The organism is Pantoea cypripedii, from assembly GCF_011395035.1.
Taxonomy (GTDB): domain Bacteria; phylum Pseudomonadota; class Gammaproteobacteria; order Enterobacterales; family Enterobacteriaceae; genus Pantoea; species Pantoea cypripedii_A.
Genome location: NZ_CP024768.1, coordinates 393600 through 451270, shown reverse-complemented (window position 1 = coordinate 451270; position 57671 = coordinate 393600). Strand labels below are relative to the sequence as shown.

Here is a 57671-nt window from a genome sequence, read left to right as displayed (position 1 = left end):
CGCACTCATCAGGCTGAGCTTATGCCATTGCCTGAGGCTCATTTTCTCTGCGCCCTTACCGACCAGAATCATAAATAGCGGTACCAGCGGAGCCGTGATCAACATGATCAGCCCGGATACCCAATCAAACGGGAACAACGCGGCCAGAATCGCCAGCGGTACGATACCGATAATGATTTTTTGTGGCAGGAAAGCGGAAAAATAGGTTTCGATCGCTTCAACACCCTCGCCCAACGAGCTGGCGATGCTGCCAGTACGTTGCTGCTGGCTCCATGCCGGGCCGAGTGCTGAGATGCGTTCCAGTAAGGTTGCGCGCAACGTCTGACGGATGCGTGCAGCGGTTTCAAACGCGAAACCCTGGCGCAGCAAATCCAGGCCTGCGCGCAGAATCATCACGGCGGGTAACAACCAAAGCGCCGGGAACAGGTCGGCCAATCCTTTACCGCCGATAACGACCTTGTCGATCAACCATGCCAGCAACCAGCACTGGGCAATCATCATGATGGCATTCAGCGTTGCCATGGTGACAGACAGGGAAAAGAGCGCACCTGCCTGGCGACGCTGGCTGGAGAGCCAGCGTTCCGCCAGACGAGCGGCCGCTCCACTAAGGGGAGGACGAGCCGACATGATTTATTTAGTGTCCGTAGCCAACCAGTTTGGAGATACGTCCCCGGAACACCCAAATCTGATACCAGTTATACATCAGCATCACGGGTACAAACCCACCCATTGTCAGAGTAAAGGTGATCAGGGAAACCTGCGGGCTGGCACCGGCCCAGATGGTCCAGGTACCCGGTACTAACCATGGGAACATGCTAATCAGCATGCCAAAGCCCAGAATCAGCGCAGCACCGTTGAACCACATAATCGCGGCAACATCTTTGTCCTTGAGCGTGTCACGACGTACCTGCTCGATGCAGTACAACGCAATCAGGCCAAACAGTCCCCAGACCCAGAAATGCGGTCCAAACCATTTCGCACGCGCCCAGTCAAAAATCGCAGCGCTCCACACCCAGGTGATGACCACCGCAGCAATCGCTAACCAGAAGATGGTCGCGGTCCAGCGAGCGGCATCCTGGCGGATAGGCTCAGACTTTTCAAAACGCGCACGCACAAAGAGGACGCCGGAAAAGGTCATGGCGACACAGGAGGCGATACCGGTCCAGATGGAGAAAGCCGAAATAAAGTTAAACGCCCCGCCTGCATAATGCGGCACGCCATGCGCCGGGGTATCCAGTGCAAAGCCCTGCAACACCGCACCCACACACATCCCACCGAAGAAAGTGACCGCCAGGCTGGCGATACCAAACACGTGGTCAGAAAAACGCTGCCAGAACGGTGAAGCCAGATGGCGGAACTCCAGCGCAACGGCACGGGACATAATGCCCCACAGCACCAGGGCCATCGGCACCATCAGATAGCTGAAAGCCGAGCCGTAAACAAACGGGAAGGTACCGAACATAATGCCACCGGCGACGATCAGCCAGGTTTCGTTGGCGTCCCAGGTACCGGCCATCGCGGCCATGATGGCACCACGTTCATCATGATCTTTAACGAAGAGCGAGAAGATCCCCGCCCCAAGGTCTGCGCCATCAAGCGCAATGTACAGCAGCACGCTGATGCCAAACGCCAACCACCAGGCGATGGTCAGGAACTGCTGAGTATGAGTAAGCATATCCATGGGTGTCTTCTCCGTATCAGACCGGGCGAACGTATTCAGGATGGTCAGCGTGACCACCGTCTGGCGGCAGGTCGAGATGGCCGAGGTGATCGTGTCCTTCACCCGGCAGCTTGCTGGTTAAGTCAGGTCCGATACGAACCACCTTCGCCATAAACCAGATCGTACCGGCGATAACCGCCGACTCGAAGATGGCAAAGCCGACAAACCAGAAGATAGCCAGACCCAGCGTCATGGCACTCATACCGTCCTCGGTCCGCATCAGACCGTTGACAATCCACGGCTGACGACCGATTTCACGCGTCCACCAACCGGCGATCACCGCGATATAAGGCAGCACCACCATCGCCACGGCGATAAACAGGAACACGGTGTTACGTGGAGCCAGTTCGACCGTCATACGGCGACGGCACATCAGCCAGATTCCCCACAGACTCACCAGCAGGATGGCACCACCCGCGGCGCTCATGGCGCGGAAGGCATAGAACGGCAGCACCACAGGCGGCTGTTCATCTTTCGGGAAGCTGTTCAGGCCGCGCACCGGACCGTTCCAGGTTTTGGTTTCAATCAGGCTCAGCGCATGAGGGATATCAATCGACCATGCCAGTCCGGTCCCTTCAGCATTTGGCCAACCAAGGACATGCCAGGCGCTGTTGACGTTACCCTGTGCATCGTAGGTGTCGTAATGCCCTTCCATCGCGGCAAGCGCAGCAGGTTTATGCTCCAGCGTTTCCTCGCCCAGCATATCGCCCATCCAGATCTGGGTGGCAGCGACGATGGCCAGCAAAACCAGTGAATACTTCAACGGCCGCAGGAACAGGTCAACATTACGACGCTTCAGCACGAACCAGGCACAGGTCGCGACCACGAAGGTGAGCGACAGCTCAAAGCTGGCGAGCAACATATGAGGGAAAGCGGTACGGGCATTCGGATTGAACAGCGCAGCCATCCAGTCCGTCACATGGAAGATGCCATCCGTGTATTCAACCCCGGTGGGCGTCTGCATCCAGGAGTTAGCCACCAGAATCCACATCGCTGACAGCGTTGAAGAAACGGCGACGTTGAAGGTGGCGAACAGATGCATGCCACGGCTAATCTTGCCCCAGCCAAAAATCATCAATCCAATGAAGCCCGCTTCATACATAAAGGCGGTGATGGTCTCATACCCCAGAACCTGGCCGAAAAAGGGTCCGGCAGCCTGGGAAAAACGACCATAAAGGATACCAAAAGCCATTTCCATCGTGACACCGGTGGCCACACCGGCACCAAAGTTAACGATGAACAGCTTTTCGAAAAAACGACACAACCGATACCACTTCTCGTCATTTTTTCTGACCCACATCAGTTCAGAAATGAACAGAAGTGCAGCCAGACCAATGGTCAGCGGTGGATAAATGATATGTATTGAAGAGATTAGCGCAAAGTCGATGCGCGTAATCAGCGATGTGAGATCATTACTTAACATGACTATCTTCTTTTCTATTAAGTGACCGTATTAGCCAGCGACAACCGGGCGCCCTTCCTCTTACCTGGCAGGTGAAATGATAAGAGTCGGGACAGGGAGAGTAGAAACAGGTGCCGCACCATCGTATGCCTCACGTCGGTGACTTACCGCTAGCACATTCCCCTGACAGAAACGACTGAAACAGGATAATGCTCGAAAGCATAGTCGTGACTTTGTAGCCTGGTGATAAACCATGCTGACGAAGACGCATTTGCTGACGAAGCTTATTAACTAAGCGCTAACAGTACCCGACAATAAGAAAATTACTGTAACTGCTGAAATTGACTTATTAGAGATGTACCCAGGTTTCGAGACGCATATATTGTCATAAAAGCTCAATATAGGTTCTGTGTAGTCCGAATGAGGGCCAGTATATTCCTCCCCACCCGGATATTGTCAAGAAAAATGTGGGTAATCCATATTTTTGTTGCCTGCCACATTATATTCATTCACAAGAAAGAAAAATGGCCGCAATCAATCAACGAACTGTAACCAAAAGAAAATCAATCGTGAAAACTGATGCTTACATATCGCCTGATTATAACAAACCATTAAACAAAAAATTGATTTAAATCAATTTACTAGCACGATACCACCACATCAGGAATCCCGCAAGACAGACCAATGGAGAGAGAAATAACAATCAATTTGGCTTTAAAAAAATAATAATTCCCACCATCAACAATAACGTCGCAGCCAATATAAAAACATGAAATTCACAAAATAAGCGACATTTGGATTATCACATAATCTACATCAACAACCTTTCAATCCATTATTAACAACAAATATAACTTCCTGGTAACATTGCCATGTTATTGTCAGCCTCAACGCCATCCGACGCGATAGCACTGAAATGCAAAATTCAGCAAATTGTGCCGCTACAAATCGTGCGTGATGGGAAGGCTGCCGCATGGCGGCCATTTTACTTTCACGCTACCCGCCATCACATTTCCTGCCAGGTCTGCACAGCTTCATTTAAATATCAGGGAAAAATCCTTTTTCGTTGATTATCAAATCATTGGTTATCAGGCATCTATAAACCTCACTCGCCATTCAGCAAAAGCGATCTCCATGTCGGATAACAACATTTTTGTGCCTTACTCCAGTAGCGAAGCGATCCGGTTTTCCCATGCAGCTCCTGCTCCCCCCACCCTGCCCCTGAACTCGGTCTCTGCCTGCTGGCAGCTCCCGGTTTCTCTGCAACCGCAGGTCACCTTCAATCACCCGCTGCGCCAGGCGGTGAAACCCCGTATCCATCGGCCTGAGGTTGCAAGCAGAATGCTTATCCCCGATCAGCGGCCACATGCCGCCAGGCACCCGAAAATCGTGGCGATGAGGCACAGGTTAACGAAGACGCTGGAAAATGCGGGAAATGCCAAAAAAGTGCTGGCGACCATTCATGGCAGGATCACCCACCAGCCTGAGTCCCTCACCCCGGCTGAAACCCTGCTTTATCGCGCGGCCCATGAAACGGGGGTGATGCCAGCACTGATGACGCTCCCTGGCGCGGATGGCAGGCCACAAACCACACCACAAAAAAAGAGCTATAACAGCCTGTCATCTGCCGGTGAGATTGCCAGAATCACCAGTCGCCGACAGCATAATGAATCTGACAGTCATTATGTATTACGGTTGATGGAAAACCCGGATCTACTGCAACGTGATATCAGCATTCTTTCGGGGGTGACAGACCAGGATCTGCGCTATCGGCCGGAATACAAAACCCTGTCAAAAGAGGGAAAGGAGGCACAGGAAGCGACGCCAAAGGGAGAAGACGAATCAGGACCCGCTTACGTCCGGCGCATCTATCCGCTGTACCCTGACCTGTGTGAAGATGATTTTTGCGTGCTGGCCTGGATGGATATCCGGCGGTTGCGTAAGTTGTGGATGTTCAAAAGTTTCACCAAAGCAGCAACCCAGGCTATGCGCCTTACCCCTCAACTTGAGGATGAATCTGCGCTGGACTACGCCCGACGTCTGCACCTCCTTGATCCCGGACTCACTCCCCATGAACTGAGCGCCATCGCCAGGATGGATGAGAGTGATTTAAGGCAAAGAGCAGAATTCAAAACGCTGTCGGAAGTAGGTCAGAGAATCTTCGAGACCCAATCCCGTCGCGATGATGAATCCCCCCTGCAATGTGCCATACGGCTGTTTCGGGATCACGAAGACCTGACCCTTGGTGATATAAGCTACATCTCCGGGATGAGTGAACCGAATCTGCGGCAAAGGCCGGAATTTAAGCCACTGACGACGGAGGTTGAAATGGCGACGCAAGCCACGCGTCGCCAGGATGGAGAAGGCAACCATGCCTATGCGGTGCGCCTGTTTACCGATCATCCCCACCTGACACCCGCAGAAATTTGCGTAGGGGTGGGCGTGAGCGAACAAAATCTGCGGCAGTGGCCTGAATTTATCCCGCTGACCGATGCCGCTAAAGCAGCACGTCAGGCAACACCGCAACGGGATCATGAGACGCCAATGGATTGGGCTGTGCGGCTGCATGAAGATCATCCGGCGTTGGTCATCCCTGAGCTAAGCAGCATCACTAAGGCGTCGGTATCGTCCCTGCGTAAAAGACCGGAGTTCAGGGATATCATTGAGTTAAATAAGAAAAACATGCGCCGGAAACAGACAATAACCTTCCCGCGGGTGCCTCAACCTCGTCCCGCGAAACCCCACGCTGCCAGCCGCCGTTTGCTGGAGTCCAATATCAAGCTACAGGACTTAAAACGCTTCTCCTGGCCCGTTTTGACGACGATTTTTCAGCACACCTGGCAACCGGAAGAGGCCGCTGAAGACTATGCCGTACGTTTACAGGAACTGATTCCCAATATTCCGCAACGGGCAGTTGGCCGACTGACTAAACTCAGTTTGCAGGCATTGAGGAAAATACCTGCGTTTCAGACGCTGTCAGACCTTGGAAAAAAAATTCATGCCAGCACCCCACGAGAAGCGGATGAATCAGCAGAAGATTACGCCCGCCGACTGCTGGGACTGCGGCCTAAACCCTCCTACCGGGATATCAGCTTGCTGACGGGAGAAGACGAACGCAGGCTGCGCTATCGGCCGGAATATCAGACGCTGTCAAAGGCAGGTGCCAGGATAAAGAAAATGACGCCACGTAAGCTAATGGAAACCATTCATGAATACGCCAGGCGTCTGCATCATCTGTACCCCAAACTGCCGATAAGCGATATCAGCGTACTGGCCTGGTTAGATATACGCACCTTGCATGAGATGGGCATCAAAGTTGCGGGGCACGTCCGGGACGAGGATAATTTCCTTATCCCTGCGCCCGTGGCTGCCTCACCGGTGCCTTCGCTGCTGGATTTCACCAATCTGACCCCGGTTCCCACGCCATTTCCCTTCGGAACACTGGCGCCTGCTGATATCAACCGGCTGATCACCCCCCTTCCCTCCCATATCTCTTCACCGATTGATTTGAACAGCGTGAAAACCCCACAGCCTGCCACCTTTCATTTCAACATGGTTGCTGTCCCCCCGGCCTCCGGCTGGGTGCCTTCGGTTCAGCAGATCCAGGAGATGGGCCATTTCCTGTTAAGGCAGTCGGGAAGTTTCAATAATCAGCTCGCGGATGATGCCCTCAATATGTTGCTGGCTTCCGGGATAATGCCTGCTGGCATCGTGCTGGTCGTTAATGAGTTCCGCGCCGATGGCAGCTTCAATCCCCAGGAAATACGCGCCAGCGCCGAACCTCAGTTAAACGAAATCTATTTAAACCTGGTTCTGCAACGGGATACCCACCTGCCGGGCGCCTCCACCGGCAGTGATGCCTCGGCACATTACTGGCCCGTTGGCCTGGATGGCAGGACCATAGATACCCGCTATGATGGCAACTGCCTGTACGAAAGCATCAGCATCGGCCTCGAACTACTGGGCTTCGTTGGGTTTACTGCCGGAGTGTTACGCAATGCCGTCGCTGATGAATTTATACAGCACTCCGCAAAATGGTTGCAGTGGGTGGATATGGCGACGCTTTATCAGGAATGGCAGCAGGCGAGAGCCAGCGTTAAAGCGACGCCGTATTAAGTTCCGGCCACCGATCGCGACAACGCTGGTTAATTCAGCATGCCGAAACTAATTCTGGTTAAAGAGAATAAATATAAGTGCCTCAGCCGCATAGATCATACAGGCCAGTACAATTTTCGCCCACAAATTACGGTGGGAGAAATGCTTCAAAATCACACAGATAATAACAAAAAGTATTTGCAGTAATTCGCGCAAATGTAAGAAGTGAGTGATAACCATAGCGTCCCCGACAACTAACCAAAGGTTGTAAAACTATACCTTTGGTTAGATTGTTCAGCATGGATATCTGCTTTAGATTTAAGAACCGTCTAGGTTCAGCTTAAAACTCCTTTTGCCCACCCAGCTCAATCACCCTGTTGGGCGGAATCATAAATTGCTCATGCGCGCGTAAGGCATTGCGTTGGAAGAAGTGGAAAATCGCCCCTTTCGCCCGCGCCAGGCCGTTTCGTTTCTTCATCACCAGCGTATCGTGTGAGGTAAAAAACGATGCTTCCTGCAAGGTACAGCCGAATCCCTCCAGGCCACACAGATGCAGGATTTCCTGCATCGACGGCACTTCATGCCATCCATAGGCGGCCGTCACCTGCCAGAACGAGGGCGAAAGCTGCTGGATGCTGATGCGTTTCTGATTATGTACCCTTGGCGTATCGATGGTCCGGATGTGCAAAAGAACCGTCCGCGCATGCAGCACGCGGTTATGTTTAAGGTTGTGCAGCAACGCCTGGGGAATTTCATATTCCTTACGTGACAGGAAAACAGCGGTACCTTCCACCCGTTTCGGCGGGTTGGCTTCCAGCGAACTGATCATCGCTTTCAATCCTACCGGGTCATCAGTCAGACGGCGGATCAACAGTGAGCGTTCACTACTCCAGATCAGCATCAGGACCAGCATCGTCATCGCCAGTAACACCGGCACCCAGCCGCCCGACAGCAATTTCATCAGATTGGCACTGAACAGCGGAACATCAATGATCAGCATACAAACGAGGAACACCAGCGCCACCGCCCGCGGCCAGCGCCAGTTTTTAAAGGCAACCACACTGGCAAGACAAGCTGTCAGCACCATGGTACCGGTGACGACGATACCGTATGCCGATGACAGCGCTGAAGATTGACGGAAAGAGATAATAATTACCGTCACTGCCGCGAACAGCAGCCAGTTAGCAACCGGGATATAAATCTGCCCGGATTCTGTTGATGAGGTATAGACGATGCGCACCGGTGGCAGGAATCCCTGCCGGATGGCCTGATGCGTCAGGGTATAGACACCGGAAATCACCGATTGCGCGGCAATCACCGTCGATAAGGTCGCCAGCACAATCAGTGGGATCTGCGCCCAGTCGGGAGCCAGCAGGTAAAAGGGATTTCGCACAGCGTCGGCGTCGGCCAGTACCAGTGCCCCCTGACCAAAGTAGTTCAGCACCAGCGCTGGCATCGCAATAACCAGCCATGCCAGGCGAATCGGTGTTTTTCCCAGATGGCCCATATCCGCATACAAGGCTTCGGCCCCGGTCACCGCCAGCACCACCATGCCCAGCGCGGCGAAGGAAAGTGCCTTATGGCTATTGAGGAATTCGAGAGCAAAAAGTGGATTCAGTGCCTGCAACACGCCAGGGTTCATCATGATGCCGCGTACCCCCAGCACCGCAAGGGTCAGAAACCACACCAGCATCACCGGGCCAAATACCAGGCTCACCCGCTCGGTGCCGTGTTTCTGAATGATAAACAGCAAGGTCAGGATGATCACTGAAAGCGGAACAATCAGGTGGTCCAGCGCAGGGGCCACTACCTCAATCCCTTCAATCGCCGACATGACCGAAATGGCAGGCGTAATCACGCCATCACCATAAAAGAATGCACTGCCGATCAATCCCGCCAGCACAATAAAGTACCCGGCACGTCCGGTGACATGCTGCCGTGCCAGTGACATCAGCGTCAGGATCCCACCTTCGCCGTCATGATCGGCGCGCATCACAAAGCAAACGTATTTCACGGTGACGATCAACGTCAGCGCCCAAAAGATCAGGGAAAGAAAACCCATTACTGCCGTTTGCGTCGTCCCCCCATCGGGCAAAATGGACAGGCATTCCCGCAAGGTATAAAGCGGGCTGGTGCCGATATCACCAAACACAATGCCTGCTGCCGCCAGCATGCCTGCCGGAAGAGACTGCTTTGTTGAAGCCATAAGGAATGCATCCTTTCAGAGAGTTGTCACAGATACCTGATAGCCAGCCTGCCACCGACTGGATGAAGCAATTATAGCTGCTGCCCCTGACTAACGAAGTGGAGAGTAAGGCCCGTTTTTGCCTGATTTTTATACCTGTCCGTGGTTTTTTTACGCCTTTTTTATATGCAGAAAGCTTAAATCAATGGCAACGATTTCCATGGTGATCAAAGGGAAAATGCTATGTCAGGCTTCATTCTGGTTTCGCACAATCTGTCACGGGCTTCGACCTTATCCGCGCTGTATGAAAGTATCCTGTCACGCCTCGGTGGGTTGTGGATTAGCTGGGACGGAAAAACCCAGGCGGTTTCATCAGAGACGCCTCGCCCGCTAAACTTCCGCCACGGTCATAAATTTGACACCCTCACCTTTCCGCTGACCCGGGGAGAGGTGGAACAGGGCTACCAGCATTATGTCCATCAGGGCCTGTGGCCGATGTTTCATCAGCGACCTGACCTGGCACGCTTTAATCAGGATGATTTGAGCCAGTATCGGAAACTCAATGAAGCCTATGCCAGAGCAGTCACCGAATACGCGATGCCCGATGATGTTATCTGGATCCAGGATTACCACCTGATACCGAGCGTAAAACTGCTGCGCACTGCCGGGCTGACAAATCGCATTGGCTTATTTTTCCATCAACCGTTTCCGGCAGGCGTGGGGTTCTCCGCCATTCCCGACTGGCCGTGGCTGGCCGAGTCATTATTGTGTTGCGATCTGATCGGCTTTCAGACGAGCCAGGATATGAACAACTTTCTGTTGTGGGTCGAAAGTACATTTCGCTGCGAACGCCTGAGCGCCACGCGCATACGTATTCACGGGCAAATTATCAGCACCGGCGTGTATCCGGTGGGTATCGATTTGGAAGATGCGCACTGTCTGCTGGCAAGCAACAGTTGCAGTTATATGGAAGAACAATGCCGGGCAACCCTGCCGGAAAACGCTATCCTGAGCGGCGGACATCTTGATGACAGCGCCGGTCTGCCCTATCGCATCAGTGCCATTGAGGTATTGCTGCGCCACCACCCGGATTACACCGGGAATATGGTGTTGCTACAGCTGGCCTCCCCGGCGGCGGGCTACGCACCGCGGAGCTGAGCCATGAGCTGGAAAATCTGTGCGGTGAAATGAATGGCGTACAGGGTACACTGGAATGGTGCCCGATCAGTTATCTGACCAAAGCCTACAGCCGGGAGGAGCAGGCGGGTATCTACCGTGCATCCCGCGTCGCGCTGGTCACGCCGCTGATGGCGGGTATGAGCCTGATGGCGAAGATGTATGTTGCGCTGCAGGATCCCGCCAACCCTGGCGTACTGATCCTGTCGCAGTTTGCCGGTGCGGCCGAGCATATGGATGGTGCACTGATCGTCAACCCTTACGATCCCGACGCCATTGCTGACGCCATTCATACCGCGCTGCGTATCCCGCTCAGTGAACGGCAGAATCGCCATGCCCGCCTGATGAAAGGCATCCATCAGCAGGATTGCCACTGGTGGGCAGCGCGTTTTCTGGAGGATCTCAGTGCCCCGGAAAGTGAAGACATCGGGTTAATGGCGGGCAGCCTGATATTGTCTTCAGGGTTTAGCGGGCGAGTAAGGTATTAATTAAAAGACGACGTCGTAGCGGTGAGATTTATCGCGCTTATCTAACAAACCGCGCGATAAATCGCGCCGCTACAGATTTGTACAAACGCATAATTGTTAATGTATCTTTTAACTGGAAAACGTAACTGATAATTGTATCAACTTCGAGACTTATATTTTCTCAACTGGTAACGACTCGGCCAGATTTCTTCAGCCTTAACACCAATCACACCGGCAATAATACGTTCCCCACGCGGCCAGGGGCGGTTCAGCGCATTGACCAATGTCCCCGAAGACAGGCCAGATTCGCGTGATAGCGCAGCGAGTGATTTTTTCTTTTTTCTGATCGCAGCAAGAATATCTTCCCGGTGCCAGTCGGATAAGGGCTGATTTGAGTCCATTCGTTTATCTCCATAAAAATAAAGACGTAAGGTTCAAAAAACTGAGTAAAATCTTAACTCCTGAGAAAAACTGATGTCTTTAAATACGCCAAAAACATTAGAAATAATTCTAATAAAATGAAATCCCCATGACGTCGGTAAGCTATCCATAGCCCGCATTCAAGTCAACACAAAAGTACACAAAATGATCAATAAAGTGAAAACAAATCAAAATACAATAAATAACACTATGTTTTTATTGATATATTTTTAAAATAAAAAAATTACACAAAACGATACCTTTCGATAATTTTTATGATATCTTCGAAACCAATTCATAATGGAACCTATTAAAATAAATTATGTTATCTGGGTGGTTATACCTCACAAGGAAGGCCTTCTATGAAAGTCTCTGGATTGCAACGCAAAGAAAACATCATTAATAACATCGAATATTTGATTAAAAGTCGTGGAGAAAGCAAAACATCATTTGCCAACCGTACCGGTGTCACTCGTGCTACTTTATATAAGATTCTGGATGGTAAAGTTGGCAATGTTCAGCATTCTACAATCACCCGTATCGCCGATTTCTTCGGTGTTTCCTGTCATATAATTGAAAATTGCGATCTGCAACAGGTTGAGTTAATCGAGAGAACTTTATCACCTGAAGGCGATAGAAACCCTGCCGCCATTCCTGTTATACCACAATCTGACTTCATCTCCAGCATGGAAAGCAGAATAGGAGATCTCGTCACCCGATATCCATTGACATGGTATTTTTCGGATGTGTCAAATATGGTTGCATTAAGGATAGAAAAAAGCATCGGCAATACATTTTTCCCCGGTGATATGCTGATCATAAAACGTAAAGCCATCCCTGAGAACAAACAACTTTCTTTATTCTACTCAAAAGAAAAAAGAATTTACTCTCTGAGAAAGAGTAACAATATTATTGATACTTCAATTGCAGACAATCTTTTACTTGGGGCAATAATTGAAGACAGAATAATGTAAGAAAATCATTAATATTTAAGGATAAGTATGAAATGAACCAAAATAAAAAATTCAAATTGATAGGATTTAATCGATCAGACACAATCACAGCAAACATTATGGTCATATCAACCGGAAAACATCTTAATATTGGACTCCCGGAATTAGAAAGCAGTAACATCACGGATGATCTCAATAGAAATGAACTCAAAGCGCTTTACCGACGATTGTACAGTGAGACAGATACAATCACATCCTATGACCTGGCCGACAGACATGAACGTTCATGGTATGCCTATTTGATCATTAGTATTTTACTCGCGGTAATCTATATTTTATGTACGGTTTGTGGTATTAAACCAGCACATTTTCCAACATTAAACCTGGTTACACCTCCCGGTATATTTTTTTATCCGATATCATTTATCCTCGTCGATATTCTCAATGAATTTTATGGCCTAAAAATGGCGAGAAGAACGATATTTTTTTCATTCATTTCAAACATAGTATTTGTTACTGGATTATGGTTTACCAGCGTACTCCCATCCGTACCGGGATGGGAGCTGGATCAACCTTTTAAAACCTTCGTTAACAGCATCATCTCCGTTCTTTTGGCTTCCTCTGTTTCATATCTTGTCTCTGAAAACATCAATTCCTTCTTACTCTGCAAGATAAAAGAACTGACTAATTCCAGATATCTCTTTATTCGTGTCATTACCAGTACAGCTATTGCATCCGTACTGGACAGCATCATATTTTGCATGCTGGCTTTTTATAACGTGTTGAGCATGGAAATCATTAAAACCATGATTATTTCTCAGACCATCATAAAGCTATTTTATGCCGTCATCGGCGTCGCACCAATCTACGCCACACGCGAACTTTTCAGACGATACATCAATATCGATAACAAAAAGGAGTGCTTATGAATATCAGAGATGAAATTACCTTGCTGGGTCGGGCAACCGGATATATTCAGCATTATGCTCCTGACTTGCTTGAAGGATTACCAAGATCACGTAGCCGTAGTGAAATTGATATTGAATCCGAAAACTTACCCTTTTCTGGCTTCGATTTATGGACAGGATTCGAACTCTCATGGTTAAACAACAAAGGCAAACCGGTTGTCGCCATTGCTGAATTTATTATTCCCGCAACCAGCACCAACCTTATCGAATCAAAATCGTTTAAACTTTACCTCAACAGTTTTAATCAAACCAAATTCACTTCAACTGAAGAAGTGATCACCACACTGGTAGATGATTTATCACTGGCCGCCAAAGGCACGGTGAAAGTTAACCTTTACTCCGAACCCGACCTCTATAATAAAAATATCAGCGCCTTACCCGACCAGTGCATTGATCATCTGGATATCAGCATTGATAATTACGATTTCAACCCTGACCACCTCATTAATGCCACTGGCAGTGAATATATTTCCGAAACCCTCTCATCGAATTTATTAAAATCCAACTGTCTGGTTACCCACCAGCCAGATTGGGGAAGTGTGGTCATTAAGTATGAAGGGAATAAAATAGATAAGGAGAAACTGCTGCGCTATCTTATTTCATTCAGAATGCATAACGAGTTTCATGAACAATGCGTTGAACGTATTTTCAATGACATCAACCGCCACTGCTCCCCTGAAAAACTCAGTGTCTTTGCTCGTTATACACGCAGGGGAGGATTGGATATTAATCCATTCCGCAGTAACTTTGAGGAGTTCCCCAGCGTGACACGCTTAGTCAGGCAATAATATCGGCACCAACCCGTAGCGGCGCGATTTATCGCGCTCTTTTAAAACTCGCGCGATAAATCGCGCCGCTACGATGAGTGCAAACACGCGGGAATTAACTCATCACTTAACTGGAAAACATAATCAACCATGAGATTTATGTTTTCTTAATGGGTAACGACTCGGCCAGATTTCTCCAGCATAGTGAAAAGCTTTTAAATTAAAATGGACAGAGTATGGAATACTTATTTTATAAAGGAGTATTAATGTGATCTTATTCTCAGATTTTCATACCGATGGTGCAATCAAGGACAACTCTGTTGGAATTTCAATTCAAAACCTGATTAGGGGCACGGAGCAAAATCTCTATGCCACGGTGATTGAGGCAGGAAATAAGGTTGGGTGTCATTGCCACCACCAGGGTGAGGAATGGTATATCATCCTTTCTGGTGAGGGTGCTGTCTTTATTGCTGAAGTAAATGATGGAATTTTAGGTGATGTTACCGAAACGGTATTCAAGCGCGGCAGTTCTTTTTGTATCTCCCCTGATACAGCGCATCAACTGGTCGCTCATACCCGGGTAGAATTGATATTTTTATGCCCACCAGCACATCTCTCCTCTGACCGAACGGGTTTTGACAGCATTTCCTGATGCCACCTCATTAATTCCAGCCTCGTTGCCAGAAAAACCGCGCGATAAATCGCGCCGTTACAATTAACCAGGGGGCATTAGCCCCCTGGTTATCAATCAGAAATCATATTCCAGGCTTAAACGGTTCTGCCAGAAGTGAGAATCATACAAGGGTGATGTCTGCACCCCGGCGAAATCGGTCAGGCTCAGGCCCTTCAGCACGCCACTGAAGCTCCAGGTGAAATAAACCAGATATTCCGACTGGTTGATGCTGGCTGAAGCAGGCGAGGGTTTCAGATCCATAAAGGAATACTGCGTACCCAGCGACAGGCTTTCATTCATCACGTAGTTCAGGTTGGTCATATACGCGTTGCCGCTGCCAAGATCCTGAGTACTGGTGAAGAACGGTTGTGCAAAGTAAGGTCCGGAGGAAGTATTGTGCGCGTAAGGCGTCACCAGCGAGCCGTTATTCCAGCTATTTCCGCTGGCAGCGATATGGTCATAGCCCAGCTTCCAGCTCAGTGCCGGAGTAAACGTCAGCGCCAGCTGTGCACCGTATGAGGTGCTGTTCACTTCACCCGCCAGAGCCTTGCCTGCGCTGGTGCCGCGAATAAACTGTAATCCCACATCTGGCTGGAACAATGCATCCTGCCATTGCACATGGCCTTCGCCATACACCAGGCGCGTATAATCAGCGTATTCCTGATACCACAGCTGCCCGGTCAGCTTCTTATTGTCCCACTGCGTACCGCGACCGCCACCCAACGCCCACATGCCGTTGGTGCGCTCTTCCACATCGGTATACGCGGTGGTATTCAGGAACTGATCATCACCCCACGGCTTATAACGCCAGATTTTGGTCGCATGCAGGAAGTTGGTGCTGTCGCCGTAATTGGTATCTACACCACGGAACAGAATGGGCGTAATACGCCAGTCGTAATCACCAACGAAAGGAATATTGATTCGTTGATCACCGGCCGTTATTTTAAAATCATCCTGTTGATAGCTTAAATAAGCTTCACCGAAGTTGGTTTGATTATCACCAATATCGCTGATGGTGTGCGCTTCATCAGGATGATCGATACCGCGCAGAAAAATACCACTCACGCCAGCACGGAAACCATAAAACGGCGCGGTTTCATATTTCAGGCTGCCACCGTAGCTCACGGTGTCCTGATTAAAGCCTTTGGAGAAATAAGCGTTGTGTGTTGAATAATAAAGCGTACGCAGACTGCCGCTCACGGTACCGCAGGTAAATATATCGGTGAAGCTATTTACGCCACTCGCACCATACTGACAATCGCTGATATTGCTCTGTGTCGCCGCCAGTGCAGCGGGAGCCAGAGGGAAAAACAGCGCAGCAAGACACGCACCACTCAGTGTTTTTAATTGCATAGTCCCAAGCCTCGTCACTTTTTAAAAAGAGCAAAGCAACGCCTGCCGGACAATAAATGTACCGTCGGTGGTGAGCTTTGCCGCAAAAAAGTCTTATTATCGATTAATTATTTACACCGGTTATTTTCACATCCGGCAATGTTTCGCGTACTTCCCAGCCACGTAATTTGCCAGGATTGAGTAAATTATACGGATCGCAGGCACGTTTCATAGCCACAACATCGGCACGCACCATCCCTTGTTTGCCATCTTCAATATGAATGACGTGCGGGTTATTAATTTTCACCCCGTTATCACGATAAATATCCATGATGGCATTCAGGCGATCTTCATCGCTATATCGCACCAGCGGCAGCCCGCTACAGGTCAGGGTGCCATTCATATCGCGCAGAAACTCAATATGCGACATCACTTCATCCGACAGCTGTGCTTCCATTGCCAGCGCCTGCTGATAATAATTGTCCGCTGCGTAAGCGGTTTGCAGATAGGTCAGGGTTTTGTCCACCTTCAGCGCCTGCAACGTGGTGTGGTTCCAGCAATACTCAATCAGCGAATGGCCGGAGTTCTCGCCCTCGGCAAAATGCAGCGCACTGCGTCCGCCGTGCTGTGCCAGCAGCGACGGCATCAGGCGATCGCTCTCCACACCCACCACGGAGATGACGCCATGCTGCCCTGCCACGTCGGCCTCGGCGAGATCGGTAAAATAATCCAGCACCGGTGCAGCCATCACCGCAATCTGGCGCTTCACCAGTCCCGGTGATTTCGCCAGCGCATCGGCAAACGCCATCGCCGCCGGGAAACTGGCGAAGGTATCAAGGCGTTCGATCCAGTCATGACGCGGTGCCAGCGCCAGCTCAATCTCCAGCACAATGCCGTTGCTGCCATAGGCATGATGCAGCAGCAGCGCATCGGGCGCCTCCAGCGTCAGTATGCGCGGCGTCTCTTCCATGGTCATCATCTTCACCGCCAGCACGTTGCCAGGAGCCGCCAGCGGACCATAATTGATGGAACCTACGCCACCGAAGCCACCGCCAAACAGGCCGCCGAGGGTCGCCAGCTTCCAGGTGGACGGCATGCAACGCAGTTCCCAGCCGAGCGGGCGGGTATGCGCTTCCAGGTCGCCAAGGCGAATCCCGGCCTGCGCACGCACCGTGCCCTGCCCCATGCTTACCACCGCATTCAGTCTGGTCATATCGACCATCAACCCGCCATCCAGCGGGATCAACTGGCCGTAGTTACCGGTGCCGCCACCGCGCAGGTTCAGTGGGATACGATGTGCGGCACAGGCTGCCACCACCGCCGCCAGTTCCTGCTCATCACGCGGGCGTACGGCCAGCTCAGCAAACTTCTCTTCCAGCTGCGGTTTCAGCACCGGGCTGAACCAGTGAAAATCACGCGACAGGCGTTTCACCTTCGGCGCTTCTTTAATCCAGTCGAGTTCAGGCAACGCCGCAACCAGCGCCGCCAGTGCAGACTGACGATCGGAATCAGACATCTTTATTTCCTGTAGTTGAGGTATCAGGTCGGGCTCAGTTCACTCTCATGCCAGGCAGCCAGCACGCGGCGCGTCAGCCAGGACATCACGGCAAACAGCAGGAACCCGGCCAGAGAAATCAGCAGCAGCGCGGCAAACATCAGCGGAATATTGAGCTGATAACCCGCCTGCAGAATCTGGTAGGCCAGCCCGGTATCAGTGCCGCCGGTGCCAGCAACAAACTCCGCCACCACCGCGCCAATCAGCGACAGACCGCTGGAGATCCGCAGTGCACCGAAGAAGTACGGCAGAGCCGAGGGAATGCGCAGGCGCAGCAAAATCTGCAAACGCGAGGCATGGTTAAGTTTGAAGTAACTCAGCAAACCCGGCGACACGCTGCGCAGACCCTGAGTGGTGTTAGAAATAATCGGGAACACCGCCATCAACGTGGCGCAGACCACCAGCGACATGGTGGTGTCTTTGACCCAAATGATGATCAGCGGCGCGATGGCGACAATCGGTGTCACCTGCAAAAACACGATATAAGGGAACAGCGCGGTTTCGATAAAGCGGTTCTGCACCAGCAGGAACGCCACGATCGATCCGATCACAATCGCCACCACAAAGGAGATCACGGTGATCTTCAGGGTGTACAGCAGCGACATAAACAACGTTGGGAAGTTCTGCACCAGACTTTGCGCCACCACCAGCGGTGACGGCACCAGAAAGGCCGGGACCTTCAGCGCCGTGACCAGAAACTGCCACAACAGCAACAGGGCGATGGCGACCAGCGCCGGAAACAGCCACTGCTGAAACTGGCGTTGCGCGGCTAAGGGCTTTTTCATGATTTGCTCTCCTGACTGGCGGCGTACAGGCCGCGCTGCAACTGCTGCGCATATTGGGTGAACTGCTGGCTGACACGGAACTCATCATCACGCGGGAACGGCGCATCAATGCTGATGTCATCCACCACGCGCCCCGGACGGGCCGCCATCATGATCACGCGCTGCGATAAAAACACCGCTTCCTGAATCGAGTGGGTAACAAACACCACCGTCAGCTTCTGTTCCTGCCACAATTGCAGCAGATCGCTATCCAGCTTGTTGCGGGTGATCTCATCCAGTGCGCCGAAAGGTTCATCCATCAGCAGCACTTTTGGACGCGTCACCAGCCCGCGGGCAATGGAGACGCGCATCTGCATCCCGCCGGACAACTCACGCGGCAGCACATGCCCAAACTGGCCGAGGCCGACCAGTTCAAGGATTTCCCGCACGCGGGTGTCCGCTTCAGCACGCGGTACACCGGCCAGATCGAGCGGCAGGCGCACGTTCTTGTGCACACTGCTCCACGGCATCAATGTCGCTTCCTGAAACACGAACGATAACGGCAAATCCCGCTGTTTTTCCCGGCGATCGCGACGAAACAGCATCAGTTTGCCATCGCTCGGTTCAATCAAACCGGCGATCATTTTCAGTAAGGTACTTTTGCCACAGCCAGACGGACCGAGCAGCGAGACAAACTCGCCCTGGCGAATCGTCAGGTCCACTGGCAACAGCGCGCGTGTACCGTTCGGGTAAATTTTCTCGGCAGAGAGCACTTCAATCGCCGGAGGTGCCGCATGCAGCGGCACCGCTTGCGCATCATTGCTCATCAGGGTCAGTCGGCTGGCGGCATTCATGGCATAACCTTCACATCTTGAATGAATTTCAGGGTGTAGCTGCCATCAAACGGGACTTTAGCCGGATCAATCAGCTTGTTATCCACCAACAGCTGCCAGGTTTGCTTCAGGCGCGGCACCGTCATAATGCCGATCCCCCCGGTCTGCGCATCGCCGCCGGTCAGCATCTGATACTTCTTCATCTGGGCGATGCCGAAGGCGATTTGTTCGTCGGTCATCTGCGGGTTTTCTTTCTTAATCAGCACGTTGCCTGGGGCCGGATTCTCCAGATAGTTTTTCCAGCCCTGCATCGAAGCCTTAACAAATGCGGCGACGGCCTGCGGACGTTTCTCGATGGTCGATTTCATGCACACGATGCTGTTGCCGTAGGGAGGGTAGCCCCAGTCGCTGATCGGGTAGACGTTGGCCTGAGCACCGATTTTCTGAATTGCGAACGGTTCCGAGGTGACATAACCCTGCTGCACCAGGTTTTTATCCGCGAGGAACGGCTGCACACTGAAGGTATACGGACGCACGTGGGCGTTTTTCAGGTTGAGCGCGCTCTGCGCCCACGGCCAGTAGGAGGTATAAGCTTCAGCGGCCAGCAGGAAGGTTTTACCCTGCAAATCGGCCTGATTTTTCACATCCGGGTGGGTGATAAACACAATCGCCGAATGCTGGAAGGTGGTGGCAACCGGCACCGCTTCCACGCCCTGCTGCCAGGATTCCAGCGCCTGCATGTTATCGCTGATGATGCAATCTGCCTGGCCTGCCGCCATCAGCTGCATGGTGTGCACCTGCGGTCCACCCATCTTAATGGTGACGTCCAGCCCGGCATCACGATACAGATTCTGTGCCTGGGCCTGATAAAAACCGCCATGCTCGGCCTGAGCATACCAGTTGGTCATAAAGGTAAATTTCTCGGCAGCCATCCCCTGGGCCGACAGGGCCACGGACAGCGCGGCAACAATGCTCAATGTTTTTTTCATAGCCGATCCCCGAATTAGCGCGGTTTTAATAATGATGCTGCGTCGTTTTGGTCTAATACTTTGCCCTGCCAGTGCCCGGTGCCCCACGCCGGTTCGGCGCGTGTCACCCATGCCATCTGATGCACTTCGGTAATCACCTGCGCCCAGCTGGTCGCCAGTGAATCCAGAATCGCCTCGCCCTGCTCTTTGGTTGATGGGCGCGGATCGCCGATCACGCCGCTGGGACCAAAGTCATATGACGCCCAGGCTGCCATCGGGCGGGTACTGGAGAGCGTCGGGCAGGGAAACGCCGGGGGATAATTCACCACCGCTTTGTCCATCTGTACCGTGTCGGGTGCCAGCGCCAGCATCAGTGCCGTCTCCGCATGCCCGGCGTGCATCGCCATCTGGCGTTCCTGCTCGTCCATAAAACTTTCGGCGCAGTTCGGCACTTTGAAGGTGTCCTGCATGATGATGATCATGTCGCCGTGGCGCAGGCGCAGTTCACGCATCGCCATTTGCAATGGTTGCGGCTGACCACCGTGACCGTTCACCATCAGGAATTTGCGGAAACCGGCGCGGTACAGCGATTCGCCAATCTCCAGGATGGTGTGCAGCAGCGTTTCACCGGTCAGCGTCAGGGTGCCGGGGAAATGCAGGTGCTCATCGGATTTGCCATAGGTGATCGGCGGAATGGCATAGGCCGGGATCTCCGCCGGTAAGCGCGCCAGTGCATGCCCCACCACGCCGGATGAAATCACGCTATCCACCGCGCACGGCAGGTGCGGACCATGTTGTTCAATCGCGCCGGTTGGCAACACAATCACCGTGTTGGCTTTGTCTTCCAGCGTGGCGATATCAGTCCAGCTCAGGTACGGCAAAAAGCGGTTTGCCGGAATATAACCATGTAACATCTCGCTTCCTCGTGTTATTGCGGCAACCACGCCGTCGCTTCAACTTCAATTAAGACATCCGGGCTGGGCAGCATTTCGCTCACCTGAACCACGGTGGAAACCGGCGGCGCATCGGGGTAAAACAGCTTGCGCACCCGGCTGTAGTGGGGAAAGTGGTCCAGATTGCGGAAGTACTGCACCAGTTTGATCACGTCGCTCATCTGGCCGCCCGCGCTCTCAATGGTGGTGCGGATGCTCTCCAGCACGTACCAGCTTTGCGCCAGAATCGGCCCCTCTTTGATATCGGTGGAGAACTCACCGGTACGCCCCAGCAGCTGTTGCGCCGCTGCGGGAATATCGTCATACCCCCGCACAATCAGTGCGGTTTGTGGGTTCACCGGGATAATGCCGGAGAGAAAAATAAAGTCGCCCGCGCGTCGCCACGCGGCATATTTCGCCAGCGGTTTACCCGCCCCAACATCAAGCGTCATCAGAGAATTCCCCATAACAGAGTCCCTGTTTTAGCCGATAGCGACGGCGGTGGCGCAGCGGCCAGCTGGCCGTATCGGCATCAGGGAAAATGACAAAATCATTCGCAGGCAAGGTTGCACCGTCATGCAGCGCCGTGCGCTGGCAAATCAGGGCCGATGCCTCATCAAAAGCCGCACCCAGCTGGGCGCTCAGCAGGCCGCTGAACAGGGTGTCGAGTGGGTCGTAGCTACCGACCGGACAGAAAGCATCCTGCACATTATCCGCCCCCAGCAGCAGCGGAATGCCGCGCGCCTGCGCTTCCTTAATCAGCGTTAAACCACGCTGACGCGGCGTGCGGCCCGGCACCGCGTCCTGCAACAACAGGTTGGTCAGTGGCAGCGCAATCAACGTGACGCGATGGTGCGCCAGCACATCAAGGATGGCGGTACCGTCGTCCTGCTGCGCCAGCGCACAACCGTGACTACAGGTGATGCGTCCGCTAAACGGATGCTGCTGCAAATAACGCGCCAGCCAGCGCAGCCCCTGGGCATCAGCACTCAACTCTTCGTCGATGTGCAAATCGATATCCAGCTGCCAGCGCTCGGCTGCCTGCAACAAGTGGGTGAATGCCTGAGCGTCCCAGTTGCTGCTGTGAATAAAGCCGCCGAGCACAGCACCGCTGGCCGCCACCTGAGCCGCGATATGCTCCGCCTGGTCGGCATCGGCAAAGAAAGTCACCGGGGCCAGCGCGACCCGTTCGATAACACATAACGGGTGCTGCAACTCGCCAACGATCTGCCACGCCAATGGCGCATCGGCAGAAAACCAGTCGATATGGGTACGCAGCAGGCCAACGCCCGCCTCCACCGCCCAGTTCAGCGCCTGAGTGGCTCGGCTGCGCAGATCGTCCGCGTTCCAGCGGTCACGGTCCTGATGCATGGCAGCAATGGCGGCCAGCAGGCCCGGCTGCTGCGCCGGACTGCGCTGCACGGTAAAGGTTTTATCCAGATGCGCATGGGGTTCAATCAGCGAGGGCAGCACCAGCGCACCCTGCAGCGCCAGATAGCCGCTGATGTCGCGATGTGGCTCGAAGCGGGTGCCATCGGCAGTGAAATGCAAGGTGGCCAGCGCCGGTTGCCCTTCCTGCATTGGCCAGCCTGCGGGTAACAGCCAGCGGGGTAAACGCGCGCCGGTCGCGCCGGGCCAGGCGTTCATAGATCGAGTACCAGCAGCGGGGAACGGGAGCGTGAGCAGCACAACACAATGCAGTCATTGGCGGCGCGTTCTTTCTGGCTCAGCACTTCATCGCGATGGTCCGGCTCACCACTCAGTACGCTGGTGATGCAGGCACCGCACATGCCCTGCTCGCAGGAAAGTTCGATCTCAATGCCTGCCCGCTCCAGCACCTCAGCAATGGTTTCATCGGCATCGATGGTGTAACGCACGCCGCTGGAAGCGATTTCAACCTCAAACGTGTCGCCAGCAACCGATTGCGCAGTGGCAACGGCTTTGAATTTCTCGCTATGCAGTTGCGTGGCCTGCCAGCCATGCTGCAATGCCAGCTGGTGCAGATGATCCATAAATCCAGCCGGTCCACAGCTCACCAGCGCGCTGTTATGCGGCTGGCGGAGATCGTCGGGAATACCCTGGCGCAGGCTGTCGCCTTCGCTGCTGTAATGCAGCTGAACGCGATCGCCCAGCCGCTCCAGACGGGTGCTGAACGGCAGTTCATCGTGACGTTTGAGATACAGATGCAGCGTGAAATCTGCACCGCGCGTTGCCAGTTCCTCCGCCATCACCAGCAGCGGCGTCAGGCCGATACCGGCCGCAAACAGCAGCGTGCGTGGCGCATCGGGTAACGGGAAATGGTTACGGGGTGCCGAGATGGCTAAGTTGGCCCCTGACTGCACATGATGGTGCAACCAGCGAGAGCCGCCGCCCGATGCCTGATCGAGACGGACGCAAATCTGGTAGTGATCTTCTCCGGCGGCTGAGCACAGCGAATACTGCCGCTTGCCACAGTCGGGAATGGTCACATCAATATGGGCACCGGGGGTGAACGCCGGTAGTGGGTGTCCACTGGCAGACGCCAGGGTCAGTAATACATTGCCAGCACCGTTGAACTGCTTTGCGATGACGGTGACAGCCAGATTCTCTGCCTGCTTCATAATAATCCTGCATACGACGGACTCGTCATCGGCCGGGAAGCCGCGCGTAGTCTTGTTTTTATCGTGATTGCGATTATTATTTTCCCTGTGTGTAAGCGTCCATCTGTTTAATTAGCACGAAGCGTTGCAAAAAAGAGAGCACCTGCTATGTTCGCCTTCTCCCGGTTTCTGATTTATTTCACCGAGGTGGCCCGCCAGGGTTCACTGCGTAAGGCTTCCGAGACGCTGCACGTGTCGGCATCCTCCATCGACCGGCAAATTTTGCGCGTGGAAAAGCAGCTGGATATGCCGCTGTTTGAGCGCCATCCATCAGGATTACGTATGACAGCCGCCGGGGAAATCCTGCTGAACGCGGCGAAGAACTGGCAACGCGAGTTTGGACGCGTCTGTACCCAGCTGGATGATCTGCGTGGCCTGCGCCACGGCCACGTGCATATTGCCACCATTGATGCCATCAACCGCGGCTTTTTCTCGTCGATTCTGCAACGTATCCGCACCGAGTATCCCGGCATCTCCTTTACGCTCACCACCATGAGCAATATCCATATCGCCAATGCGCTGACCAACGGTGACGCCGATTTCGGCATCATGCTTAATCCACAAAGTTCGCGCGAGTTGCTGGTGAAATCCTTCGCCGATTTACGGCTCGGTATTGTGGTCAGCAGCCAGCATCCGCTGGCAAAGCTGGAAAGCATCCGCTTCAGCCACTGTGAATCCTGGCCGTTTATCGTACCTGCCGCGCCATTGATGCTGGCGGAGCCGCTGGAGGCGCTGATGAACAGTTCCGGTATTACCCTGAATGAAGTCGGCCGCACCAACAATATCCATATGCTGCGTTCGCTGGTGCGTGATGATGTGGGTATCAGCCTGATGTGCTGGCTGGATATTGTGGATGAGTACCGGCGTGGCGAGCTGAAATTTATCCCGCTGATTGATAGCATTCTGAAGCCGTTCACCCTGTCGTTGTGCGTCGCCCCGCAGCGCCAGCTGTCGATTGCCGCGTCGATGATGCTGCGTGAGCTGGAGTCGTTTTTCGCGTTGATGCAGAGCGAAGAAGCCATGGCGGGTTCGGAAAAAGAATAATAGCCAGGTCGGCATGAATGCCGACCCTACATATGTAGGGTGCGCATTCATGCGCACCGGGTTCATTGTCATATCGTTACGGTATTTGTTGACCGCCTTCACATTTCCACCCTTCTCCCTTTGCCTGTTCTGCGTTAATTGCTGGAAGATGGCGGCGTTTGAGGATTGTTACTGCTGACGCAGGCAAAACCTAAATCGCACCGCATTCGGATTTCCGAGCGCGGTGCGATTTAGGTTTTTTTTTGCCTCCAATCCGGGAAAACCCGACAACAACAGCCGAAAAAGCGGGAGTGTGGTATGCCATATCAGGAACTGGCCGACGAAATTGTCGAAGGTGTGGGCGGTAAAGCCAACATCATCAGCGTGGTGCATTGCGCCACGCGTTTACGCTTTAAACTGAAACAACCGGGCAAAGCGCACACCGCGCAGTTAAAAAATAATCCCGGCATCATCATGGTGGTGGAGAGCGGCGGCCAGTATCAGGTGGTGATTGGCAACCATGTTGGCGATGTTTACCAACAGGTGGCAGGGCGTCACGGACTGGAAAGCGATGGCGCAGAGCGTGCCGATGAACCAAAACAAACCCTGTTCGCGCGTTTTATCGATCTGGTTTCCGGTATCTTCACCCCGTTTATTGGCGTGATGATCGCCTCAGGCATCATCAAGGGTCTGCTGGCACTGGCACTGGTGCTTGGCGTGATGCAGCAGGAGAGCGGCAGCTACAAATTGCTGTTTGTCACCAGCGACGGCCTGTTTTACTTCCTGCCGATTCTGCTGGGCTACAGCGCCAGCAAGAAATTCGGAGCAAACCCGTTTGTCGGCATGGCTATCGCCGCCGCGCTGGTGCATCCGCTGATGCTGACCGCGTTCGAACAGCAGCAGCAGGGCCAGCATTTCAGCTTCCTCGGCATTCCGCTGGAAATCCTTAACTACAGCGCCTCGGTGATCCCGATTATCTTCTCCTCCTGGGTTGCCAGCCTGATTGAACGCGCGGTGCACCCACGTTCACCGGGGGCGGTACGCAATTTCACCACGCCACTGATCTGTATGTTGATCACCGTGCCGCTGACCTTTCTCGCCATTGGTCCGGCGGCGACCTGGCTAAGCCGGATGCTGGCCGAAGGTTATCTGTGGATCTACAGCCTCAGCCCGATGGTAGCCGGTGCGGTGATGGGGGCGATCTGGCAGATCTGCGTGATCTTCGGTCTGCACTGGGGACTGGTGCCGATCATGCTGAACAACCTTGCCAACTTCGGCCATGACACGCTGCTGCCGCTGCTGATGCCCGCCGTGCTCGGCCAGGCAGGCGCCACGCTCGGCGTGATGCTGCGTACCCGCGAGGCCAAAGTGAAAGCAATGGCAGGATCCGCCTTCAGCGCCAGTATCTTCGGCATTACCGAACCGGCGGTGTACGGCATCACCCTGCCCCATCGTCGCCCGTTTATCTTCGGCTGTATCGGTGGCGCGCTGGGTGCAGCGATTCTTGGCTTCTGGCACACCACTATTTACTCCTTCGGCTTCCCCAGCATTTTCACCTTTATTCAGGTGGTGCCCACCAGCGGCATTGATGCCAGCGTCTACGCTTCTTTTGCCGGGGCGGCAGTGGCGTTGCTGTTCGCCTCTGTCACAACATACCTGTTTGGCCTGCCGACGGTGGCAGAGCAAAGTGCGCCGTTAGCGGAAGCGGAACCGGCCTCTCCGGTACGCAAACAAACCGTATTTAGCCCGATCTCGGGCAAGGTACTGGCGCTGGAAACGATCAAAGATGAGACCTTCGCCAGCGGCCTGCTGGGTAAAGGCGTTGCCATTGTGCCGGACAATGGCCGCGTGGTGTCGCCGATTGATGGCGTGGTGTCGTCGGTATTCCGCACCAGTCACGCCATCGGGCTAACGGCAGAGGATGGCGCGGAAGTGCTGATCCACGTCGGTCTCGATACCGTCAAACTCGACGGTAAATTTTTCACCCCACATGTCGCCGTGGATGACGTGGTAAAAGTGGGCGATCTGTTGCTGGAGTTCGATATCTGCGCCATTGAGGCGGCCGGTTACGATCTCACCACCCCGGTGGTGGTCAGCAACAGCGATGAATTTATTGATGTTTTACCCCTGCAACCGTCTGTGGTCACGGCCTGTGCGCCGTTACTCAGTGCGGTGAAATAATTGAGGAGCTACAAGATGAACTCACGTTTCCCGGATGGATTTTTATGGGGCGGCGCTGTCGCTGCTAACCAGGTAGAAGGCGCTTATCAGACCGACGGTAAAGGTTTGTCCACTTCCGACCTGCAACCGAAAGGCATTTTTGGCGATCGCGTTGAGCGCCACGCCGGAGATTTCGGTATCAAAGATACCGCCATTGATTTCTACCATCGCTTCCCGGAAGACATCAAACTGTTCGCCGAAATGGGTTTTACCGTGCTGCGTACCTCGATTGCCTGGACGCGCATCTTCCCGCAGGGCGACGAAGCCGAGCCGAACGAAGAAGGTCTGGCGTTTTACGATCGTCTGTTCGATGAGATGGCGAAATACAACATCCAGCCGCTGGTCACGCTGTCGCATTATGAAATGCCGTATGGCCTGATCAAAAAGTACGGAGGCTGGGGCAGCCGCACCACCATCGATTGCTTTGAACGCTATGCGCGTGCGGTGTTCACCCGCTTCCAGCACAAGGTGAAGCTGTGGCTGACCTTCAATGAAATCAATATGTCGCTGCATGCGCCCTTTACCGGCGTGGGTCTGCCGGAAGAAAGCAATCAGCAGGCGATTTATCAGGCGATTCACCACCAGCTGGTTGCCAGCGGACGCGCGGTTAAGGCCTGCCACGAGATTGTTGCCGGCGGCAAAATCGGCAACATGCTGCTGGGTGCGCTGCTGTACCCGCTCAGCTGTCGCCCGGCGGATGTGATGGAGACCATGCAGCAAAACCGTGAATGGCTGTTCTTCGGTGATGTGCAGGTGCGCGGTTACTATCCGGCGTATATGAAACGCTTCTTTGCCGATCGTCAGATCCAGATCGAAATGACCGAACAGGACAAACGCGATCTGCAAAACACCATCGATTACATCTCCTTCAGTTACTACATGACCGGCTGCGTCACCACCAATGAAGAAGAGAATCAGAAAGCGCGTGGCAATATTCTGTCGATGGTACCGAACCCGCATCTGGCCAGCTCAGACTGGGGCTGGCAGATCGATCCGGAAGGTCTGCGCATCCTGATGAACCTGCTGTATGACCGCTATCAGAAGCCACTGTTTATCGTGGAAAACGGTCTGGGTGCCAAAGATAAGGTCGAAGCCGATGGCAGCATCAACGATGACTACCGTATTCAGTATCTCAACGACCATCTGGTACAGGTGCGTGAAGCGATTGAAGACGGTGTGGAAGTGATGGGTTACACCTGCTGGGGACCGATCGATTTGGTCAGTGCCTCGAAAGCGGAGTTCTCCAAACGCTACGGCTTTATCTACGTCGATCGCGATGACAACGGCAACGGTACGCTGGCGCGCTCACGTAAGAAAAGCTTCTTCTGGTATCAGGAAGTGATTAGCAGCCACGGCGCTGCACTGAAGTAAAACGCCTGGTCGTGTAGCGGCGCGATTTATCGCGCGGTTTTTTGGTGCCGCGCACTGGATTGCGCGATAAATCGCGCCGCTACAGATCGTGCCGTTATTCAGGCTTCGTCAGGATCTTCCTGCAACGCACGCGTCTCTTTACGCACCCGCTCAATATGGATGGTGAGAAACATCCGTTCCTCATTCGACAGGGCGTACTGGTATTTCTGCTGAATATGCTGATCAACTTTGAGGGTGCATTGATAAGCTTCCGGGTACTTGTCGCGTACCACATCGTGCAATGATTCATCCTCACTGCACACGCCGCGTTTGCCCAGCATGCGTTGCGCGAAGAATTTCAGATGGTTAACGAAACGGTTGTAGCTCAGACTTTCTACGCGATAATCCAGCTGCAGGCGATACCTCACGATTTGCAAAATATCCTGCATAAAACGCGTGATATGCGCGACATCCGACATATCGTTATCGAGCTGTGCATTGACCAGATGCATGGCGATAAACCCCGCTTCATCCTCCGGCAGCCGTTCACCGAGACGCTTCTCGATGATCGCCAGCGCCTCCAGCCCAAGTGCATACTCGTTGGGGTACAGGGTTTTGATCTCCCAGATCAACACATTGCGGATCGGCAGATTTTGCCGGTGGCGTTCAATGGCAAAGTTGCAGTGATCGCACAGGGCGATCGACAGGCTTTCGTGCAACGCTGATCCCAGTTGCTGCCTGGCGCGCGCGATGATCAATTCGGTGGTGGTGATCACCTCGATCGGGATCTCCGAGAGCAGCTCACTCAGCCGACTGGTCAGCGCATGGTTTTGCAGCGCAAACACTTTTTCAATCAACTGCGCATCCAGCGGGTCACCCACGCGTTTTTGAAACGCCAGCCCGCGTCCCATCACCACCTGTTCCTGGCCCTGCTCGCCCAGTACGATAGCCACATTATTATTAAGTATTTTCGCAATCTTCATTATGCACCCTGCGGCAAGCTGAAATCAGGATAACGGTGATTTGACGCCATTTCATTGCGCCTATGATACCAGAACCCCATACAATAAAATTATCCCCCCATAATAAAATCCAATAAATTTATTTATCATTGAGTTAAATCAACACGGGATTTTATTTCGTGATCGCCCCGCTGTTAGCCGTAACACAACATCCGTAACACGTTATTTATCCGGTAGGCTTCTTCAAACAGAAAAATAAACACCCTGAACCGGACGTGCTCGCACGCCCCTTATTTCTCTTACCCTGTAAATCGTATCAGGAGCCTGTCATGCCTGAAGAAAGTACGCTATTACCCTGGTATAAACGGCTGAATCGCCAGCAATGGAAAGCGTTCTGGGCCGCATGGATGGGTTATATGCTGGATGGTTTTGATTTCGTCATTATTACGTTAGTGCTTACGGAAATAATGGCGGAATTTAATGTTACCACCGCAGAAGCCGCCGCATTAATTTCTGCCGCCTTTATTTTACGCTGGTTTGGTGGATTAGCCCTCGGCGCGATGGGGGATAAATACGGACGTAAAAGCGCGATGATCGCCAGCATTATATTATTTGCCGGTGGCACCTTCGCCTGTGGCATCGCCCCGAACTATACCTGGATGTTTATCGCCCGTGTTTTGGTCGGCATTGGCATGGCCGGAGAATATGGCACCAGCTCGGCCTATGCCATCGAAACCTGGCCGAAAGATATGCGTAACAAAGCCAGTGCCTTCCTCAATTCCGGCTTTTCAGCCGGGGCGATTCTGTCGGTGCTGGCTTACAGCTGGGTGGTGCCGCTGTGGGGCTGGCGCTCGTTATTTTACCTCGGCATTATCCCGGTGTTCTATGCCCTGTGGCTGCGCCGGGCCATCCCGGAAGCCGAAGAGTGGGCGGCGGCCAAAGCCAAAGCGGCAAAACCCGCAGAAACCATGATCGATACCCTGTTTCGCGGGCCAAATCGCCTGCGTAATACCCTCAACCTGCTGCTGGGTTTACTGGCTGCCGCGTCGCTCTACTTCTGTTTTGATCATCAGACTTCCGGGCTGATGACGGCGGTGCTGGCTGTCATCACCGCCGCGATCTTTATCCGCTTTCTGATACAAAGCGGCGGAGATCGCTGGCCCACCAGCCTGATGCTCACCGTCACCATCGTCTGCGTCTTTCTCTACGGTTGGCCAATCCACGCGCTGCTGCCAACCTACCTGAAAACCGAGTTGCATTACTCGCCGGAGGTGGTGGCACTGGTGTTCTCCTTCAGCCGCTTCGGTATGGGCCTCGGTTGTTGCATGGCGGGCATTGCCGCTGACCGCATCGGCACCCGTAAAACCTATGTGCTTAGCCTGCTGATTGCCCAGATGATCATCATCCCGGTGTTTATGCTTAACGGCTCCAGTGTCTGGCTGCTGTGCCTGTTGATCTTCCTGCAACAACTGTTTAGCCAGGGGGTCGGTGGCCTGCTGGCGAAGATGATCAGCGGCTACTTCGATACCGAACAACGCGCCGCCAACCTCAGCTTTATTTACAACATCGGCTCACTCGGCGGGGCGCTGGCACCGGTGCTGGGGGCGCTGATCGCCCAGCATGCTTCTCTCGGCAGCGCCCTTGGCGGTCTGTCCTTCGGCCTGACGTTCGTGGTGATGCTGCTGATTGGTTTTGATATGCCCTCTCGCGTGCAGCGCTGGCTAAAACCGCAGGCCGTGCGCCACTACGACACCGTCGATGGCACCCCACTTGCTGGCGCGTTCACGCGTGAAGAACGTGCTGCTCAGCCCCTTACCCCAATTAACTCAGGCAAACCCTGAAAGGAGAACCTATGACCGCAGGAAACCGTATTTATTTACACCGCCCGAATGATGCCGAGCCGCTGCTGGAAGCGTTCCGTACCCTGCCCGCAGCAGTAGTGGCGGATTGCATGAGCCGCCTGCCCGCACTCTCGGCAGAGATCAGTCTGAAAACCGCGCCGCAGCAACCGATTATGTGCGGCCTCGCGGTCACAGTGAAGGCGCGTTCGGGCGATAACCTGATGCTGCATAAAGCCATGGATATCGCCGGTCGCAACGATGTGATTATCCTGTCGAATGAAGGCGACCGCAGCCAATCGCTGATGGGTGAAGTGATGGCGACTTATGCCAGACAGCGCGGCATGGAGGGCATTGTGCTGGATGGGCCGGTGCGCGATATCGATGGCTTATCGCGCATGGATTTCCCGATCTACGCCGCAGGCGTGACGCCGGGTGGCCCGTTTAAAGATGGTCCGGGCGAAATCAACGTGCCGATTGCCTGTGGCAAAATCCATGTCGCGCCGGGCGATATTATCCTCGGCGATACCGACGGCGTGATTGTTATTCCCCGCCAGGATGCGGCGCGCATTCTGGAGGATGCACTGGCGTATTTGCAGGTGGATGAGCACAACTTCGAACTGGCGAAAACCGGCTCGCTGGAGCGTGGCTGGCTGGATGACACGCTGCGTCAGAAAAAGGTGGAAATTATCGACGATATTTATCGTTAAACGATCTGCCTCCTGTAGCGGCGCGATTTATCACGCGTCTTTTAAAACCCGCGCGATAAATCGCGCCGCTACAACACGCAGAATTTATGATGTGGTGCTCACTAGCTGTTTCCGCTGACGCTGCTCGCGCCAGACGGCAAAAATCCCTGCCAGCGCCACAATCGATGCGCCCATCAGCGTGTTCTCTCCTGGCAGGCTGTCGAGGAACAGATAACCAATTACCATCGACCACACCAGGGTGGTGTAATCAAACGGAGCCAGCAGGGAGGCATCAGCATAGCGCAGGCTCAGCGTCACCAGAATCTGTGCCATACCGCCAAACAACCCGCAGCCAATCAGCAGCAACAGCTGCGTGCCGTTGGGCATCGCCCAGCCAAATAGCGCAGTGGCAAGGCCGATCGCCGTTGTCATCAGCGAAAAATAGAACACAATCGCGCCCGGCTTTTCGATACCGTTGAGGAAACGAATTTGCACGTTAGAGATGGCAGTACAAAAGGCAGCAACCAGGGCGCACAGCACACCCACTCCGGCACTGGCGTGGGCAACGCTGCCGGAAAACAGGGTCAGTTTGGAAGATAACATCATCAGAATGCCGGAAAGACCCACCACCACCGCCAGCCAGCGCGAAGCCCGTACCCGCTCTTTCAGCAGCAACGCCGCCATGATCACCGTAAATAACGGTGCCGCATAGCTGAGCGCCGTGGCATCGGCCAGCGAGATATAAACCAGCGCCAGATAGTTGAAGTACATGCCACCGGTGCCAGAAAAGCCACGAATCAAATGGCCGAACAGATTACGGGTCTTCAGGCTTGCCAGCACCTCCCCCTGAATTTTCAGCCATAGCAGCAGCGGAAACAGCGCCACAAAACTGCGGAAAAAAATCACTTCACCGGTGGGAATGGTGCCGTTCAGTCCCTTCACGCACGCCAGCATCAGGGTGGAACACAGCGCCGCCATTATCTTCAGTAATACGCCTAATCTGGCATTCATTGCGTTAACCTTACTCTCTCTCTGCCAGTCACCTGCCGGCAGGACAACGTGCCTACGTTAGGGAGAGAATGCGGCGCGCGATAACACTTTTTTGTTCTGCCTGAATAGCAATAACTTATCGTCGTCAGTCATAGCATTTCGCTATTGCGCGACAGGGTTTCCCTCTTATTCGCCTTAAAACAAAGCCGATATAGTCCGGGAAAAGTGTCAATTTCCCGGCGCGGCCGCGATAACCATCATTGAGGGGCATAACATGACCATGAAAAGACGTACCACCATTGGGCTGGCGCTGCTGCCGCTGCTGGCTATCACTGCCGCCCATGCCGATCTGATGACAAACATTAAATCGAGCGGCGAACTCAAATGCGCGGTGTATTCCGATGTGCCGCCCTTCTCCTCGCCGGATCCGCAAACCCGTCAGCTGGCGGGCATGGATGTGGATTTGTGCCATGCGCTGGCTAAACAGATGGGCGTTAAAGCCACGCTGGTGCCGACCTCGGTAGAAGCGCGTATCGCGGTGATCGCCACCGGCCGTGCCGATGTGTTGATCGCCAACCTCGCCTACACCAAAACCCGCGGCAGCCAGATCCAGTTCAGCGACCCCTACTACGTCGCCAAAGAGATGCTGCTGGTGAAAGCGCCGCTGGCTGACAAACCCCTCAGCTACTTCAAAGGCAAGCGCATCAGTGCCACCAAAGGCACCACCTCGGAACAGTCGATCTACCTGAAAGGGGCAAAAGCGGTGACTTTCCAGGACACTGCCTCCGCCTTCCTGGCCGTTGAGCAGAACAAGGCGCTGGGCTTTGTCACCAACACCATGACCGGCGTCAAGATGATCACCCAGGCGAAAAAAGACGGTATCGACCTCGCGATGATCAAAGAACCGATGGCGCTGGAACCGATTGGCATCGGGATGAAGCGTGATGAGCCTGCCCTGCTGGCCAGCGTGAACAGCGGCCTGAAGGCGATGGACGATGACGGCACCATCGACAAAATCTGGGATACCTGGATTGGGCCGAAGACCGAATACAAAATGGTGCGTGAAGAGCGCGTACAGCCGCTCGCCAGTCTGAAATTCGAACCGCTGGAATAACCCATGCCCGTGATGTCGCACACTGATATCCAGCCTGCCAGCGCCCCCGCGCTGGTGGGTAGCGCCATGCTCACCCTCTCCACCATTGGCGCGCGTGCCTGGCTGGTGGAAGCGCCGGGAGGGTTTGATTTGCCCTCACAGCGTCGCATCTGGTCGCTGGCGCGCCTGCTGGCGGGCGATGACGAAGTAGAAGCGCTGATCCCCGGCGTCACTAATCTGCTGGTGCTGTTTCGTCATATCCCGGCAGATGAAACCCTGGTGCGCGCCCGGCTGCATACGGCCTGGGAACAGGCGCAGGCCGTTCATCCCCAGGGCAAGCTGATCGAAATTCCGGTGGATTACGGCGGGGAACAGGCTATCGATCTCGATGCGGTTTGCCGCCATACCGGTTTCAGCGCGCGCGAAGTGGTACGTCGCCATCATCAAAGCGAATACACGGTGTTTGCCCTCGGCAGCGCCCCCGGCTTTGGCTATCTGCACGGACTGGATCCACAGCTGGCAACGCCACGTAAAAAAGTCCCCTCTCTCAGCATGCTGAAAGGCACCGTCACCATCGGTGGCGCACAGGCGGGCGTATCAGCGCTGACCGGGCCGAACGGCTGGAACGCTATCGGTTATGCCGAGCTGGAGGTGTTTGATCCGCTGGCGGATCCCCCGGCGCTGATGGCACCTGGCGACCGTATCCGCTTTCTGCCGCAGAGGATTGAGCTGTGATTGAGATTGAACAGAGCGGCGCGCTGAATACGGTGCAGGATTTAGGTCGCTTCAATTACCGCCATATGGGCGTCTCGGTCAGCGGCGTGATGGACCCGCTGGCGCTGCGCGCGGGTAATCTGCTGCTCGGCAACGACGAGAACGCGGCGGCGATTGAGGTTCAGCTGTTTCCGTTTCGCGTGCGCTTTTTACAGGGCACCAGCATCGCCGTGACCGGTGCCGACTGCCGCGCCACGCTGGATGGCCATCCGCTGCCCCCCTGGTGGGGCTGCGGCGTGAAAACCGGACAGGTGCTGGAATTGCGTTACCCGCGCAGCGGCGCACGCGCTTATCTGTGCATCGATGGTGGCATTGACGTGCCCGTGGTGCTGGATTCACGCAGCACTGCGCTACGTGGCGCGTTCGGCGGACATCATGGCCGGGCGTTGCAGCGCGGTGACCGCCTGCCGCTCGGTGCCGCCAGTGGCCCGGCCCTGCCCACTTCCGGCATCGGTATTGAACCGCCGGAAAGCGCACTGCGCTCGCTGTTTCCACGCAACAGTGCGGGTGAGATCCAGCTGCGTGCCATTCCGTCCGGGGAGTATCACCTGTTTGCCGCTGATGCCGCTCGTTTCTGGCAGCAATCCTGGCAGATCTCCAACCAAAGCAACCGCACCGGTTACCGGCTGGCGGGGGATCCGATCTTCCCGTCACAAACGGTGGAGATGCGATCTTACGGACTGATCCCCGGCATCGTGCAGGTGCCGCCGGCAGGCGAACCGATCATCCAGCTGAGCGATGCCAACACCGCGGGTGGCTATCCCAAGATCGCCGGGGTGATCGAGCAGGATCTATGGCGACTCGGCCAGGTGCTGCCGGGCCAGTCGATCCAGTTAGTGAAAAGCGATGTACGCGAGGCCATCGCCATTGAGCAGGAAGTCGCGCACTGGCTCACCCGGCTGCGCCTGAGCTGTCTGCCGATGCGTAAGGCCATCAGCGTTTAACCAGAGCAAGGATCCGATACGATGAAGATTGATGTTAATTCCGATATGGGAGAAGGCTTCGGCGTTTATCAGCTGTGTGATGATGCCGCGCTGATGCAGGTGGTGTCATCGGCTAATATCGCCTGCGGTTTTCATGCTGGCGATCCGGCGATCATGACCAAAATGGTACGGCTGGCAAAGCAACATGGTGTCGGTATTGGCGCTCATCCCGGCCTGCCGGATCGTCAGGGATTTGGCCGTCGTGAGTTGCCTTTTTCCGCTGACGAGATCTGTCAGCAGGTGGCGTATCAGTTAGGTGCATTGATGGCGATAACGCGTGCCGAAGGGACAAAAGTCGCGCACTTAAGCTTCCATGCTGCGATGGGTAATATCATCAATCGCGACGAAAAGCTGGCGCAGCAGGTGATGGCGTGGGTGGCACGCATCGACAGCTCGCTGATTATCTTTGCCCAGCCGGATACGATTATTGAACGTGCCGCGCAGGCGGCAGGATTAACAACCCTGACGCTGTTTCTCGCTGACCGCGCCTACGATGCGCAGGGTCGTCTGGTGCCACGCGGTGTGGCAGGTGCGGTGATTAACGAGGAAGGCGCGCTGCGCGCCAGGGTGCGGCAGTTTCTGCAACAGGGCACCGTCACCACCATCGAGGGAGAAGAACTGGCAGTGCGCGCCCGCTCGATTCTGGTCCACAGCGATACCCCCGGTTCACTGGCGCTCGCCAGCATCGTGCGCAGCGAAGTGGAGGCCAACGGCCACCAGGTGGCCCCGGCGGCGGAGGTGGTGGGGTGATTCACCCGTAGCGGCGCGATTTATCGCGCGGGTTTTTAAAAGACGCAGGATAAAAAACGGTCGCCAGTGGCGACCGTTGCTGCTATTTATCACGGCAACCGGCACAAAATGCCGCGATACGGTCACAGCCAGTCTGTAAACGCTCCATGCTGGTGGCGTAGGAGAGACGAATAAACGGACTCATGCCATAGGCCGCGCCCTGCACCGTCACCACATGTTGTTCCTCAATCAATGCCAGCACAAAATCCGCATCATTATTGATATGACGGCCACCGGCGCTGACTTTGCCAATATATCCGGCGATATTCACAAACAGGTAAAATGCCCCCTGCGGTCGATGGCAACGCAAACCATCAATCGCGGTCAGACGCTCCAGCACATAATCCCGGCGTTCGCGGTAAATACGTGCGCGTTCCTGCAACAAATCCTGCGGGCCTTCCAGCACCGCGACTGCCGCCGCCTGAGTCAGCGTAGTCACGCCACCGCTGTTCTGGGTGTTGACGTTACTCATCGCCTTAATCAGCGTTGCCGGACCGCCGCAGAAACCAAGGCGCCAGCCAGTCATCGAATACGCTTTTGATACGCCGTTCACCGTCAGCACGCGGTCATACAGACGGGGTTCCACCTGCGCCAGGGTGTAAAAACGAACGTCGTCATAAATCAGGTGTTCGTAGATGTCATCCGTCATGATCCACACCTGCGGGTGGCGCAGCAGCACCTCTCCCAGCGCCTGCAACTCCGCTTTGCTTGCCACCGAACCGGTTGGGTTGCTCGGGTAGTTAAGCAACAACCATTTGGTTTTATCGGTAATCGCTGCGTCCAGCTGTTGCGGCAGCGGTTTGAAGCCGTTTTCCTGCGCACAAGGCAGCGGCACCGGAATACCACCGGCAAACTTCACGATGTCGACATAGCTGATCCACGATGGCGTCGGGATCACCACTTCATCGCCTGGATTGATGGTCGCCAGAATGGCGTTAAAGATGATTTGCTTGGCACCGCCCGCCGTCAGGATCTGGCTGATATCGTAATCCAGCTGGTTATCACGTTTGAATTTCAGCTGAATCGCTTTGCGCAGTGCCGGGGTGCCATCAGTGGGAGGATAACGGGTATCTCCGGCGCGGGCCGCCGCGTATGCCGCTTCAATGGCGTGCTCCGGTGTCGGGAAGTCTGGCTCACCGGTAGAAAGTGCCACCACATCAATCCCCTGCGCCGCGAGATCGCGCGCTTTCTGGGTCATGGCGACGGAGGCGGAAACAGTGACATTCTTTAATCGATCGGCTATCTCGGGCATGGGGTACTTCCTGATCTCAGGGTCAGAAGAAACGGCGCTGCACGCCAATAACGCGCAGGGCCAGCAAGGTTCTCTGAGGATAGGTTTTTGCCCGAAGCCACCGTTAATAGAGCTTTGTTGTGGTGATATAACACAAAACGATGACACGACCGGTCGCACACTTTGGCAGCAAATCCAGCACATTGCGCGGAAATGCGCGGCGGGTCACGCAGTTGCCGCGCCAGATATGTTAAAAAAGTGTTACTTTCAGTTGTTTTTACGCGCCATCCTGGCGCATCGCTGTTGTCAGCCATTCATAACGCTGATAGGAAAACGCACCAAAACGGTGCGAAACACCTTGCCTGAACATTTGTTGAACAGGCATGGAGTCAACTCAGCAAAAGCCTTAGGAGGCACACTGGCCGTCCCCTCCTGTCTGAGTTCAATCACTAAACCTTATTCTGGCATCAACTTTGCTTGATGCTGATATGCGTTCCGCTGGAGGGAGTGACCATGAATCTTCGCCGTCTTAAATATTTTGTCAAAATTGTCGATGTGGGCAGTCTGACGCAGGCCGCCGATATCTTGCATATCGCCCAGCCTGCCCTGAGCCAGCAGCTGGCGACCCTGGAAGGGGAAGTGAATCAACAACTGCTCATCCGTACCAAGCGCGGCGTCACACCCACCGAAGCGGGTAAAACGCTCTATTCACATGCCCAGTCCATTTTGCGCCAGTGCGAACAGGCGCAAAGTGCGATTGATCGTGTTGGCGCGTCGCTCAGCGGCAGCGTCTCTGTCGGCCTGGCGCCGGGCACGGCGGCACAAAACCTTGCCCTGCCGCTCATGATGGAAGTGCAGCAGCAGCATCCCGGCATCGTGTTGTATTTCAATGAGAACTTCGGCACCACGCTGAGTGAGCTGATCATGAATGGCCGCATGGATATGGCGGTGATCTATGACCATCGCAACATCCACGGCCTGCGTTTTATGCCGCTGATGAAGGAAGATCTGTGCTTCGTCTGCCCCTTCAGCCTCGGGAAACCGCTGAAGGAGATCCGTCTGGCGGATGTGGCGAAATACGATCTGTTCCTGCCGCGTATCTACAACATCATGCGCAAAGTGCTGGACGATGCCTTTGTGCAGAACAACCTGCAATATCAGGTGAAATGCGAGATCGAATCGCAAACCACCCTCAATGCAGCGCTCTCCGCCGGGCTGGGTGCCACCATCATGCCGGAATCTGCCGCGCGGGCGATGTTGAAAAATGCCGATGCGTGGATGGCGAAGATTGTCGAGCCGGATGTTCAGGCATCGCTCTCGTTCTGCATGTCCGATCATCTGCCGCTATCGCAGCCAGCAGAAGCGGTAAAAGCGATTCTGCTGTCGCTGATGTCACGCCGCAACGTCGAAAACCATCCACTGACGCTGGTGGGATAAGCCTCGCTTATTGCCGCAAAGCGAAACCCTCTTACTGCCCGTCTGACGAACGCGCTAGATTGACTGCATCAGTTGCCCGCTCACGCGGGCTTTGTTGTCTTTCGCTTTGACGGGAACCTCATGGAAAAATCCGCAATACCGCTGCCGACGCTACGTGCTATCGCGCGCAGGATGCGCCGCGCCGGGTTGAGCCGCCTGGAGCTGGGCGGTAAAGACTGGTCGGTGCGCCTGACCTTCGCCGCCGCGCCACCTGCCCCTCCTCCGGCGCCCGAGATCCTCCCCAGTGCCACGCTTGCCGTTGGCGCGCCGATGCCGGGTACCCTGCTACTGCGCCATCCGCTGAGCCAGCAGGATTTTGTCCAACCCGGTCAGCAGGTGCAACCCGAGGAGCTGCTGGCACTGGTGCAAGTGGGTCCGCTGTATTTGCCCGTCACCAGCGCCACCGCTGGGCGGGTGGAACAGGTCACTGCGGGGAGCGGTACGCCAGTGGAATATAACCAGGAAATCATGATAATTCATCAAGATAACCCCGCACTTCCGCGGTTATAAGGGTCGCTTATTGCCTCAAAATTTTTATGTCTTATCCCCGTACAACATAACTGCATAAAGTCAGAAAAAGATCAGAAACGCGCCACAGCCAACAGGCCCGGCGATGACAGGAGAGGCAAATGCCATTTTCAGATTACAAAACTGCACTGGTCACCGGCGCATCAGCCGGGATGGGTGAAGCGATTGTTGAACGTCTGTGCCAGGAAGGGATCACCGTTCACGCCGTAGCGCGTCGTAAAGAACAACTGGCCGCGCTGGCGGAACGCACCGGCTGCATTCCACACGCGGTGGATGTCAGCGATCTCAACGCGTTGACGGCGCTGTGTCAGGACCTGCACATCGACATTCTGGTGAACAATGCCGGGTTGTCGCATCCGGGATCGATTCTCGATGCCGATGAAAGCGTGATCGACACCCAGGTGGATGTGAATCTGCGTGCGGTGCTGCATCTGTGCCGTCTGCTGGTGCCGGGCATGGTGGCACGCGATCGTGGTCATGTGTTCAACATCACCTCCATCGCCGCCATCTACAACTTTGGTGGCAACTCGGTGTACCACGCCACCAAAGCCGGGGTGCATGCCCTGTCGCGCCAGTTGCGCGTTGATTGTTATGGCAAGCGGGTACGTATCACCGAAATCTGCCCGGGCCGTGTCGCGACGGACATCTTCGGCAACGTCTCTGGCGATCACGAAGAGGCACGTCGCCGTTTTATTGATGGCTTTGAGCTGCCGCAGGCGAAAGATATCGCGGACTGCGTCGCCTTTGCCCTGGCTGCACCGGTGGCGGTGAATATCGGCAATATCGAGATCACCCCAACCTTGCAGGTGCCGGGCGGCCTTTCCACCATGCGACCCGGCGACCGCGCCGGGTCGTGATGTCATAAGAGGGTAAACGATGGCACTCGATTTCAGTAGTGTGATAACCGGCCACTTCGGCCAGATGATCGTAGACGGAACGGTTGTCACCCTTGAACTGGCGTTGGGTGCCTGGCTGCTGGCGATGGCCCTCGCCATGCTGCTGGTGATCATCCGCCTGACCAATCAACGCATTGCTGTCGGGCTGGTGAAAGCCTATGTCTCGTATCACCGCAATGTGCCGACGCTGATTCAATTGATGATGTGGTATTTCGCCATTCCGACGCTGCTGCCGGAAGCACTGCAAATGTGGATTAACGACTACAACGCAGAGTTTCTGTTTTCGCTGGTGGCGCTCGGTCTGTGCCAGGCCGCTTACTTCTCGGAAGATATCCGCAGCGGACTGCGTGCCATCCCGGATGGTCAAAACGAAGCCGCGCGTGCGCTTGGCATGGGCTTTGTCCGCGCCATGTGGTCGGTGATTCTGCCGCAGGGCATTCGTAATGCGCTACCTTCATTAATCAACCACACGGTGCTGTTGTTCAAAAATACCAGCCTGGCGATGGTGATTGGCGTGGCGGAATTGACCTATGTCACGCGCGACATCGAGAACCAGACCTTCCGAACCTTCGAGTCCTATTTTGTCGCGACTGTGGGTTATCTGTTCTTCTCCCTGTTGCTGATGGGCCTTGGTGCATTGCTGGCCCGTCGCTTTCAGCGCGTCTATGCGAGGTAATGGCGATGCTTGAGATGTTCACCATTTTGCATGACAACGGCATGCTGCTGTTAATGGGCCAGTACCCGAATGGGCCGCTGGGCGGGGTGCTCTGCACGCTGTTGATCTCGCTGCTGGCGGTGTTGTTTGCCTTCCCGGTGGGCGTGCTGCTGGGCCTGGCGCGCCTGTCACCCTGGCGCTGGCTGAGCTGGCCCGCGACCTGCTGGGTCTACCTGCTGCGCGGCATTCCGCTGATGATGGTGGTGTTCTGGACCTACTTCTGCGTGCCGCTGCTGATTGGTCACAACATCAGCGGCTTCACCACCATGCTGTGTACGCTGGTGATTTATGAGAGCGCCTATATCGCCGAAATCGTGCGCGGCGGTATTCAGGCGTTGCCACACGGGCAATATGAAGCAGCACGCGCACTCGGCATGGGACATATCAAAACCCTGCGTCTGGTGATCCTGCCACAGGCGCTGTTTAACACCCTGCCCAGCCTGGTCAGCCAGCTGGTGTCGATCATCAAAGACAGCACCCTCGGCTATGTGATCAACGTGCCGGAGTTGACCTTCGCCGCCAACCAGGTGAGCAACCAGCTGCTGACCAAACCTTTCCAGGTGTTCGCCATTGTGGCGCTGAGCTACTACCTCATCTGCTTCAGCCTGACGTGGCTTGCCAACAAACTTGAAGCGCGACTCGCGCAGAAACGTCGTCAGCCGCCAGTGGAAGCCCCCATCGTGGCCCCGGCGGTGATGTTGACTAAAACCCCATCACAATAAGGAACGGCTATGCGACCGATGATTCTGTTTAATCAGGTCAACAAATGGTACGGCGCGTATCAGGCGCTGACCGACCTAAGTGCCGAGATCAATCCCGGCGAAGTGGTCGTGGTTTGCGGCCCGTCTGGCTCCGGCAAATCGACGTTAATCCGCACCGTCAACCGGCTGGAACCTATCGAAGGCGGCCAGATTGTGTTTGATGGTATCGATATCCACGGCAGCAGCACGCGCCTTAACCAGCTGCGCACGCGTATTGGTTTTGTTTTCCAGAGTTTTAACCTGTTCCCGCATGTGTCGGTGGCAGAGAACATTATGATGTCACCGATGAAGGTGCTGGGCGTCAAACGTTCCGAAGCACGCCAGCAGGCAGGAGAGCTGCTGGAACGGGTTGGATTATCGCACAAGGCGGATGCTTATCCGGCGCAGCTGTCGGGCGGTCAGCAGCAGCGTGTGGCGATTGCCCGTGCACTGGCGATGAAGCCGCCAGTGATGCTGTTTGATGAACCCACGTCAGCACTCGATCCGGAAATGGTCGGTGAAGTGTTGTCGGTGATGCGCGGCCTGGCGCAGGAAGGCATGACGATGATGTGTGTCACCCACGAGATGAATTTTGCGCGTGAAGTGGCCGATACCATCTGGTTTATGGATCAGGGCCAGATTCTGGAAAAAGCCACGCCGGAGAAATTCTTCACCCAACCGCAGCATCCGCGCGCCCAGCGCTTCTTAAGTGATTTACGATCCCATTGATTCAGGTTTGCGCGATTTATCGCGCAACGCCTCAAACCAACGTCATGTCTGAATAGTTATGATATTTCTGTGAAATTCCTTCCCGCCCGTTGCTGCCTCACGTTAATTTCCTGTCGACCTTAGTACACTTCCCTCCCCTGTTCGCCAGGTACAGCTGCATATTCTCCATTTGATCATTATCCAAAGGAATGAATTTATGAGCGTGGGATCAGTTTCGGCTTCATACGGTACGATGACAAATACCCCTGATAGTGGCTGGCGTTTTGTGCAGTTAAGAACTACCGCTCACAATCCTCTGGATGAAAGCAATCTGGTTGTCGATATGGGTGTGGGAAGTGTCAGTAACGTCACACTTAATAACTGTAAGATTGGCATTAAAAATACTGAACAGCATCTCTGGGAGGCTGTCTACTCACGCAATGGGGAAATAAAAATAAATAACTGCGAGATAAAAGGCATCGTCTATGCACCAAATTATCTCACTGAAGCTGACCAATGTTTAATTGAAGGAAAAGTTCAGGGCTTTAGTGGCACCATCAACCTGACTGAGACGGAGATCAGAAGCCAGGATTACACCAATGTAAAACTGATGCCGCAGTCAGGATTTTGTGAGTGGATTTGCCCGGTGAAAGGCAGCCATGACGCGGTTTATCAATTTAATCTGAGTGAAGTTAATTATTATAAAGACCTTTTAAAACCTGTCATCGGAGGCGATATTCTTCCTCATGTGGCGGTTGAAAATATTGATAACAATGTCAGGTGTGAAAAAAAATGCAAAATATATGGCGATGTGGTTATCCTCTTTTATGAAGAAGGACTGGCCACAAGGAAAATGGAGATTATTGATTCAATGGTCGCCGGAAATCTCCTGAACCGTGCTGGCGATACGCTTGTGGAAAGAAGCAGCGCAAAAGCCGTATACAGTAATATTGGCATGACAGAGATAAATAATTCTACGGTGGATTTTATTTATACCAATGATAGTGACACACTTATTCACAACCATTCTATTGTCAGGCAGGGCGGCATTCTGGGTGGTCAAAACAATGAGATATTATCTTCAACAGTCAATGGTTCATTGAAACTACTGGGACAAAATCTGGTTATAGGAAAAGACGCCGTTGTTAATGAGATCTGTTTACCGCGCCTGGATGAGGCCACCGGTTTTATTCCGCAGATAACCCTTCAGAGTGGCGCAACCCTGCATTCTCTGGTTACCCATGGATACCCGTGCCGTATTGGCATCGGGCAAGGGGCCGCCTTCACGCCATCAATCATCCCTGAAAATGTGGAAATCTATTACTTTTAACCTGAAAACCGCGCGATAAATCGCGCCGCTACGAAAACGTGCAATTATTGGCCTGGTCGGCATAAATGCCGCCCCTACAACGTAGGGGGCGAATTTATTCGCACCAGGGATTGAAGCTCAAGACGGTAGTTACGGTACTGTGCGATTTGTAGCGGCGCAATTTATTGCGCTGGTTTGGTCTGTGTCAATGATGCCGTCAGCAATCCACCCACACCGCACCAGCATCGGCTGACTGCACGCACTGCCCGACCCAGCGAACGCCCATCAAGCCCGCATGCACATCGGGATACCAGAAGTTCTCCAGAAACGCCTGATCACCACGGTCGGTGGCATCCATCGCCAGCGCAAAACGACGATAGAGATTAGACCAGGCTTCAAACAGCCCTTCAGGATGGCCGCCGCCAATACGATCGTCCTCCAACGCGCGTCCATACAGATATCCCATACCGCGCTCCAGAATCTGCACCGGCTCGCCCTGCACTTCGTAACGCAGCTGATTTGGCTGTTCGTCCCACCATTCCAGGCTGGCCTTCTCGCCAATCACCCGCACTTTTTGGCCGTGCATGGAACCGCAGTTCACCGCCGAGGCCCACATGGTGCCCACCGCGCCGTTGTCATACTCCATCATCACAAAGGCATTATCTTCCAGCGGTGCACGGCTTTTGACAAAGCTCTGACGGCTGCACAGCAGGCGTTTAACTTTCAGCTTCGGCACCATGGTTTCAGCGATAAACAGCGGATGGGTAGCGAGATCTCCCAGCACATAACTGGGGCCAACAAAGCGCGGATCGACACGCCATTTGGTGCTGGGGTTTTGCAGTTCCACCGCCTCGTTATGGAAACCGTGGGCAAACTGCATATTGATGATGCGAATCTCTCCCAGCAGGCCTTCGGCGATCATCTCCCGTGCCTGATGAATCAACTGATGACCGGCATAGCCGTAGGTCACGCCGATGATTTTTTTCTTCTCTGCACAGAGTTTTTCCAGCTCATCAGCCTCGGCGACGGTGAAGCACAGCGGCTTTTCACACACCACATGCAGCCCGGCATGTAACGCGGCACGACAAATGTCGAAATGGGTGTTGTTGGGGGTGGCGATGGACACCGCCTCGATACCGTCGGCGCGTGCCGCTTCCGCCGCAAACATCGTTTCATAATCGGGATAGCAGCGATCTGCCGTTACGCCAAGCGCCACGCCAAATGCCCGGCCACGCTCGGCGTCGATATCGAACGCCCCAGCCTGCAAGACAAAATTGCCGTCACGCAGAGCTGCGGAACGGTGAATGTAACCAATCTGGCTGGTGCCGCCGCCGCCAACCATACCCCAGCGCAGTGAACGTTCGAGAGCTTTAGTGCCGTTAATCATGATGTTGTCCTCAGAATCCGACCGATTGCAGATAGTGCAGGCTGGCAGTGACATCGCGCAGGCTGGTGTCAGCATTGCGCGGGTCGCGCTCCTGTTCGATGGTGATCCAGCCCAGATAATCACGCTCCGCCAGGAAGGCGCGCACCGCCGGATAATCAATCGCCCCTTTACCTATCGGGCACATCACGCCTTCAGCGCAGGCGGCAAAGAAATCCACACCACGGGCGATAACAGCACGCCACACCGCCTCGTTAACGTCTTTGAAGTGCAGATAATCGATGCGATCCCAGTAGCGATTCAGCCAGGTAATCGGGTCCATGCCGGAGTAGTACAGATGGCCGGTATCGAGGCACAAACCGGCCACCTCGTGCGGGATATCCTGCACCAGCTGTTCCAGTTCATCGGCGAATTCAATGCAGCCACCAGCATGGGGATGGATCACCGCACGCACGCCATATTCCTGCCAGGCGATCTCACTCAGGGTGGTGATGTGCTGCATCATGCGCTGCCAGTCGGCGGATGACAGACGTGGTGCTTTATCGGACTGACCGGCATATTTCGCCCGCTCAGGATTACCGAAATCGATAATCACCAGATAGGGAGCAGGTTGATTGACGCCGTGGGTTTTCTCAGCCGTCGGCACCTGGGACAGGTTGCGGCAGATGTTGTGCGTCAGCACCACCATTGCCGGGAAATTTGCTTCGCTCACCAGGTCGTCAAACAGGGTGCCTGCCACCAGCGACAGGTTGTGCAACTCCAGCTGCTGGCGCAGTTCGCTGGCATCCACCGGCAGGTAGCTCCACGGGCCAAGTTCAATGCTGCGGTAACCCGCTTGCGCGGCTTCACTCAGGACTTTTTGCCACGGCGGCAGGAAGGGGTTTTTCGGATCATCAACGCCCCAGCTACAGGGCGCATTGGCGATATGGATAGTCATGATCGTTCCTTGCTGTGATTGATGGGGCAAGTATCAAATAAAAATTTCATCTTCAACAAGCATGAAACTTTCATTTTTTGATAACGATCATGTTATTTTTCATCATATAAATGATAGTTTTTTATCATTTATATTAAAAACAGCGCGATAAATCGCCCCGTTACAAATTCTCACGCGTCACAATATCGAACGGCAACGTCACCTGGGTGAAATGCTCGCCGCCAGCAGCCTGACGCTGTTGCAGGGTCTGAATCAGCGTCAGCGCCAGATCCTCAATGCGATGTCGCAGCATCACCGTGATAGTGCCGTCAATCAATGCCAGATCGCCATCACTGACCGGGCCGTGACAAATCAACGCCACCCGCCGCTGCGACTGTTCACGCAGGGCACGGATCACCCCTTCAACCCCACCGCATGGCGCAAAGATCAGTGCCAGATCGGCATGGTCATCCAGCAGGCGACGTGTCGCCTGATAACCGCCTTCAATCGACTCGTGGGTTTTTAACGGCTCCAGCACCCGGCGCGTGCTGTCCTGTTCGCGCAGGTAGGAACGGAAGCTGATCTCGCAGCTCTCCTGGCAGGTAAAACGATGGTCGCCCACCAGCACCCCCACCGGGCCAGGCTGATGCAGCACATGCTTCGCCATCCAGCCTGCGGTACGCCCGGCTTTCTGGTTATCCAGCCCGAAGTAACCCGCGTGACCACAGGGGGAAAAATTGGAAAACAGCGCATAAACCTTCACCCCCTGGCGCGATACGCTTTCAATCGCCCGGCGGATTAGCGGATGGTCGAGCGCCACCAGCCCAATCGCGTCCACCTGTCGCGCCAGGGTATGCAGCGAGTCCACCACCGCATCGACATCATCAATGTCATGCCAGAAAAACTGCGGTTCGCTGCCCACCGGATGCAATGGCTGCGCCTGCGCGCGCAGGGCGTCGGTCAGCGACTGATAAAACGAATAGCTTTTCGCCAGCAGAATAAACCCCATACGCAGCGAGACTGCGGGCACCGGCTGCCCCGGGTGCAGTAAAGGCATCAGATCAGCGCGATAACCCAGACGGCTCGCCGCCTCCAGCACCTTCTGTTCGGTGGCGGCGCGCACCGGCGCACGGCGATTAAGCACGCGATCGACTGTTGCCACACCGACACCGGCCGCAGCGGCGATGGCGTTCATGGTGATTTTACTCATGCCAGACTTCCACGATTGAATGATAGAAAAATTATCAAAAATAATGCCTCATCCGCATCAAAAGTGCGAACAATTCGCGCCGGAAATCGTCATCAAATCGCAATGTCTGATAGAGAATCTCTCATAATTTTGATCCCCTTCGCAAAAATGAAATGAATAATTCCACACCAATATCATTCGGAATAAATGTTTGATAATTATTTCTACGACGACGCCTGAAAACGGGTTGATGGATTTGCATCAGCAAAGCGTTCGAACGGTCTGCTGCGCCTTTCTATAGTGGTTAACGGCCTGCCTGGTCGCCCGGTGTGTTACGTATCGAAGAAAAACGGAGATGATATGTTCCCCTCAACCTTACCTGTACCCCGTCGTCACCCTGTTAACCAGATTCCCGCATTGCGCTGGGGCATTGTCGGCCCCGGCTGGATTGCCGACCACTTTGCCAATGCGCTGCGCCATCACACGCAACAACAGCTGGTGGCGGTCGCGTCACGCAGCATAGAGAAAGCGCAGGCGTTTGCCAGCAAATGGGATATCCCCCACGCCTGCGCAGGTATCGACGCCTTGCTGAGCCGCAACGATATTGATGTGGTGTATATCGCCACACCGCATAACCACCATTTCCCGGATGGTTTGCGTGCGTTGCAGGCGGGCAAGCATGTGCTGATTGAAAAGCCGCTGGCGCTGAATGCGCAGCAGGCATGGCAATTACAGCAGGAAGCACAGCAACAGCAGCGCCTGTGCATTGAAGCCATGTGGTGCGACTACGCACCAAAATACGATGTGATCCGTCAGCTGCTGGCGGATGGCGCGCTCGGTGAGGTTCATACCCTGATTGCCGATCATGGCGAGTATTTCACCCAGGATCACCGTATTTTTAACGCCGATCTCGCCGGTGGTCCGATGCTGGATCTCGGCAGCTATCTGATCAGTTTTAGCGTGCTGGTGGCGGGCGCACCGGACCGCATCGTCGCCGTGGGGCAGCCTGCGCCTGGCGGCGTCAACGGCCAGACATCAATGCTGCTGACCCATCCCGGCGGGATGCATGCGGTCCTCAACACCACCTTATTCAGCAACACACCGGGCACGGCGGTGATTGCCGGTCGCGATGCCACCCTGTATCTCGATGGGCAGTTCTACGCTCCGGGCAATTTCCGTCTGACATCCAGCGATGGCCGCCACACGCTGCGCTGGGAAGAACCCACCAATCGCTATATCCAGCTTTCTCATGAAATCGAACATACCGCCTGGTGCATCCATCAGGGCCTGACCGACTCACCGGTTCGTCCGCTTGCCACCTCGCTGGCAACGCTAAACGCGATGGATGAAGTGAGACGCCAGATCGGTGTGGTTTTCAATGAAGAGCGACCGGCTTAACGCGCAGGAGAAAACAATGAAAATCGCTTTTGACGTCGATGTCATCCGTGACCTTGGTATCACCCGCATGGTGCACCAGGTGGCGGAATGGGGCTACAAGTACATTGAACAGTCGCCGCATCCGCAAATTAACCCGTTCTATAAACACCCGAAAGCCAGCCGTGAAATCATGACGGAATACAAGAACGCGCTGCGTTCGACTGGCCTGGAAATATCCTCGTTTATCGTGGTGTATCGCTGGTCCGGTCCGGATGAATTGCGTCGCCAGGCGGCGGTGAAGAACTGGAAGCGCATGATCGAGATCGCCGTGGAAATGGGGGTGCCGGTGATCAATACCGAGCTGTCCGGCAACCCGAATGAGCCGGAGATCTGTGAAGAGATGTTCTATCGCTCGATGGAGGAACTGCTGCCGATTATCGAGCGTGAAGGGATCCGCGTGGAAATTCAGGCGCATCCATGGGACTTCTGCGAAGAGAGCAACGAAACGGCGGATATCGTGAAGTCATTCCGCAGCGATCATGTGAAATACATCTACAGCGCGCCGCATACCTTCTTCTATGACAAAGGCAAAGGCGATGTGAAAAGCATGCTGCAATACGCCGGTGATGACCTGTCACATATGCTGATTGCCGACACCATGAACCACACCAAACATTGTCGCTATATCGTGAACCCACCGGGCGTGGATGCCACCATCCACCAGCATGTGGGGGTTGGCGAAGGTGAAGTTAATTTTGATGCCCTGTTCGAAGCGTTGCGCGAGATGGATTTCGCCAACCGCAGCTTTAAGGTTGGCGGGGAATCGATCATCTCGGCGGCACTGTTCGGTTATCCCGAGAAGATGAAGTATCAGGCGGTGGAAACCCGCGAACTGATTGAACGCGAGTTGTTGTAAAAGCGAGCTACAGTATCTGCACCTACTTGTAGCGGCGCGATTTATCGCGCGCGATGTCGGAAAAAAACGCGCGATAAATCGCGCCGCTACAAGGTTGTCAGAATTGGACCGTGACAAACTCCCCCTGCGTCAACGACAGCTGCGCCGCTTCCGCAATCGCCTGGGCGCGCAGGCCATCCTGCAATCCCGGCAGGTCCGCCACCGGTTCTCCACCGATATGGCGCAGAAACGCATCCAGATGGGTGTAATAGGTGTCACGCACCCGGCTGAACCAGTCGGCATACAGGCCCGGCTGGGTAATCCCCTGGCCCTGATACAAGGTCGCACCGCGCACCGACTGACTTTCCGATGCCAGCATCCCTGCACTGCCCATCACGCTGATACGCTCGTCGTAGCCATAGGCGGTACGCCGGGTATTATCCAGCTGCGCCAGCGCCCCCTGCTGCATCCGCATAATCAGCACCGAAGTATCGACATCAAAATCACGGATTTCCGGCATCGCCAGCGCCGCCCCCATCGCCCCGACGGTGGTGACTTCATCGTCCGTCAGCCAGCGCAGCAGATCGAAGAAATGAATGGCCTGATCACGCATCTGCCCACCCGATGCTTGCAGGTAGCTCAGCGGCGGCAACTCGGACGCCCGGCATACCATCTGGATCAGCTCCGTCCGGCCAATGACCCCCTGCCGCAGCTGCGCTTTCAGCTGCTGATGGCTGCGATCAAAACGGCGGTTAAAACCGACGGTGATCGGCACCTGCACCGGCGAAATCTTTTCCACCACATCGCGTGCGCGATCCAGTGACAAATCGATCGGCTTTTCGCAATACACCGCCTTGCCTGCCATCACCGCCTGCTCCAGCAGATCGGCATGAGTCGGCGTGGCGCTGGCGATCAGCACCCCATCGATCGCATCGCTGGCAAGTGCCTGCTGCACGCTGGCCGCCTGCGCGCCATAGCGCTGCGCGACCGCTTCTGCGCGGGCGGCATCGATATCACACACCAGCGCCAGTTCCACGCCAGGATGCGCCGCCAGATTCGCGGCATGAACCTGGCCGATAAAACCACTACCAATCAAAGCAAAACGTTGCGGTGACCGCATGATAAAGCTCCTGTTTGTTCACACTTCAGAGGTCTGTTGCTTGTCAAAATAGCCGCTTCTGGCAGGCTGTCTGAACGCGGTTTTTGATGGAATTCACTCAGATGAAGGCGATGACGCTGGCAGAACTGGCAAAACGGGCAGGCGTGGGCGTGGCGACGGTGGACCGGGTGTTGAATGACCGTGGCGGCGTCTCACCGGCGATGACCAAAAAAGTGCTGCAGATCGCGCGTGAGACCGGACTAAAACGCATTCTGCCGGAGGAGCACCGTCATCCGTGGCAGATTGAAGTGCTGCTGAGCAGTAACGGTTCGTTCTTCTTTCAACAACTGGCACAGGATTTCGCCACCCTGGCGGATGAACTGGGCTATCGCCGCCTGCGGCTGCATCGCACCCTGATACCGGAAAACGCGCCAGAGAAGCTGGCGGCACATATCGAAGCCAGCAGCAAAAAAATGGATGCGCTGATTGTCTTCGCCCATGAAAATCCGCTGATTTATCAGGCGCTGGCGACATGCCAGGCGCGTGCGGTGCCCGTGATTACGCTGGTAACCGATCTGCCCGATGCAGCACGCCTGTGCCATGTCGGTATCGATCAATACAAAGCCGGTCGCACCGCCGGGCTGATGCTCGGCAGCATGCTGTCCCAGCCGGGTGAGGTGGTGCTGGTCAGTGGTCGGGCCGATTACCATGCGCATCGTCAGCGTATCGAAGGATGCCAGGCGGTGCTGGCTGAACGCTTCCCGCAGCTCCATCTCAACGCTATTCTCGCCGGGCAGGATGAGCGCGAACGTATCAGCCGCCTGCTGGAAAAAACGCTGGCGCATACTAAGCAGATTGTCGGCCTGTACAACACCGGGATGGGCAATACCCAGATTTATGAAGCGCTGGCGCGCCACCGTCTGAGCGGCAAAGTGGTGTACGTCACCCATGAGCTGTACAACACCACGCGCCTGCTGCTGGAAAAACAGGTGCTGACGCTGACGCTCGATCAAAACACCCAGCGCCATGCGCAGCTGGCCCTGACGCTGCTGCTGCGCTACCTCGAAGAGGGTGAGCAGCCGGATACCCGGCAAGCGGGCAAAGTGGACTTTATGCTTTTTACGCAAGAGAACTTTGCATAACCGCACTTTGCATCTCATCGCCAGCGCGGTTAAATCGCCGTTGACTGCGACTGCTACACTCAGTGGCAGCTAAAAACGCAACCTCAACAAGGCGAAATCACTATGTCGGAACATCAGTATCAGCCCGCAAAAGTCTGGACCTGGGACCCGGAAGCCAAAGGCAACGGCGCTAAGACCAACCGCCCGACGGCCGGACCGACCCATGAGAAAACGCTGCCGGTCGGCAAACATCCGCTCCAGCTCTACTCGCTCGGTACGCCAAACGGCCAGAAAATTACCATTCTGCTGGAAGAATTGCTGGCGCTCGGCGTCACGGCAGCCGAATACGACGCCTGGCTGATCCGTATCGGCGAGGGCGACCAGTTCTCCAGCGGTTTCGTTGACGTTAACCCGAACTCCAAAATTCCGGCGCTGAGCGACCACTCGGTTAATCCGCCGCTGCGCGTGTTTGAATCCGGCAACATTCTGCTGTATCTGGCGGACAAATTCGGCCACTTCCTGCCGAAAGACATTGCCGGTCGCACCGAAGCACTCAACTGGCTGTTCTGGTTGCAGGGATCTGCCCCTTATCTCGGCGGCGGCTTCGGCCACTTCTATCACTACGCACCGGAAAAAATCGAGTACGCCATCAACCGCTTCACGCTGGAAGCGAAACGTCAGCTGGATGTGCTGGATCGCCAGCTGGCGAATCACCGCTACCTCGGCGGTGATGAATACAGCATCGCCGATATCGCCACCTGGCCGTGGTACGGCAACCTGGTGCTGAACGATCAATACGGCGGTGCCGAGTTCCTTGATGTGCAGTCGTATAAACATGTGGTGCGCTGGGCGAAAGAAATCGCCCAGCGTCCGGCGGTGATCCGCGGTCGCAAAGTGAACCGTGCCTTCGGTGCCGCACCGGAAGACCAGTTGCTGGAACGCCATGATGCATCCGATTTTGATACCAACACCGAAGATAAGCGCCAGGCACGGGGAGAGAAATAATGAGCGCCTATGTGGTGTTTATCCGCGATGAGACGCTGAACGGCAACGAAATGGCGACTTACGCGCAGAAAGCCGGTGAAGCGCGCGGCGATCATCCGATCACCCCGCTGGCCTTTTACGGCGAGCTGGAAACGCTGGAAGGCCCGGAAGCAGAAGGCGTGGTGGTACTGGAGTTCCCGGATATCGAAGCTGCGAAAGGCTGGTATTACAGTCCGGCCTATCAGGAAGCGAAAACACATCGTCTGAAAGGGGCGAAATATCGCGTGCTGCTGGTGCAGGGCGTAGAGTAATCCATCGCGCGATAAATCGCGCCGCTACGGATAAAGGGCGGTTTAACCGCCCTTTTCACCTCATCAATTCAATTTAATTTAATCCGCACCACGCTATCCGGCCCTTTCGCCGAATGATCCTTGTTGAAGCCCTGCTTCACCGTGACATACAGCGTCTGGCCATCAGGCGATACCAGCAGGCTGTTGGGATGGGTGGGCAGCGTCCAGCTATTTTTCACCGCGTAAGTGGTGGCATCCAGTTGCAGTACCTTGCCGGATTCACGCTGGCTGATGTAGATCTCATTGCGTTTGGCGTTGAATTTGATACCCAGCGCATCGCCGTCGATCCGTTTGATCACCTTACCGCTGTGCTCATCAAATACCAGCGTGGTTTTCGCTTTGGAATTGTCGGTGACAAACAGGCGACCGGTGGCCGGATCTTCCGCCAGGTTCAGCAACAGATAGGTTTTGCCATCACCCGGAGTCCAGCGTTGTTCGATCTTATGGCTGCGCGGGTTGATCACCAGGATCTCGCCACTGCCATTGGCCGCGTAGATACGATCGGTGACCGATGAATACAGCAGGCCAGTCACCCACTTGCCGGCGTTTTTGATGGTGGTCTTCAGCTTAAAGGTTTTAGCATCCACCACCCAGATCACGCCCGGATCAGCCACGCCACCGATATACAGCAGGCCGTTGTGCAGCATGATCTCACGCGCACCAACAGGATTATCCTTGTCGTTTTTCAGGCCAAACATCAGGCGCTGCAACACCTTACCGCTCTGCGCATCAACTTTTGAAATCCCGCCATCCAGCGTATTGGTGACGTACAGCAGGCTGCCGTCCGGCTCCATCGCCATCGCAAAGTTTTTCAGATCGGTATGGGTTTCGCCTTTGGTTGCCAGCGTGGCCGGGTCGAGACGGTAGATCACGCCACCGTTAACCCCTTTAAAGCTCTGTGCGCTGGCGACAAACAGCGACGCGGTGCTGCCGGGGACATAGGCCATTTCATACAGACCGTCCGCCAGCACTCGCTGTTGCACATTGCTGGCAACCGGCTGTGGTGCCACAACGGGCGCTGTGGCTTTTTTCGCCGGTGCCTGACAAGCCGTCAGGCTCAGCGCGGTGACCACGGCCAGCGCCACACCCGCAATACGTGGGTTGAACAAGGATTTCATTCTTCGCTCCATCAGGGAGATGTAAAAAGAATGAGAATCATACGTATTAACGATTAAGGAGTAAACGCAACGCGCGATGAATCGCGCCGCAACAAGTCAGTGCCGTTTATGAATAATGAATCTGAACGAGGCAGGCACCGTAGCGGCACGATTTATCGTGCAATACCTTAATTCGCCGCCACAAACTGGGTGTAATTCTCCGGCGTAATGGTTTTATACGGCACCCAGTTGTAAACCTGGACCTGCTGCTTATTCAGCAGTTCTTTGGTCACCTGCACCGCGCCGGTCGCCTGGCCTTTGGCATCCTGGAAAATCGTCAGCACCATCTTGCCACTCTTCACAAACTGCTGGCCGTCCGGTGTGCCATCAATGCCCGCCACCAGAATCTTTTCGTTCTTCGCCTGGTTCAGCGCCATAATCGCGCCAATCGCCATCTCATCATTATTGGCGGCGATGGCATCAATCGGACGCTGATTCAGCAGCCAGCCCGATACCACATCCACCGCTTCGTTGCGCTGCCATTTCGCGCTCTGCTTCTCCACCACCTTCATATCTTTATATTTGGCGATTACCGCTTCTACCGCGCGGGTGCGCTCGCGAGCTTCTTCGTTGGACAAGGCCCCCATCAGGATGGCGACGTTGCCTTTGTAATTCATCTTTTTCGCCAGCGCTTCCATCTGCATTTCGCCGCCCAGCGCCGAATCCGAACCGACATAGGCCATATCCGCGGGCAGCTTCACTTCCGGCTTACGGTTGACGAAGATCAGCGGAATTCCGGCATTCTTCGCGGCGGTAATCATCGGCAGCACACCCTGAGTATCCACCGGGTTGAGGATAATGGCGTCCACGCCCTGATTGATAAAATCGTCCACCTGCTGCACCTGAAGCGCCACATCGCCTTTGGCATCAACAAACTGCCCTTTAAGCTGATTGGCCTTCAGCTCAGCCTCCATCTGGGTGCGCAAAATCGATACAAAGTTGAGGTCAAAATTCGCCAGCGCCACGCCGACAGTGAAGGTTTTGGCGCTGACGCCGAGGCTGAACAACATTGAACACAGCAGGAGAAGCAACGTTCTGATTTTCATGATTTATTCCTGTAGGGTTGAGATTTTATTGTTGTGGTTTAACGCCGGGTAACAGGCAAATACCCGGCGGGATAACGCTTATAAACTGAAGTGATCGCGGAACTGCTGGAGCGCGGCCGTGCTGTCGCCGCTGGCCCAACCCTCCATCGCCACCGTGCCCTGATAACCGATGTCATGCAGCGCACGGGCGATGGCGCGATAGTTGATTTCCCCGGTGCCTGGCTGCTGACGTCCGGGGACATCCGCCACCTGGATCTCGCCAATCGCCGGACCGGCACGGCGGATCAGTTCGATCAGATTGCCTTCCCCGATCTGCGCGTGGTACAGGTCGAGATTCATCTTCAGCGCCGGACTGTTAACCGCTTCCACCAGCGCCAGCGTATCGGCAGCCAGCGCAAACGGTGTACCCGGATGGTCAACCGGCAGATTGAGGTTTTCCAGCGTGAACACCCGCCCGGCACGCTCACCGAGCTGTGCCACTTTACGTAGCGTGTCGGCAGCCTTCAGCCACATGGCACCGGTCACCACCGCCACCGGTTTTACCGGCAGGCCTTTGTCATCCAGCCCGGTACCGTGCAGATTGAGGACCGGACAATTCAGCTGTGCCGCCACCGCCAGCGAGGCTTCCGCGCTTTGCAGCAATTGGGCGATTTGGTCGTCATCCGTCAGGTTGCCGGTCAGATAACCGGTCATGGAGGTGAAGCGCGCCCCGGTCGCGGCCAGCGCCGCAATATCCTTATTGGCCCAGCCCCAGATTTCGACGCCGAAGCCCAGCTCATCAATGCGTCTGACACGTTCGATAAACGGCAGGTCGAGAAACACCATTTCGGCACAGACAGAAAGTTGATACCCAGCCATTAGCGGCCTCCCAAGGTGATCGGTTGGTGTTGTTTGACGGATTCAATACAGGCCAGCGCAATTTCCAGCGCATTGCGCGCATCTGCGCCAGTGGCGCGTGGCGTCTCACCCGTGCGGATGCAGCGGGCAAACTCGGTCATCTCCGCCACATAGGCGTCGCGCAGCAGGTCCGAGTCGAGACGCGAGGTGTCAATGGCGATACCGCCTGCGTGGTAACGTACGCAATGGTTGGCGTTGATATGCCCGGCCTGCAACATCCCTTTGCTGCCAAACACCTCACCGCGCACGTCATAGCCATACACGGCCTGGAAATTGGCTTCGGCGGTGGCAATCGCGCCATTGTCGAAGCGAATGGTCACCACCGAGGTATCCAGCAGTCCCTTGTGTTTGAAATCCGGGCGCACCAGCGCATCGGCCAGCGCGTAGACCTCCACCGGCCTGGCACCGGGATTGAAGTGCAGCAGGGTATCGAAATCGTGGATCAGGGTTTCGAGGAAGATAGTCCACGGCGGGATCGGTGCCGGATCGCGCAACGCCGGGTCACGGGTGACGGAACGGCTTAACTGCGTGGTGCCATTCTCTCCGGCTTGCACGGCGGCAATCGCCGCAGCAAAACCACTGTCAAAGCGGCGGTTAAACCCCACCTGCAACACCACCCCGGCAGTTTTCGCCGCCTGAATGGCGCGATCGGCTTCATCCAGCGTCACCGCCATCGGTTTCTCACAAAACACATGTTTTCCGGCCTGTGCTGCGGCAATCACCCATTCGGCATGGGTACGCGCCGGGGCAGCAATGGCAATGGCATCGATTTCCGCGTCCTGCAACAGCGCATGCAGGTCGCTATAGGCTTTCCCCACCCCGAGCCTCTGTGCCAGTTTTTCCGCCGCACCCGGCAGGGGATCGGCCACGGCCGCCAGGGTTGCCCCCGGCACTCGCCAGGCGAGGTTTTCCGCATGGAAGCTGCCCATGCGACCGGCCCCAATCAAGCCAACGCGTACAGGTTGAATCATTGCTAACTCCTTGTTATTCAGGAAACATCACGTGAGATGCGGCAGATAACGGAGTTATTGCAAAGCCGATGCCAGGTCAAAATCACCGGAATTTGTGAGACGCCACACAGATACAGCTCACA

At 54.9% G+C, this 57671-nt stretch carries 51 protein-coding genes and 1 pseudogene (1 of these 52 only partly in view); 27 read left to right on the top strand and 25 right to left on the bottom strand.

The genetic code is table 11. From position 1 onward, the window contains the following. The 3 genes in view from cydD to CUN67_RS02015 are tightly spaced (at most 16 nt apart) and all read right to left on the bottom strand, a layout consistent with a single transcriptional unit that may run on beyond the window. Positions 1-627: the 5' end (the start) of a thiol reductant ABC exporter subunit CydD gene (gene cydD, locus CUN67_RS02025; protein WP_208713801.1), read on the bottom strand. It extends 1128 nt beyond the left edge of the window; the window shows 627 of its 1755 coding nt (coding positions 1-627); it begins with the start codon at positions 625-627; the stop codon falls past the left edge of the window. A 7-nt stretch (positions 628-634) separates the two neighbouring features. Next, the gene (locus tag CUN67_RS02020) at positions 635-1681 is read right to left on the bottom strand and encodes a cytochrome d ubiquinol oxidase subunit II (protein ID WP_084871970.1); all 1047 of its coding nucleotides are present in this window, start codon (positions 1679-1681) and stop codon (positions 635-637) included. Between the two features lie 16 nt (positions 1682-1697). Beyond that, the gene (locus CUN67_RS02015) at positions 1698-3143 is read right to left on the bottom strand and encodes a cytochrome ubiquinol oxidase subunit I (RefSeq protein WP_208713800.1); all 1446 of its coding nucleotides are present in this window, start codon (positions 3141-3143) and stop codon (positions 1698-1700) included. 1113 nt (positions 3144-4256) lie between these two features. On the opposite strand from CUN67_RS02015, the gene CUN67_RS02010 reads away from it, so the two are divergent. Beyond that, on the top strand, positions 4257-7238 hold the full coding sequence (locus tag CUN67_RS02010; protein ID WP_208713799.1) for a hypothetical protein: 2982 nt from the start codon (positions 4257-4259) through the stop codon (positions 7236-7238). Positions 7239-7557: 319 nt separating this feature from the next. On the opposite strand, the gene kup is transcribed toward CUN67_RS02010, so the two are convergent. Then, entirely contained in the window at positions 7558-9423 is a 1866-nt protein-coding gene (gene kup, locus CUN67_RS02005; RefSeq protein ID WP_208713798.1) for a low affinity potassium transporter Kup, read from the bottom strand. Positions 9424-9645: 222 nt separating this feature from the next. On the opposite strand from kup, the pseudogene CUN67_RS02000 reads away from it, so the two are divergent. Further along, positions 9646-11066: pseudogene (locus CUN67_RS02000) on the top strand (alpha,alpha-trehalose-phosphate synthase (UDP-forming)). Positions 11067-11203: 137 nt separating this feature from the next. Here CUN67_RS02000 and CUN67_RS01995 read toward each other — a convergent pair. Continuing rightward, positions 11204-11446, bottom strand: a complete 243-nt coding sequence (locus CUN67_RS01995) for a helix-turn-helix domain-containing protein (RefSeq protein ID WP_208713797.1) — start codon at positions 11444-11446, stop codon at positions 11204-11206. A 381-nt stretch (positions 11447-11827) separates the two neighbouring features. Here CUN67_RS01995 and CUN67_RS01990 point away from each other — a divergent pair, with 381 nt between their 5' ends. The 4 genes from CUN67_RS01990 (at position 11828) to CUN67_RS01975 (ending at position 14805) form a co-directional block, all read left to right on the top strand. Next, positions 11828-12439, top strand: a complete 612-nt coding sequence (locus CUN67_RS01990; RefSeq protein WP_208713796.1) for a helix-turn-helix domain-containing protein — start codon at positions 11828-11830, stop codon at positions 12437-12439. 32 nt (positions 12440-12471) lie between these two features. After that, positions 12472-13347, top strand: a complete 876-nt coding sequence (locus CUN67_RS01985) for a queuosine precursor transporter (protein ID WP_208713795.1) — start codon at positions 12472-12474, stop codon at positions 13345-13347. Then, on the top strand, positions 13344-14174 hold the full coding sequence (gene queF / locus CUN67_RS01980; protein ID WP_208713794.1) for an NADPH-dependent 7-cyano-7-deazaguanine reductase QueF: 831 nt from the start codon (positions 13344-13346) through the stop codon (positions 14172-14174). Before CUN67_RS01985 ends, queF begins: the two co-directional genes overlap by 4 nt. Before the next feature lie 247 nt (positions 14175-14421). Then, positions 14422-14805: a cupin domain-containing protein gene (locus tag CUN67_RS01975; RefSeq protein WP_208713793.1), complete on the top strand. Its 384-nt coding sequence runs from the start codon at positions 14422-14424 to the stop codon at positions 14803-14805. A gap of 96 nt (positions 14806-14901) precedes the next feature. Here CUN67_RS01975 and CUN67_RS01970 read toward each other — a convergent pair whose 3' ends face one another. The 9 genes from CUN67_RS01970 to CUN67_RS01930 form a co-directional block, all read right to left on the bottom strand. Continuing rightward, complete coding sequence (locus tag CUN67_RS01970) at positions 14902-16179, bottom strand: OprD family outer membrane porin (protein ID WP_208713792.1); 1278 nt, start codon at positions 16177-16179, stop codon at positions 14902-14904. Positions 16180-16282: 103 nt separating this feature from the next. After that, on the bottom strand, positions 16283-17674 hold the full coding sequence (locus CUN67_RS01965) for an FAD-binding oxidoreductase (RefSeq protein ID WP_208713791.1): 1392 nt from the start codon (positions 17672-17674) through the stop codon (positions 16283-16285). A 23-nt stretch (positions 17675-17697) separates the two neighbouring features. Further along, a complete protein-coding gene (locus tag CUN67_RS01960; protein ID WP_208713790.1) occupies positions 17698-18498 on the bottom strand; it encodes an ABC transporter permease in 801 nt (266 codons plus the stop codon). Beyond that, positions 18495-19331 (bottom strand): ABC transporter ATP-binding protein, encoded by an 837-nt coding sequence (locus tag CUN67_RS01955; protein WP_208713789.1) that lies wholly within the window; start codon positions 19329-19331, stop codon positions 18495-18497. Before CUN67_RS01955 ends, CUN67_RS01960 begins: the two co-directional genes overlap by 4 nt. Then, complete coding sequence (locus CUN67_RS01950; protein WP_208713788.1) at positions 19328-20299, bottom strand: ABC transporter substrate-binding protein; 972 nt, start codon at positions 20297-20299, stop codon at positions 19328-19330. Before CUN67_RS01950 ends, CUN67_RS01955 begins: the two co-directional genes overlap by 4 nt. Positions 20300-20313: 14 nt before the next feature. Further along, complete coding sequence (locus tag CUN67_RS01945; RefSeq protein ID WP_208713787.1) at positions 20314-21192, bottom strand: creatininase family protein; 879 nt, start codon at positions 21190-21192, stop codon at positions 20314-20316. A 14-nt stretch (positions 21193-21206) separates the two neighbouring features. Continuing rightward, positions 21207-21662 (bottom strand): RidA family protein, encoded by a 456-nt coding sequence (locus CUN67_RS01940; protein ID WP_084878278.1) that lies wholly within the window; start codon positions 21660-21662, stop codon positions 21207-21209. Continuing rightward, positions 21652-22857, bottom strand: a complete 1206-nt coding sequence (locus CUN67_RS01935; RefSeq protein WP_208713786.1) for an amidohydrolase family protein — start codon at positions 22855-22857, stop codon at positions 21652-21654. The genes CUN67_RS01940 and CUN67_RS01935 overlap by 11 nt, the downstream gene beginning before the upstream one ends. Beyond that, complete coding sequence (locus tag CUN67_RS01930; RefSeq protein WP_208713785.1) at positions 22854-23810, bottom strand: PDR/VanB family oxidoreductase; 957 nt, start codon at positions 23808-23810, stop codon at positions 22854-22856. The genes CUN67_RS01935 and CUN67_RS01930 overlap by 4 nt, the downstream gene beginning before the upstream one ends. Before the next feature lie 147 nt (positions 23811-23957). On the opposite strand from CUN67_RS01930, the gene CUN67_RS01925 reads away from it, so the two are divergent. From CUN67_RS01925 to CUN67_RS01915, 3 genes are all read left to right on the top strand, one after another. After that, the gene (locus CUN67_RS01925; RefSeq protein WP_208713784.1) at positions 23958-24893 is read left to right on the top strand and encodes a LysR family transcriptional regulator; all 936 of its coding nucleotides are present in this window, start codon (positions 23958-23960) and stop codon (positions 24891-24893) included. 297 nt (positions 24894-25190) lie between these two features. Then, positions 25191-27053 (top strand): PTS beta-glucoside transporter subunit IIABC, encoded by a 1863-nt coding sequence (gene bglF / locus CUN67_RS01920; RefSeq protein WP_208713783.1) that lies wholly within the window; start codon positions 25191-25193, stop codon positions 27051-27053. 15 nt (positions 27054-27068) lie between these two features. Continuing rightward, complete coding sequence (locus CUN67_RS01915; RefSeq protein WP_208713782.1) at positions 27069-28463, top strand: glycoside hydrolase family 1 protein; 1395 nt, start codon at positions 27069-27071, stop codon at positions 28461-28463. A gap of 98 nt (positions 28464-28561) precedes the next feature. Here CUN67_RS01915 and licT read toward each other — a convergent pair whose 3' ends face one another. Next, on the bottom strand, positions 28562-29425 hold the full coding sequence (gene licT / locus CUN67_RS01910) for a BglG family transcription antiterminator LicT (protein WP_208713781.1): 864 nt from the start codon (positions 29423-29425) through the stop codon (positions 28562-28564). Between the two features lie 308 nt (positions 29426-29733). Between licT and CUN67_RS01905 the strand changes: the two genes are divergently transcribed. Together CUN67_RS01905 and CUN67_RS01900 are read left to right on the top strand one after the other, a co-directional pair. Continuing rightward, complete coding sequence (locus CUN67_RS01905) at positions 29734-31245, top strand: sialate:H+ symport family MFS transporter (RefSeq protein ID WP_208713780.1); 1512 nt, start codon at positions 29734-29736, stop codon at positions 31243-31245. Positions 31246-31256: 11 nt separating this feature from the next. Continuing rightward, positions 31257-31952, top strand: a complete 696-nt coding sequence (locus tag CUN67_RS01900) for an RraA family protein (RefSeq protein WP_208713779.1) — start codon at positions 31257-31259, stop codon at positions 31950-31952. A gap of 84 nt (positions 31953-32036) precedes the next feature. Here the strand turns inward: CUN67_RS01900 and CUN67_RS01895 are convergent, their stop codons facing one another. Further along, positions 32037-32942 carry a DMT family transporter gene (locus CUN67_RS01895; protein WP_208713778.1) on the bottom strand — a complete coding sequence of 302 codons (906 nt, stop codon included), beginning with the start codon at positions 32940-32942 and terminating at the stop codon, positions 32037-32039. Positions 32943-33195: 253 nt separating this feature from the next. Here CUN67_RS01895 and CUN67_RS01890 point away from each other — a divergent pair, with 253 nt between their 5' ends. Genes CUN67_RS01890 through CUN67_RS01875 form a run of 4 tightly spaced genes read left to right on the top strand, consistent with a single transcriptional unit; the run spans position 33196 to position 36521 of the window. Then, positions 33196-34035 (top strand): transporter substrate-binding domain-containing protein, encoded by an 840-nt coding sequence (locus CUN67_RS01890; RefSeq protein WP_208713777.1) that lies wholly within the window; start codon positions 33196-33198, stop codon positions 34033-34035. 3 nt (positions 34036-34038) lie between these two features. Then, on the top strand, positions 34039-34749 hold the full coding sequence (gene pxpB / locus CUN67_RS01885) for a 5-oxoprolinase subunit PxpB (RefSeq protein ID WP_208713776.1): 711 nt from the start codon (positions 34039-34041) through the stop codon (positions 34747-34749). Further along, positions 34746-35732, top strand: a complete 987-nt coding sequence (locus CUN67_RS01880) for a biotin-dependent carboxyltransferase family protein (RefSeq protein ID WP_208713775.1) — start codon at positions 34746-34748, stop codon at positions 35730-35732. The genes pxpB and CUN67_RS01880 overlap by 4 nt, the downstream gene beginning before the upstream one ends. Before the next feature lie 21 nt (positions 35733-35753). Beyond that, entirely contained in the window at positions 35754-36521 is a 768-nt protein-coding gene (locus CUN67_RS01875) for a 5-oxoprolinase subunit PxpA (RefSeq protein WP_208713774.1), read from the top strand. 82 nt (positions 36522-36603) lie between these two features. Here the strand turns inward: CUN67_RS01875 and CUN67_RS01870 are convergent, their stop codons facing one another. Beyond that, positions 36604-37812, bottom strand: a complete 1209-nt coding sequence (locus tag CUN67_RS01870; protein WP_208713773.1) for a pyridoxal phosphate-dependent aminotransferase — start codon at positions 37810-37812, stop codon at positions 36604-36606. Between the two features lie 492 nt (positions 37813-38304). Between CUN67_RS01870 and nac the strand changes: the two genes are divergently transcribed. From nac to CUN67_RS01835, 7 genes are all read left to right on the top strand, one after another. After that, positions 38305-39228, top strand: coding sequence for a nitrogen assimilation transcriptional regulator NAC (gene nac, locus CUN67_RS01865; RefSeq protein WP_208713772.1), 924 nt, complete (start codon positions 38305-38307; stop codon positions 39226-39228). Positions 39229-39348: 120 nt separating this feature from the next. Next, positions 39349-39777, top strand: coding sequence for an acetyl-CoA carboxylase biotin carboxyl carrier protein (locus tag CUN67_RS01860; protein WP_208713771.1), 429 nt, complete (start codon positions 39349-39351; stop codon positions 39775-39777). Positions 39778-39896: 119 nt separating this feature from the next. Then, a complete protein-coding gene (locus tag CUN67_RS01855) occupies positions 39897-40652 on the top strand; it encodes an SDR family oxidoreductase (RefSeq protein WP_208713770.1) in 756 nt (251 codons plus the stop codon). Positions 40653-40671: 19 nt separating this feature from the next. Continuing rightward, the gene (locus CUN67_RS01850; protein ID WP_208713769.1) at positions 40672-41367 is read left to right on the top strand and encodes an amino acid ABC transporter permease; all 696 of its coding nucleotides are present in this window, start codon (positions 40672-40674) and stop codon (positions 41365-41367) included. A gap of 5 nt (positions 41368-41372) precedes the next feature. Next, the gene (locus tag CUN67_RS01845) at positions 41373-42128 is read left to right on the top strand and encodes an amino acid ABC transporter permease (RefSeq protein WP_208713768.1); all 756 of its coding nucleotides are present in this window, start codon (positions 41373-41375) and stop codon (positions 42126-42128) included. A gap of 9 nt (positions 42129-42137) precedes the next feature. Beyond that, positions 42138-42875: an amino acid ABC transporter ATP-binding protein gene (locus CUN67_RS01840; RefSeq protein WP_302882399.1), complete on the top strand. Its 738-nt coding sequence runs from the start codon at positions 42138-42140 to the stop codon at positions 42873-42875. A gap of 196 nt (positions 42876-43071) precedes the next feature. Then, positions 43072-44184, top strand: coding sequence for a hypothetical protein (locus tag CUN67_RS01835; RefSeq protein WP_208713767.1), 1113 nt, complete (start codon positions 43072-43074; stop codon positions 44182-44184). A gap of 196 nt (positions 44185-44380) precedes the next feature. Here the strand turns inward: CUN67_RS01835 and CUN67_RS01830 are convergent, their stop codons facing one another. The 3 genes from CUN67_RS01830 to CUN67_RS01820 all read right to left on the bottom strand — a co-directional run bounded on the left by CUN67_RS01830 (position 44381) and on the right by CUN67_RS01820 (position 47673). Next, positions 44381-45550, bottom strand: coding sequence for a Gfo/Idh/MocA family protein (locus CUN67_RS01830; RefSeq protein WP_208713766.1), 1170 nt, complete (start codon positions 45548-45550; stop codon positions 44381-44383). 10 nt (positions 45551-45560) lie between these two features. Continuing rightward, positions 45561-46484, bottom strand: coding sequence for a TIM barrel protein (locus CUN67_RS01825; protein WP_208713765.1), 924 nt, complete (start codon positions 46482-46484; stop codon positions 45561-45563). Positions 46485-46644: 160 nt separating this feature from the next. Beyond that, a complete protein-coding gene (locus CUN67_RS01820) occupies positions 46645-47673 on the bottom strand; it encodes a LacI family DNA-binding transcriptional regulator (protein WP_208713764.1) in 1029 nt (342 codons plus the stop codon). 339 nt (positions 47674-48012) lie between these two features. On the opposite strand from CUN67_RS01820, the gene CUN67_RS01815 reads away from it, so the two are divergent. Then, on the top strand, positions 48013-49050 hold the full coding sequence (locus CUN67_RS01815; protein ID WP_208713763.1) for a Gfo/Idh/MocA family protein: 1038 nt from the start codon (positions 48013-48015) through the stop codon (positions 49048-49050). A gap of 16 nt (positions 49051-49066) precedes the next feature. Beyond that, positions 49067-49945 carry a sugar phosphate isomerase/epimerase family protein gene (locus CUN67_RS01810; RefSeq protein ID WP_084871921.1) on the top strand — a complete coding sequence of 293 codons (879 nt, stop codon included), beginning with the start codon at positions 49067-49069 and terminating at the stop codon, positions 49943-49945. 97 nt (positions 49946-50042) lie between these two features. On the opposite strand, the gene CUN67_RS01805 is transcribed toward CUN67_RS01810, so the two are convergent. Next, entirely contained in the window at positions 50043-51044 is a 1002-nt protein-coding gene (locus CUN67_RS01805) for a Gfo/Idh/MocA family oxidoreductase (RefSeq protein WP_208713762.1), read from the bottom strand. A gap of 101 nt (positions 51045-51145) precedes the next feature. On the opposite strand from CUN67_RS01805, the gene CUN67_RS01800 reads away from it, so the two are divergent. The 3 genes from CUN67_RS01800 to CUN67_RS01790 all read left to right on the top strand — a co-directional run bounded on the left by CUN67_RS01800 (position 51146) and on the right by CUN67_RS01790 (position 53439). Beyond that, positions 51146-52165 carry a LacI family DNA-binding transcriptional regulator gene (locus CUN67_RS01800; protein ID WP_208717049.1) on the top strand — a complete coding sequence of 340 codons (1020 nt, stop codon included), beginning with the start codon at positions 51146-51148 and terminating at the stop codon, positions 52163-52165. Positions 52166-52267: 102 nt separating this feature from the next. Then, on the top strand, positions 52268-53149 hold the full coding sequence (yghU, locus tag CUN67_RS01795) for a glutathione-dependent disulfide-bond oxidoreductase (protein ID WP_208713761.1): 882 nt from the start codon (positions 52268-52270) through the stop codon (positions 53147-53149). After that, entirely contained in the window at positions 53149-53439 is a 291-nt protein-coding gene (locus tag CUN67_RS01790) for a DUF1330 domain-containing protein (protein WP_208713760.1), read from the top strand. The genes yghU and CUN67_RS01790 overlap by 1 nt, the downstream gene beginning before the upstream one ends. 68 nt (positions 53440-53507) lie before the next feature. Here CUN67_RS01790 and CUN67_RS01785 read toward each other — a convergent pair whose 3' ends face one another. From CUN67_RS01785 to CUN67_RS01770, 4 genes are all read right to left on the bottom strand, one after another. Next, a complete protein-coding gene (locus CUN67_RS01785; RefSeq protein ID WP_208713759.1) occupies positions 53508-54596 on the bottom strand; it encodes a YncE family protein in 1089 nt (362 codons plus the stop codon). Between the two features lie 167 nt (positions 54597-54763). Then, entirely contained in the window at positions 54764-55681 is a 918-nt protein-coding gene (locus tag CUN67_RS01780) for a substrate-binding domain-containing protein (RefSeq protein ID WP_208713758.1), read from the bottom strand. Positions 55682-55759: 78 nt separating this feature from the next. Next, entirely contained in the window at positions 55760-56539 is a 780-nt protein-coding gene (locus tag CUN67_RS01775; RefSeq protein ID WP_208713757.1) for a TIM barrel protein, read from the bottom strand. Then, positions 56539-57549 carry a Gfo/Idh/MocA family oxidoreductase gene (locus tag CUN67_RS01770; protein ID WP_208713756.1) on the bottom strand — a complete coding sequence of 337 codons (1011 nt, stop codon included), beginning with the start codon at positions 57547-57549 and terminating at the stop codon, positions 56539-56541. Before CUN67_RS01770 ends, CUN67_RS01775 begins: the two co-directional genes overlap by 1 nt. Positions 57550-57671: the final 122 nt, after the last annotated feature.

Excerpts from the sequence above, each read along its gene's own strand:
- CUN67_RS02020 (WP_084871970.1), bottom strand. The coding sequence starts at position 1,681 with ATGGATATGCTTACTCATACTCAGCAGTTCCTGACCATCGCCTGGTGG.
- CUN67_RS02015 (WP_208713800.1), bottom strand. The coding sequence starts at position 3,143 with ATGTTAAGTAATGATCTCACATCGCTGATTACGCGCATCGACTTTGCG.
- CUN67_RS02010 (WP_208713799.1), top strand. The coding sequence starts at position 4,257 with ATGTCGGATAACAACATTTTTGTGCCTTACTCCAGTAGCGAAGCGATC.
- kup (WP_208713798.1), bottom strand. The coding sequence starts at position 9,423 with ATGGCTTCAACAAAGCAGTCTCTTCCGGCAGGCATGCTGGCGGCAGCA.
- CUN67_RS01995 (WP_208713797.1), bottom strand. The coding sequence starts at position 11,446 with ATGGACTCAAATCAGCCCTTATCCGACTGGCACCGGGAAGATATTCTT.
- CUN67_RS01990 (WP_208713796.1), top strand. The coding sequence starts at position 11,828 with ATGAAAGTCTCTGGATTGCAACGCAAAGAAAACATCATTAATAACATC.
- CUN67_RS01985 (WP_208713795.1), top strand. The coding sequence starts at position 12,472 with ATGAACCAAAATAAAAAATTCAAATTGATAGGATTTAATCGATCAGAC.
- queF (WP_208713794.1), top strand. The coding sequence starts at position 13,344 with ATGAATATCAGAGATGAAATTACCTTGCTGGGTCGGGCAACCGGATAT.
- CUN67_RS01970 (WP_208713792.1), bottom strand. The coding sequence starts at position 16,179 with ATGCAATTAAAAACACTGAGTGGTGCGTGTCTTGCTGCGCTGTTTTTC.
- CUN67_RS01965 (WP_208713791.1), bottom strand. The coding sequence starts at position 17,674 with ATGTCTGATTCCGATCGTCAGTCTGCACTGGCGGCGCTGGTTGCGGCG.
- CUN67_RS01960 (WP_208713790.1), bottom strand. The coding sequence starts at position 18,498 with ATGAAAAAGCCCTTAGCCGCGCAACGCCAGTTTCAGCAGTGGCTGTTT.
- CUN67_RS01955 (WP_208713789.1), bottom strand. The coding sequence starts at position 19,331 with ATGAATGCCGCCAGCCGACTGACCCTGATGAGCAATGATGCGCAAGCG.
- CUN67_RS01950 (WP_208713788.1), bottom strand. The coding sequence starts at position 20,299 with ATGAAAAAAACATTGAGCATTGTTGCCGCGCTGTCCGTGGCCCTGTCG.
- CUN67_RS01945 (WP_208713787.1), bottom strand. The coding sequence starts at position 21,192 with ATGTTACATGGTTATATTCCGGCAAACCGCTTTTTGCCGTACCTGAGC.
- CUN67_RS01940 (WP_084878278.1), bottom strand. The coding sequence starts at position 21,662 with ATGACGCTTGATGTTGGGGCGGGTAAACCGCTGGCGAAATATGCCGCG.
- CUN67_RS01935 (WP_208713786.1), bottom strand. The coding sequence starts at position 22,857 with ATGAACGCCTGGCCCGGCGCGACCGGCGCGCGTTTACCCCGCTGGCTG.
- CUN67_RS01930 (WP_208713785.1), bottom strand. The coding sequence starts at position 23,810 with ATGAAGCAGGCAGAGAATCTGGCTGTCACCGTCATCGCAAAGCAGTTC.
- CUN67_RS01925 (WP_208713784.1), top strand. The coding sequence starts at position 23,958 with ATGTTCGCCTTCTCCCGGTTTCTGATTTATTTCACCGAGGTGGCCCGC.
- bglF (WP_208713783.1), top strand. The coding sequence starts at position 25,191 with ATGCCATATCAGGAACTGGCCGACGAAATTGTCGAAGGTGTGGGCGGT.
- CUN67_RS01915 (WP_208713782.1), top strand. The coding sequence starts at position 27,069 with ATGAACTCACGTTTCCCGGATGGATTTTTATGGGGCGGCGCTGTCGCT.
- licT (WP_208713781.1), bottom strand. The coding sequence starts at position 29,425 with ATGAAGATTGCGAAAATACTTAATAATAATGTGGCTATCGTACTGGGC.
- CUN67_RS01905 (WP_208713780.1), top strand. The coding sequence starts at position 29,734 with ATGCCTGAAGAAAGTACGCTATTACCCTGGTATAAACGGCTGAATCGC.
- CUN67_RS01900 (WP_208713779.1), top strand. The coding sequence starts at position 31,257 with ATGACCGCAGGAAACCGTATTTATTTACACCGCCCGAATGATGCCGAG.
- CUN67_RS01895 (WP_208713778.1), bottom strand. The coding sequence starts at position 32,942 with ATGAATGCCAGATTAGGCGTATTACTGAAGATAATGGCGGCGCTGTGT.
- CUN67_RS01890 (WP_208713777.1), top strand. The coding sequence starts at position 33,196 with ATGACCATGAAAAGACGTACCACCATTGGGCTGGCGCTGCTGCCGCTG.
- pxpB (WP_208713776.1), top strand. The coding sequence starts at position 34,039 with ATGCCCGTGATGTCGCACACTGATATCCAGCCTGCCAGCGCCCCCGCG.
- CUN67_RS01875 (WP_208713774.1), top strand. The coding sequence starts at position 35,754 with ATGAAGATTGATGTTAATTCCGATATGGGAGAAGGCTTCGGCGTTTAT.
- CUN67_RS01870 (WP_208713773.1), bottom strand. The coding sequence starts at position 37,812 with ATGCCCGAGATAGCCGATCGATTAAAGAATGTCACTGTTTCCGCCTCC.
- nac (WP_208713772.1), top strand. The coding sequence starts at position 38,305 with ATGAATCTTCGCCGTCTTAAATATTTTGTCAAAATTGTCGATGTGGGC.
- CUN67_RS01860 (WP_208713771.1), top strand. The coding sequence starts at position 39,349 with ATGGAAAAATCCGCAATACCGCTGCCGACGCTACGTGCTATCGCGCGC.
- CUN67_RS01855 (WP_208713770.1), top strand. The coding sequence starts at position 39,897 with ATGCCATTTTCAGATTACAAAACTGCACTGGTCACCGGCGCATCAGCC.
- CUN67_RS01850 (WP_208713769.1), top strand. The coding sequence starts at position 40,672 with ATGGCACTCGATTTCAGTAGTGTGATAACCGGCCACTTCGGCCAGATG.
- CUN67_RS01845 (WP_208713768.1), top strand. The coding sequence starts at position 41,373 with ATGCTTGAGATGTTCACCATTTTGCATGACAACGGCATGCTGCTGTTA.
- CUN67_RS01840 (WP_302882399.1), top strand. The coding sequence starts at position 42,138 with ATGCGACCGATGATTCTGTTTAATCAGGTCAACAAATGGTACGGCGCG.
- CUN67_RS01835 (WP_208713767.1), top strand. The coding sequence starts at position 43,072 with ATGAGCGTGGGATCAGTTTCGGCTTCATACGGTACGATGACAAATACC.
- CUN67_RS01830 (WP_208713766.1), bottom strand. The coding sequence starts at position 45,550 with ATGATTAACGGCACTAAAGCTCTCGAACGTTCACTGCGCTGGGGTATG.
- CUN67_RS01825 (WP_208713765.1), bottom strand. The coding sequence starts at position 46,484 with ATGACTATCCATATCGCCAATGCGCCCTGTAGCTGGGGCGTTGATGAT.
- CUN67_RS01820 (WP_208713764.1), bottom strand. The coding sequence starts at position 47,673 with ATGAGTAAAATCACCATGAACGCCATCGCCGCTGCGGCCGGTGTCGGT.
- CUN67_RS01815 (WP_208713763.1), top strand. The coding sequence starts at position 48,013 with ATGTTCCCCTCAACCTTACCTGTACCCCGTCGTCACCCTGTTAACCAG.
- CUN67_RS01810 (WP_084871921.1), top strand. The coding sequence starts at position 49,067 with ATGAAAATCGCTTTTGACGTCGATGTCATCCGTGACCTTGGTATCACC.
- CUN67_RS01805 (WP_208713762.1), bottom strand. The coding sequence starts at position 51,044 with ATGCGGTCACCGCAACGTTTTGCTTTGATTGGTAGTGGTTTTATCGGC.
- CUN67_RS01800 (WP_208717049.1), top strand. The coding sequence starts at position 51,146 with ATGAAGGCGATGACGCTGGCAGAACTGGCAAAACGGGCAGGCGTGGGC.
- yghU (WP_208713761.1), top strand. The coding sequence starts at position 52,268 with ATGTCGGAACATCAGTATCAGCCCGCAAAAGTCTGGACCTGGGACCCG.
- CUN67_RS01790 (WP_208713760.1), top strand. The coding sequence starts at position 53,149 with ATGAGCGCCTATGTGGTGTTTATCCGCGATGAGACGCTGAACGGCAAC.
- CUN67_RS01785 (WP_208713759.1), bottom strand. The coding sequence starts at position 54,596 with ATGAAATCCTTGTTCAACCCACGTATTGCGGGTGTGGCGCTGGCCGTG.
- CUN67_RS01780 (WP_208713758.1), bottom strand. The coding sequence starts at position 55,681 with ATGAAAATCAGAACGTTGCTTCTCCTGCTGTGTTCAATGTTGTTCAGC.
- CUN67_RS01775 (WP_208713757.1), bottom strand. The coding sequence starts at position 56,539 with ATGGCTGGGTATCAACTTTCTGTCTGTGCCGAAATGGTGTTTCTCGAC.
- CUN67_RS01770 (WP_208713756.1), bottom strand. The coding sequence starts at position 57,549 with ATGATTCAACCTGTACGCGTTGGCTTGATTGGGGCCGGTCGCATGGGC.